Origin of the sequence: Colwellia sp. BRX8-5, assembly GCF_014077325.1 — a bacterium.
Lineage (GTDB): Bacteria > Pseudomonadota > Gammaproteobacteria > Enterobacterales > Alteromonadaceae > Colwellia_A.
On sequence record NZ_JACGVR010000032.1, the window covers coordinates 1 to 47,761 of the forward strand.

Sequence of the window (47,761 nt, forward strand, 5' to 3'; positions counted from 1 at the left end):
CGGCTAAGCAATTCGTTTTACCCGGTAGGCGAGAACGGCAATATCCGAGAATGTTGAAATGTTCAAAGAATAGGTACCCTGTTAAAAGTAAAAATGCCGTTCACCTTAAGTGAACGGCATTACCCCTGAGGTGGTTTTTTTTTACCTAAAATAAATTATTTCAATGGCCATTATTGAATATAAATTCAAAAGCAATTAATCAACGTAATAAGCGATAGTGACAACGTTGATGAAGATTAATTATTAATTGGATAACTTCACCGATAAATTCGTTGTTGTGTATTGAAAAAAAGAAAAATCGATGGCTAAATTTTTTAAGTCAAAGAAGTTTATAAAAGTGGTCATAAAATACGGTGAATAGATTAAGCTGTATAGCGAATATTTAGTTTTATGATGTGCAATACAAAAGGGCTAAGGGTATGTTTGTTATAGCTTCTAGCACTTTTTTATATAAGAATAACGTTGGAACAAAATGTAAGATTACAATAGTATATACCCGTTACTTTTTAAAGATCACAGACAAAGGTGTATCTTGATTGATAACGAGTCTATAAAACTATGCTGTATATAAACAAAATAAAACGTGAAAAATGGCATATATAAGACAATAAATTCACCTAACGCATAGGATCAATCATGACTGACTTTCGCCAACAAGCACTTGATTACCATCAATTCCCAACACCTGGAAAAATAAGTGTTGAATTAACCACGGCCGCTGAAACTAGCCGTGATTTAGCACTCGCCTATAGCCCAGGTGTTGCTGAACCGGTTCGCGCAATTGCGGCAAATCCCGATGATGTTTACAAATATACGGGCAAAGGCAATACCGTCGCTGTTATTACCAATGGTACCGCTATTTTAGGGTTAGGTAATCTAGGTGGTATGGCGGCTAAGCCGGTAATGGAAGGCAAAGCATTATTATTTAAGCGATTTGCAGGTATTAATTCATTTGATATCGAAGTTAAACATAAGACAGTTGAAGAATTTATAAATACGGTCGCCAACATCGCTGACAGTTTTGGTGGTATTAACTTAGAAGATATTAAAGCACCAGAGTGTTTTGCTATTGAAAAGGCACTTATTGAACGTTGTAAAATACCGGTATTTCACGATGACCAACATGGTACGGCTATTGTTACTGCTGCTGGAATGATCAATGCCTTGGAAATCCAAGGTAAAAGTATTAAAGATGCCAACATTATTTGTCTTGGCGCAGGCGCAGCAGCGATTGCTTGTATGGAACTATTAATCAAATGTGGCGCTCAGCGCGAAAAAATCTACATGCTTGATACTAAAGGTGTGATTCACACCCGACGTGATGATCTTAACGAATATAAGCGTATGTTTGCTAATAATACTGATAAACGTACCCTTGAAGATGTTATCGATGGCGCAGATGTATTTGTTGGTGTTTCTGGACCCAATCTACTTTCTGCTGAGCATGTAAAATTAATGGCACCCAATCCAATTATCTTTGCTTGTTCAAACCCAGATCCTGAAATAAAACCCTCATTAGCGCTTGCTGTTCGTGATGATCTTATTATTGCTACAGGTCGCTCTGATTACCCTAACCAGGTCAATAATGTGTTATGTTTTCCTTTTATTTTTCGTGGCGCTTTAGATGTTCGCGCTAGAACGATTAACGATGAGATGAAAATTGCCGCTGTCCATGCAATTCGTGAATTAGCAAAGGAACCTGTTTCGCAAGAAGTGTTAGATGCTAGTGGTGAGAAAAGTTTGACCTTTGGTAAGGAGTATATTATTCCTAAGCCGATGGATCCACGTTTGTGTGGTCGAGTAGCGCTTGCCGTTGCTAAAGCGGCGGTTGAGTCTGGAGTGGCAGCCCTAGAATTACCTGAAAACTATATGGAATAATCAGTAGTATTTATTAATAACGCTGTAAAAGGAGAGCTCGACTCTCCTTTTTTTATTTATGACAAATAGTAGGTCACGGTGCAGTGACTGCATGTACGCAGGGGTCAGGAAGTAGAAAGTAGGGTAACGCAGCAGCAGTTACCGAGATGGTAAAGAGTAGGTTATTTAGGACGAATGGTCATGGTGGCTCCAAGGCATCGCTGCTTTCGCTGCATTATTACCTTTTGTACGTCATTTATGTTCCAGATAAATCATTAGTAACAGCATCTATTTAGACAATGTCACCGATGGCAAAGCATGACAATATTGAGTAGGACGAATAACAATGAAAACTTCAACGAAAGCCGTTTTACTCTCAGCACTTGTTTACCCGGGTATTGGCCAACTAATTTGTCACGCTTATCTACGGGCTACGTTATTTATTTTAAGTTTCTCTGTGACGGTATATTTTTATATTGAAGAAGTGATGAGGCAATATCAGCCACTTATTAATAAAGTTAAATCAGGTGACGTTGCGCTCAATAGCCAAGCACTGATCGCTGAGATGTCAAAAAATCCCATTATTGTTGACCCTATCTTAATGAGTACATTAACCTATACGCTATTAACTTGTTGGTTACTGGCTATTGTAGATGCTTACCGTATGGGCATAAAAAAAGACGCCAGAGCGTCTTTTTAAGGAAGTGTATTAAAACCCTAAGCTACTCGTCTTCAATTTCAAATTGACTGAAGTCGGTAATACCTTTTGCTATTAAGGCTTCGCGCACACTTTTAGGTAGCATCTCTGTATTGTCTTTTGTTAAATCGCCATCATCAGGAAGAGGCTGTCCGGTAAAAGCATGCAGAAAAGCTTCACATAACAATTCGCTGTTAGTTGCATGGCGTAAGTTGTTAACTTGCCGACGAGTACGTTCATCCGTTAACACTTTCAGTACCCGCAACGGGATTGAGACCGTGATTTTTTTAACTTGCTCACTTTTTTTACCATGTTCGGCGTATGGTTTTATATAATCGCCATTCCACTTTGCCATTTAATTACCTTTGTTTAGCTAAATTACTTTTTATAAGCTAGATTTTACTGGTTGTTGGCGTTGAGTCAATAACGAATGTGTAGAAGTTTAGAAGTCTAAAGTTCTTGACCGACAAAAGTAAAGCGTTTAGAGTTATAGACGTCCAAACATCTATTTGATTTTACTGCCCGATTGGAGCAAAAAATGACAAGCAAAAAACCAGCAACATTAGCTGTTAGAGCCGGCATTAATAGTGATGAACATCACGGTGCGGTTGTTCCTGCCATTCATTTATCGAGTACTTATGCTTTAAAAGGCTTCAACAATAAGCGCCAATTTGATTATTCCAGAACAGGCAACCCCACTCGAAGCACGTTTGCACAAGCTATCGCTGATTTAGAGCAGGGTGCTGTAGGCATTGTTACCAGCACAGGAATGTCAGCGGTGCACTTAATTTGTCAGTTACTGACAACAAAAGATACGGTTGTTATTCCACATGATTGCTATGGTGGAAGTTATCGCTTGTTTACCCACCTAGCAAAACGTGGCTTATTTAATGTGCTTGTTGTTGATCAAAACGATGTTCAAGCGTTAGCGCAAGCGCTTGAACAAAAGCCAAGATTAGTTTTGATTGAGTCACCCAGTAACCCATTATTACGGCTGGTTGATATAAAAAAGGTTACTCAAGCCAGTCATGCTGTTGGTGCTTTAGTGGCAGTAGATAATACGTTTCTTTCTCCCTTGTTACAGCAACCGCTATTATTAGGTGCTGATATTGTTTTTCACTCGACAACTAAATATATTAATGGTCATAGTGATGTTGTGGGTGGGGTGTTAGTAACAAAAGAAAAAGAACTGGGTGAAGAGCTAGCGTGGTGGGCAAATTGTATTGGTATTACGGGTTCACCTTTCGACAGTTATCTGGCATTACGTGGCTTAAAAACCTTACCACTGCGCATGAAACAGCATCAAGAAAATGCTAATGCTGTTGCAAAATACTTAGAAAATCATCGAGCAATTAACGCGGTATACTTTCCTGGTTTAAAAAATCACCCGGGACACGAAATTGCTAAGCGTCAGCAAAAAGATTTTGGCGCTATGATGAGTTTCGAAATAAAAGGTGGTGTTGAAGCGGTTAAAGTACTCTTTGACAACTTATCACTATTTACCTTGGCACAGTCATTAGGTGGCGTTGAAAGTTTAATCAGTCATCCATCAACGATGACCCATGCAGGTATGGAAATTGAAGCACAAATTGCAGCGGGTATTACTCAATCTTTAATCCGAATTTCTGTGGGTATTGAAGATGTTAGTGATATTATTAATGACTTAGAACAAGCTTTATCGGCAAGCCAAATTTAAAGTTGTAGACTATTTTTAGTAGAAGAATTAATGAGTGAAAATGACACAGTCAAATACAGTAGAACAATTATCATCAGGGAATAATCAACTGGCGAAGCATGCTATTCATGTACACAAATTTGGTGGCAGTAGCTTAGCAACTACCCAATGTATTGAACGTGTGGTTGATATTATTCGTCAAAACTGTCAACTAAATGATTTAGTTGTTGTTTCGGCAAATGGGAACACTACGGATGACTTATTCAATATTTATAAACTCGCACTTGAAAAAAGTGACGAGCTGTTTTTGGCTATTGAAACACTAGAGAAATCACAAAGCACATTAATTGGTGAGTTATTGAACCCTAGCAGTGCAGCAGACCTTATCAAGGTTTTGTCTGATGATATAACACAATTAACGGCTTGGTTGTCTGATCAGCCAAGCCAACACCATGCAGATATGTTGGCATTTGGTGAGCTGTGGTCGGCGCGTTTATTATCGGCGGTGTTAAGTGAAAAAGTTTGTCCAAGTTATGCTATTGATGCGCGTGACTTTCTGGTTATCAATAATGATAAAGACTGTGCAGTCGACAATCAGCAAAGTAGTCAAAATTTTCAGCAGAACTTACAAAAAGGAAAGTTGGCGGTTATTACTGGCTATATCACTAAAAATTCTCAAGGTGAAACCTGTACTTTAGGTCGTAATGGTAGTGACTATTCAGCAACAATTATTGCATCACTGTCGGGCGCGCTGAATGTTACCCTATGGACTGACGTTGATGGCATTTATAGTGCCGATCCTCGTATTGTACCACTTGCCCGTAAATTACATCGCTTACCTAATGGTGTCGCGAAAGAATTGGGCCGCTTAGGTAACCCGGTTCTGCATGCAAAAACCTTACAGCCGCTCACTAACCACAGCACACACCTTCATGTAGCAAGTAGCTTTGATCCTGAAATTTCTGGTACAGAGATAGGAAAATTTGGTCAAATTGCTAAACAGGAATTGTCGGTTACCTCGCTTAACGATCTGTTACTGGTAAAATCGACCAGTTTAGCCGGTTCGTTTGGTGAACAAGCCAGTAATGAGTTTTCTGCGATATGTAGTGATGTTCAGCAAGGCTTTATGGTTATCCACCAAACACAACAAAAATTAGTGAGTCAGTGGCTGGCGAGTCATGATACCGAAGTATCATTCACACCGGTGTCGATTATAGCGATTGTTGGTCATAGTGTGGTAAATCAAGGTAATATCCAAGCGCGTTTTAAACGTGCCCTCAAACATACTCATGTACTGCAGGTGGTGAACTCGTTAAGTGAGCATAGTATTATCGCCATTCTTCAGCAGAGTTGTACCGGTGAGTTACTTAATAATGTTCATTATGATATGACTAAAGACGCTCGACACATAGGTGTTGTTGTTTCAGGGCTTGGTAATATAGGTCAACGATTCTTAGACTTGTTACCCGCGCAACTCAATCGAGTCTCTGTGTTAGAGAACGTTCATTTAGTCGGTTTAGTCACTTCTAAAAAAGCACTGCTTAATACCGATGGTATCGATGTTAATCAAGCAATGTCGCTTTATGAAAGAGATGCTACGCCTTGTGATAATGCCTTATTGATGTCGTGGTTAACGAACCATCCTTACGACGAATTAATTGTTGTCGATATCACCCCTAGCGAACATTTTAGTGATTTATACAGTGAGTTCTTTAAAGAAGGTATTCATGTTATTGGTGCCAATAAATGGGCGGCTTCTGCCAGTACCGCTCGTTATAATGACTTAGTATTAACCGCGGCTGAAAATAAAAGCTTATGGTTAGGCAGTACTACTGTTGGCGCCGGTTTACCGGTTAACTTTGCCATTAACGATTTATTGAAAAGTGGCGATAAGATAACGGAAATATCAGGAATTTTTTCAGGCACGCTTTCTTGGCTATTTGAAACCTATGATGCCAGTGTACCGTTTTCAACCTTATTAATGGATGCCTTATCACAAGGGATCACTGAACCCGATCCACGAGAAGATCTGTCTGGGCGAGACGTGCAACGAAAATTACTGATCTTAGCGCGTATGGCAGGTTTTGAATTATCACTTGATGATATTGAATGCGAAAATTTAGTGCCAGAATCCTTACAAGGGTTATCAACGACTGAATTTTTAGCAAAGTCAGCAGACTTGGACAGTTACTTTGCTGAACAACTCACTAGCGCATCTAAACAGCAAGCCTGTATTCGTTATATTGCAAAATTCTGTGTCAACGAACAAGGCCAATTGAGCGCTAAGGTTTATCTTGCGACGCTTGCTAAGAATGATCCCTTTGCCTCGTTAACTCCGGGTGATAATATATTTTTAATTAAGAGCCAATGGTATCAAGATAACCCGCTTATTATTCGTGGACCAGGCGCGGGTCGTGATGTTACCGCGGGTGGCCTGCATTCAGACTTAGTGAGTATTTGCCAGCAACTGGCCGGTAAAAAACACCAAGTTAAAATCAAAGGTCTAAGTTAAATTAGCATAATCTAGCTATCATCATTATTACTACACTAGGCATTAATACGCTAAATGAGAAAAAGCACAACTTGTAGGTTGTGCTTTTTCTCAATCGATACTAATAAACACTTGTCTGTTATCGCATTATTAACTAGCATTTAGATAATTAAAAAAAGTAGCTACTTAGCACAGGCACCAAGTTGTATTTACATGGAAAATAAAACCTATAGCGACAGCTATTTTACCAGCCAAGTAAAAAGTCTTTTAAGCAGAATTTATGGCCACAGCCAATTAAATGATTCCGTTCTTGAGCGTGCGATTGAGTACTATGAAAAACAATCTTTTATTGAGCATAAGTTAGATGAGCTCAAGCAAAATATTGAAAAAGTTAGTCGGCAAACAGCCACGGATAAAGCTAAAACTTTACGGGTAAGACTCGAACGTGAACAACGCAATTATTACGAGGAATTGCGCTTTGAACGTAATGAGCGTCATCAACACCTCTATAAACTCTGTAAAGAGATCATCAAGTTGTCTGAGGGTGATTGCTTTGAAGACAGTAATCGTAAATCTAGCCAGCTTTTAGGTACCATACAATTAGTGAGCCCCACCCAGGGGCGAAAAATTGCTTTAACCAACGAGCAACATAAACCGCTTTATAAAAGCGTGTTATGTTTGCGTTTACTTGACCGACTATGCATGGATCAACATATTGTTGAGCCCTATATCAAGAGTGCTTTGGGGGATATCAACGCAGAGCAATATCAAACGTTGGCTCAAGATAATCCCGAGGCCTATCAAGCCTTTGTAGAGAAAGTAAAAATTCCACTGGTCATGGCGGCGCTATTACAAGATATCGGTAATAACCACCCCGAGTCGCTAGCCATTTTGCGTGGTGCAGATTATCAAAAAGATCCCCATCGAACCTTACCTATTGAAGAGCGTAAAGCACTCTTACAAATAAATTATCGAGAAACGGTTAAGTATCTTATTGATGGTATTGGCGCGGGTATATATATTGGTAATTCAAAAAAAGATCGCGACGAGCACAATGTCGTTGAGCATAAAAAATTATTGTTCATTAAGCATTTACTCAAAAGTGCCGTCAACCCAAAAAAGGGCATTGGCAACCTTCTTAAAGTACCACAAATATACAGTTCTATTATCTTGTCGACAAAAGATAGCTATAACTACAAATTATTACCGAAAGTTTATTATGTTCTTAATCAAAACGCGGAGCGGGGAGCTTGTTGTCAAGCAGTGGTTAATGCACTGACAAAAATTACTGGCCATTTTCCACAAGGTTATGGTGTTACCTATGTCCCGTATGAGCAAGATATTAACGACCGCTATGAATATGCCATCGTCAGCCAGCTTTATCCTGCAAATGCTGATTATCCTATTTGCCGAACGGCAACACGCAACTTAGCCTTCATAAGTCATGGACAAGAGATAGTCATTAAAAAATCTGCTAATTTATATTTTACTGAAACCGCTAAAAGTTTCTCTACTATCAGTAAAGAGCGCCTCCATGAAATCTTAGAGTTGTTAGTGTCAAACTCCCATGAGCGTAAACAACTAGATCTACTTCCTCGCTGTTGGCAGCCAGGAGAATTCTTTTCAGTCAATATTAATCAAAAGCTGTGGAACAAAGCTAAGTAACGTTAAAGTCTTTGCTTTTATAACGCCATAATGAAAACACTTAGCAAGTTAAGTAAGTAGACTTACCCTGTTGTTGTTACCAAAGAGGGATATTTACAGTAAATATTAATCAAAAGCTGTGGAACAAAGCTAAATAACGTTAAAGTCTTTGCTTTTATAACGCCATAGTGAAAACACTTAGCAAGTTAAGTAAGTAGACTTACCCTGTTGTTGTTACCAAAGAGGGATATTTACAGTAAATATTAATCAAAAACTGTCAAATAAGGCTAAATAACCATAATGCTTTTTCACTGTCTGTTAAAGTTCAGGTAAAATGGTGTTTATTACTTTGCATAACTTTGGAATATCTCGTGAGCGATCAAGAAAAAAGACTGAATAAATTTATCAGTGAATCAGGTTACTGCTCGCGCCGAGCTGCTGATAAGTTGATTGAAGAAAGTCGAGTTACGATCAATGGTAAAACCCCTGAGTTAGGTACTAAAGTACAAGCGGGTGATGTGGTTTTTGTTGATGGTAAGCAAATTGGTGCTATGCCGGCTAATAAATCTGACCGGGTTTACATTGCTTATAACAAGCCAGTGGGTATTACCTGTACGACCGAGTTACATGTTAGAGGTAATATTATTGACGCTATTGGTCACAAAGAAAGGATCTTTCCGATAGGGCGCTTAGATAAGCCTTCAGAAGGACTAATTTTCTTGACCAGTGATGGTGATATCGTTAATAAAATTTTGCGCGCTGAAAATGCCCATGACAAAGAGTATATTGTCACGGTTGATAAACCCATCAGTGAGCGCTTTATCCAACGGATGTCAAAAGGTGTACCTATACTGGGAACCATCACTAAACCCTGTCTTGTTAAAGTAGAAAGTAAATTTGTTTTTCGTATTATCTTAACGCAAGGCTTAAATCGTCAAATTCGTCGGATGTGTGAATATTTAGATTACGAGGTTTTACAGCTGAAACGTTCGCGTATTATGAGTGTCGAGCTGGGTGATTTACGACCAGGACAATGGCGAGACTTAACCACAGCGGAAATGGTTGAAATTAATGCAGCGGTAGCCACGTCGACGAAAACAGCTTTACCAAAAGAAATCGATGAATCGGGTGATCCATGGGCAACCGTTATTGCAGTAACAGACATAGAAAATGATGTTAAAAAATAAAGCTTAGTGATACTAAACGTTAATTATGTTTGGTTTGTAAGACAATAAAAAAGGACGCCTAAGCGTCCTTTTTTTGTTTTCTTACTTTAATGCTTACTATTTTCTAGCAGCATCTTTTGCTTCTTTAGCTGCTTTAACTTCAGCGATAACAACTTCTGCTACGTTATTAGGACAAGGCATGTAGTGAGAGAATTCCATTGAGAATTGACCACGACCTGATGTCATTGTACGTAATGTTCCGATGTAACCAAACATTTCTGAAAGAGGTACGTCAGCTTTAATACGAACACCAGAAACACCTGCGTCTTGACCTGCGATCATGCCACGACGACGGTTTAAATCACCAATAACATCACCAACGTGATCATCAGGCGTAAACACATCAACTTTCATGATAGGTTCGATTAACTGTGCACCAGCTTTTGGAATTGACTGACGGAAAGCACCACGAGCAGCAAGTTCAAAGGCAACAGCAGATGAATCAACCGCGTGGAAACCACCATCGTATAATTCAATTTCAACGTCAAGTACAGGGAAGCCAGCAAGAACACCAGTATCCATCATGCCTTTGAAGCCTTTCTCGATTGCTGGGAAGAATTCCTTAGGAACATTACCACCAACAACAACAGAGCTGAATACGAAACCAGTACCAGGTTCGCCGGGCTTAATACGGTAATCAATTTTACCAAACTGACCAGAACCACCAGATTGTTTCTTATGTGTGTAAGAATCTTCAATTGCGGTAGTGATTGTTTCACGGTACGCAACTTGTGGCTTACCAACTTCTAATTCAACACCGTAAGTACGTTTTAAAATATCTACTTTGATATCTAAGTGAAGCTCACCCATACCAGATAAAATCGTTTCACCTGAATCGATATCAGTTTCAACTTTAAAAGTAGGATCTTCTGCAACCATTTTACCGATAGCTAGACCCATCTTCTCAGTTGAACCTTTATCTTTAGGTGTTACAGAGATTGAAATTACCGGCTTAGGAAATACCATAGCTTCTAGAACGATAGGGTGCTTAGGATCACATAATGTGTGGCCCGTCTGAACATTGCTCTTCATACCAACAATCGCGATGATATCACCAGCTTGTGCTGAAGTAAGTTCGTTACGGTCATCAGCTTGCATTTCACACATACGTCCAACACGCTCAGTTTTACCTGTAGCAGCGTTAAGAATGGTATCGCCTTTCTTCAATGTACCTGAATAGATACGTACGAAAGTTAATGTACCAAAACGGTCATCAGTGATTTTGAATGCTAACGCTTTGAATGTTTCATCTGCAGAAACGATTGCGAATTCGCCATTAGGCGTGCCTTCTTCATCAGTAAGTGGTTGAGGATTAACATCTGTAGGTGAAGGCAAGTAATCAACAACAGCATCAAGAATTAATTGAATACCTTTGTTTTTAAATGCAGAAGCACCGTAAGTTGGGAAGAAAGTCATATCACGAGTACCAGTACGGATACACGCTTTGATTTGTTCTGTAGTAGGAACCATTTCCCCTTCTAAGAACTCCATCAACATATCTTCATCAACTTCTAAAGCTGTTTCGATTAACTGTATACGGTACTCAGCAGCTTTTTCTACCATATCCGCTGGAATATCAGTAATTTCATAGTTTTCTGGAAGACCTGTGTCATCCCAGATGTAAGCTTTTTCGCTAAGAAGGTCAACAACACCAACAAAGTCATCTTCTTCGCCAATTGGCAAAGTCATAATAAGTGGCGTAGCACCTAAAACGTTTTTAACTTGCTTACAAACACGGTAGAAATCAGCGCCTAAACGGTCAAGTTTGTTGATCATGATAATACGAGCAACTTTTGAGTCGTTCGCGTAACGCCAGTTAGTTTCTGATTGTGGTTCAACACCACCAGAACCACAGAATACGCCGATACCACCATCAAGTACTTTAAGTGAACGGTAAACTTCAACAGTGAAGTCAACGTGACCAGGAGTATCGATGACATTGAAACGGTGATCGTTCCAAAAACAGCTTACCGCAGCAGACTGTATGGTAATACCGCGCTCAGCTTCTTGTTCCATGAAGTCAGTGGTAGATTCACCATCATGTACTTCACCAGTTTTATGGATCTGACCGGTTAATTTAAGGATACGTTCAGTTGTTGTGGTTTTACCAGCATCAACGTGAGCGAAGATACCAATATTTCTATATTTAGATAAATCTGCCATTACTTTACTCTATTTAAGTCGCTACTAAAAAAGCGGAATTGTTGAAAATTTGCGCGCGAGTATACCATTAGTAAGTTCAAACAAAAATAAAAAATGAAAATTAATTAATAACAGTGATAAAAAGTTGGGCTGATCTGACGGTGTTTTATCGTGAATTTATGGCATTAATTATAGAATTATAGCGAGTTGTCGACGGCCAAGACTTTAATAGCTTGTTTGATAAGGTGCGATAGCTGTTTTTAATGATACCTTAACTAACATAATTGCGACCTTTTACACGACCCAATTGTTATACTTATTAAGACAGCTAAAAAGGGATCAGTTTTGACGAAATGGAATGACAAGCTACTGGAAAGTATGAAGCAGGGTGATGAGGTGGCATTAGAACAATGTTACCGGTTACTCTCTCCTATTATCTTTACTGCAATTCTTAAGATTTGTAAAAACCGCCATGATGCTAATGACCTATTACAAGATACCTTTGTAGATGCCTTTAACAATTTAGCTTCTTTTCATCAACAGGTGCCTTTTATTGCTTGGCTAAAAAGAATAGCCTTTAATAATACCTTTAATTTTTTAAAAAAAATTAAACGCTTAACGATTGGTATTGAGCATTTATCCGAAGTGGTGTCTTTAGAAAATAGTATGGAAAGCGACTATGAGAACCGCAATTTATTACTTTACTTGTTCGAGCGTTTGTCCGAAATGGAGTGTTTGATTATGTGGCTATATATAGCAGAGCAATATAAGCATAGCGAAATAGCGGAAGTTATTGGAAAAACGCCAAGTTATTCAAAATCAGTTGTCTGTCGATGTTTACAAAAGTTAAGGGCGAATGCAGAGGTAAAAAAGTATGCTAATTAGCAAAATAAATGGTGATGACTTAACTGAGCAAACGCGTCAGCTTGATTCATATTTAACCCTTGATTCGGTACGTAAAGAAATAACTGCATTGCAACAGTCGGCAGATAAAATCGCGCTAGAAACACCCGATGAACTCAATTGGCAGAAAATTAATCATCGTTTAGCCGCTTCAACTCATCGTACAAGGGGGCAGAGTAAATCTACAAATATATTTACAGAGAAAAAACCGTTACTCGCTATGGCTGCGTCGCTGTCATTTTTATTTATAGGTGGTTTGAGTTGGTATAACTATCAATTACAACAACAGTTAGTTATGGCATTAAAAACTAACCAAAGCATGGAATTACAACTCGCTGAATATAGCCAGCTACAAGTAAATCAATACTATCTATTGCAAGAAATCTCTGCAGTGGAAGCCAAGCTGCTTAACGAGCCATCTTTGAAAGTTAAAGTAGCGATATTAAAACACAGAAGCACATTAATGCAACAAGTGCTCGAGTATCAACAAGGAGGTAACGATGAGTTTAGTATTTAAGGCCTTATTCACTAATAAGTATAGCGGTGTGTTATTAGTGCTGCTTTTATCAAAGCCCTTATTCGCCGCAACGCCACAAACGCATGAATGTGCAACGCTAGCGCTGACTGCTAATAATCAACAAAACCAGTCGATAACCTTCCAGCTGTTGTCACATAACAATAGTGCGATTGACAACAACGCCTATTTAGATAATAGCTACCAAACCGTGTTTGTCGCTCCAGGACAACATAGCTTAAAGGTAAGGGCTTGGCGGACAGCCGATTATCTCAGTTACCACAATGGTATTGATGTAAATAAACAGCAGGCATTGATTAAAAAAACTGTTGACCACCAGCTATTAATAACCGTGGTTGCCGACGCTAACTATCAACTGTTACCGATAAACGAAGAGGATGGAACTGTACTCGTCGTAGAAAAAAATCTGCAAAATTGTCATCCAGACACTCGCAACGTGTTAGTAGCTAAGCATCAGCCATTAACATCCCAGATGATAAATTCGGTCTCCTTACCTGGAGATCTTGAGATACGCTTATATAATTTAATGGGAAAGTTAGCGCTTGAGAACTCATCAAGTATTAAGGGTTCAGTAGCAACAAGTAATATAGTGCCGCTTAGATTAATGGGGAGTTTTGGTCTGACATTTGACCAAGGTAATGATACCAACAATGACACGCTGAAGGTATTAACCGTTCATCCTTTCTCCGTCGCCCATACCTTAAAATTAGCCAGTGGTGATGTGATTGTAAATCTAAACAATAAAAGTGACTTAACGGTAAAAGCTTCACCCAATCAGAAGTTTCAACACTATGTTAATCGTTTAGCTATTGGCGAGGATATAGAGATTACCGTTCGACGAGATAATAAAGAACGGCTATTAAAAGGTAATTACCAGCCAAAAATATTGCCTGAAAGCCACTATAAAATAAATGGTACTGCCATTGTAGATTCAGTCGACGATAAGCAATGTGCATCGTTAAGTCGATACTTCACGGGGATAAAAGGCTATAAGATAATTAGCCACAATGGTCAGTCACTGAGTGAGCTTTATGGAAATTCAGCTCCAACAAGGTTAAGCCTGTCGCCAGGCGTTCATCGATTTCAAGCGGTATTTTCTCCTCGACCTTCTCGTGCCATTAATAGTCAAATGGCGAGTACCCTTGATATCGCCCCAAGAATATCGGGCGGTAGCCGAGCGGGTGAAGCGGGTATTAAAACCTTAATCCGTACAAGAACAGGTTCGATTAAAGGTTGGTTTGGTAATCCTACTGATCGTAATTCAGCCAGAACCAATGGTACGATAGTCGACGATTATATCATTGAGCCAATGGTGGGGCGGCCATTATTAAATGTTACCCTAAATGTTGAACCGGCTAAGCAATATAAATTAACGCTAGCACAGGAATCTACTGAGTCTAAACAGTCGATTTATGAAATTACGTCAACAGCTACGTTAAGTGAAATAGATTGTGCTGAAACCGTCTTATCGGCAATTTTATCGCCGCCATTAACAACGCAGTCCTTAATAAATAGTCAGACCTTAACGCCTCCACTTCAGTACGAGTTAGATCAATTGTTGTTAGAAGTGGCCTCTTATTATCAGGTCAGTGGTATTAACACCGGTATTGTTGATCTTTACCGCGAGAAAAAGCTCGATAACAAGTATGGTCTAATTGGTAAGATGACTGATTATCAAGCAGGTTATGCTTTGTTAGTTAAACAAGTCAGTAGTAATAGCATGGCAAGTCGGGCAGGTTTGTTGGCGGGAGATAAAATATTGGCTTTAAACAACACCATTTTTATTAATAACAAGCCAAGTGAATTTTTAGCCGGTATAGCAAAGTTAAAAGCGGATGAAGTCTATACATTACTTATTTTAAGAGAAAATGAACAACGTGAGTTCGTTGCGGTTTACCAAGAAAAAGATCTTCCTGCTTTCTTCTTGTCAGTAGATATGAGCTCTGTAGCACAAGCCCAACAGGCTTTGGATCGGATAAACAGTTCAAACTAAGCTGATAATAGGGATAGCCATTTGTACTAAAAAGCAGATAACCTATATTAACAATCAATAACGGAGACAACTGATGAATAAATTTACAATTATAACCGCGTTATCATTAATACTGGCTGGATGTAGCGCTTATCAAATCAAAGCGGATGTTGATGAAGGTAAATTTCGCTTTGTTAACTTTGAAAAAGAACGGGGTAAGCAATTTGAGTATATCCATCTTATGTGTCTGTATAAAAGGCCAATTGAATGGAATCTACCTAAGCAGTATCAAGCAGGTAATCACCAATTATGGGTAAAAGCGCAAATTTATCAAAATGGCATGAGCATTCGTGAAAAGAATGCCTTCGTTAAATTTGACGTAACGTTAAAAGCAGGCCTGAGTTATAAATTGAACCGCTCTTTTGATGATGATAATAATATTTCCATTTGGATCGAAGAAGAACAGTCTAAAAATATTGTTTCAGAAATTATTACCACTGAACTCCTTAGACCCTTGCTTATTGAAAAATCATTGAGAACTGAACAATGTGAGTCGGGATCAATTTAGTCTGATCGCCACCGCATCTGAGCTTTAGTGATAAAAAATATTTAGGCTTGATAAATATTATCAGTTATGTATAATACGCATCCGCACATCGCTCACGCTTTGTGCGGATTTTCACCTTAGCCTTTACGGTTAAGGTTTACAGCAGCTCCGATAGGGAGTTGAATGTTATTAGCGATACACCCCCCTTTTACATATAAAAGGTGATGGGATGTATTTTGTTGTTCTTTAAAAATGGGGATTTGATTAATGTCAAATCAAAGAATTCGCATTCGTTTGAAAGCGTTCGATCATCGTTTGATTGATCAATCAACAGCTGAAATCGTAGATACTGCAAAGCGCACTGGTGCTCAGGTTCGTGGTCCAATTCCACTTCCTACACGTAAAGAGCGTTTTACTATCTTGACTTCTCCACACGTTAACAAAGATGCGCGTGATCAGTATGAAATTCGTACTCACAAACGCATGATTGATATCGTAGAGCCAACTGAAAAGACTGTAGACGCATTAATGCGTTTAGATCTAGCAGCTGGCGTTGACGTTCAAATCAGCTTGGGTTAAGGGGTTTTAACAATGACTATTGGTCTAGTTGGACGTAAAGTAGGCATGACTCGTATCTTCACTGAAGATGGCGTTTCAACACCTGTAACCGTTCTAGAAGTTGAAGCCAACCGTATTTCTCAAGTGAAAACTTTAGAAACTGACGGTTACTCGGCGCTTCAAGTTACAACAGGTAGCCGTAAGGCTAGCCGTGTTACAAAACCAGCAGCTGGGCATTTCGCTAAAGCTGGCGTTCAAGCAGGCCGTGGCCTGTGGGAATTCCGCTTAAACGAAAATGAAGGCGAAGGTTTAGAATTGGGCGGTGAAATCACTGTTTCAATTTTTAATGACACTAAATTAGTAGACGTAACCGGTACATCTAAAGGTAAAGGCTTCCAAGGCGGTATTAAACGCTGGAACTTTACTATGCAAGATGCTACTCATGGTAACTCTGTCTCTCACCGTTCAAACGGTTCGTTAGGTCAGTGTCAAACACCAGGTCGCGTTTTCAAAGGCAAAAAAATGTCTGGTCACATGGGTTCTGTGCGCTGTACTACACAAAACCTTGAATTGGTTCGCGTTGACGCAGAACGTAACTTGCTCCTTATTAAAGGTGCGGTTCCGGGTGCTATCAACGGTAACGTAATCATCAAACCAGCTGTTAAAGCTTAGTCCAGGAGATTCGTGATGGAATTATCATTAAAAGACGCTGCAGGTGCTCTTGAAGTTTCTGAAGCAACTTTTGGACTTGAGTTTAACGAAGCATTAGTACATCAGGTAGTAGTTGCATATGCAGCTGGCGCTCGTCAAGGTACTCGTGCTCAAAAGACTCGTTCAGAAGTAAGTGGCGGTGGTGCAAAACCTTGGCGTCAAAAAGGTACTGGCCGTGCTCGTGCTGGTACTAGCCGTGGTCCAATTTGGCGTTCTGGTGGTGTAACATTCGCTGCTAAACCTCAAGACCACAGCCAGAAAGTAAACCGTAAAATGTACCGTGGTGCGATTAAAAGCATCCTATCTGAGCTTGTTCGTCAAGATCGCTTAGTAGTGGTAGAAAACTTTACTGTTGAAACACCAAAAACTAAAGAATTAGTAGCTAAACTAAACGGCTTGGAGTTAAAAGATGTATTAATCATCACTCCAGAAGTTGATGAGAACTTGTTCTTATCAGCACGCAACTTGTACAAAGTTGACGTTCGTGACGTAGACGGTATTGACCCAGTTAGCTTGGTTGGTTTCGAAAAAGTTTTGATGACTGCTACTGCAGTTAAACAACTTGAGGAGATGTTAGGATGATAAGCGAAGAACGTTTGTTAAAAGTGCTTTTAGCACCGAACATTTCTGAGAAAAGCACTATGGCATCTGAAGCAAACAACACTGTTGTTTTCAAAGTTGTTACTACTGCTACTAAAGCTGAAATCAAAGCTGCTGTTGAGAAACTTTTTGAAGTTTCAGTAGACGGTGTTCGCACATTAAATGTTAAAGGTAAAGTGAAACGTACTGGTGCTCGTTTTGGTCGCAGAAGCGACTGGAAAAAAGCATACGTTACTCTTGCTGAAGGCAGCGACATCGACTTCGTCGGCGCGGAATCATAGGAGTTTACGAAAATGGCTATAGTTAAATGTAAACCTACTTCTCCGGGTCGTCGCCACGTAGTTAAAGTGGTAAACACGGAGTTGCATAAAGGTAAGCCTTACGCACCATTACTAGACACTAAGTCTAAGTCTGGTGGTCGTAATAATAACGGTCGTATTACGGTTCGTCATATTGGTGGTGGTCACAAACAACATTACCGCATGATCGATTTTAAACGTAATAAAGATGGTATCCCTGCAAAAGTTGAACGTTTGGAATATGATCCAAACCGTTCTGCTAATATTGCACTAGTATTATATGCTGATGGTGAACGTCGTTACATCCTAGCCCCTAAAGGCTTAAGCGCTGGAGATACAGTCCAGTCAGGTGTTGACGCTCCAATCAAAGCTGGTAATACTATGGCTTTACGCAACACACCATTAGGTAGTGTTGTGCATGCAATCGAACTTAAACCAGGTAAAGGTGCTCAAATAGCACGTGCTGCTGGTACTTACGCTCAACTAGTTGCTAAAGACGGTGCATATGTCACTTTACGTCTTCGCTCTGGCGAAATGCGTAAAATTGAGTCTGACTGTCGTGCTACTTTAGGTGAAATCGGCAATTCTGAACACATGCTTCGCTCTTTGGGTAAAGCTGGTGCTTCAAGATGGCGCGGTGTTCGCCCAACTGTTCGTGGTGTTGCCATGAACCCAGTTGATCACCCACACGGTGGTGGTGAAGGTAAAACGTCTGGCGGTCGTCACCCGGTATCCCCTTGGGGCGTACCAACTAAGGGTTACAAGACTCGTTCAAACAAACGTACTGATAAATTTATCGTGCGTCGTCGTACTAAATAGTACATTTAATTAATACTCTGATTGTTTGAGCTTGGTTTACTTCGGTAAAGTTAAGTTCAACATGAAGGGTAAATAAAGAGGATTCACCATGCCACGTTCTCTCAAGAAAGGTCCATTTATAGACCTACACTTGCTGACGAAGGTAGAGAAAGCTCTGGAAAGCGGGAATAAAAAGCCAATTAAGACTTGGTCCCGTCGTTCAATGATCATCCCAACGATGATCGGATTGACCATAGCTGTCCATAATGGCCGTCAACACGTACCTGTATTTGTAACTGATGAAATGATCGGTCACAAATTAGGAGAATTTGCACCAACTCGTACTTATCGCGGTCATATCGCTGATAAGAAAGCGAAGAAATAGGGGAAATTGAATGGAAGCTATCGCTATACATAAATTTGCCCGCGGTTCTGCTCAGAAAGCACGTTTAGTTGTGGATCAAATCCGCGGCTTACATGTAGAGAAAGCACTTGAAATTTTAACTTTTAGCAACAAATCAGCTGCTGAATTAGTTAAAAAAGTACTTAACTCTGCAATTGCTAACGCTGAACATAACGAAGGTGCAGACATTGATGAACTTATCGTAAAAACTATTACAGTTGACGATGGTCCTACAATGAAACGTATTCGTCCTCGTGCAAAAGGCCGCGCGGATCGTATAATTAAGCGCACAAGTCACATTACTGTGATCGTGTCTGATTCTTAGGAGTATATTAGTATGGGTCAAAAAGTTCATCCTAACGGTATTCGCTTAGGTATCACGAAACCTTTCGCGTCTACGTGGTTTGCAAGTAACAAAGACTTCGCTGAAAATTTACGCGGTGACCATTTGGTTCGCGAATATTTGAAAGAGAAGCTTGTTCGTGCATCATTATCAAAAGTAGTTATTGAGCGTCCAGCTAAATCTATCCGCGTAACAATTCATACGGCTCGTCCGGGTGTTGTTATCGGTAAGAAAGGCGAAGATGTTGAGAAACTACGCTTAGCAGTTTCTAAAATTGCTGGTGTTCCTGCTCAAATCAACATTGCTGAAGTACGTAAGCCAGAAATGGATGCGCAGCTTGTTGCTGACAGTATTGCTAGTCAATTAGAACGTCGTGTGATGTTTCGTCGCGCTATGAAACGTGCTGTACAAAATGCTATGCGTCTAGGCGCAAAGGGTATTAAAGTACAAGTAAGTGGTCGTTTAGGCGGTGCAGATATTGCACGTGCTGAATGGTATCGTGAAGGTCGTGTACCACTACACACTTTACGTGCTGACATCGATTACGCTATTGCACGCGGTAACACAACTTATGGTGTTATTGGTATCAAAGTGTGGATCTTTAAAGGTGAAATCATTGGTAACATGCCTCTACAGGCAGAAGTACCAGCGGCTAAACCTAAAAGAAAAAACAACCGCAAGCCTAAGTAGGAGCTAAGTAATGTTACAACCAAAACGTACTAAATTCCGTAAGCAATTTAAAATGCGCAACCGTGGTCTTGCACACGTCGGTAGCTCAGTTAGCTTCGGTACTTTCGGTTTAAAATCAATGGAACGTGGTCGTATGACTGCGCGTCAGATTGAAGCGGCACGTCGAGCAATGACTCGTCACGTAAAGCGTCAAGGTAAAATCTGGATACGTGTATTCCCTGATAAGCCAATTACTAAAAAGCCTCTTGAGGTTCGTATGGGTAAAGGTAAAGGTTCAGTGGAATATTGGGTATGCCAAATTCTACCTGGCCGTGTTCTTTATGAAATGGAAGGTGTATCGGAAGAAATCGCACGCGAAGCATTTGCTTTAGCAGCGGCTAAACTTCCGTTCAAAACATCTTTCGTAACTAGAACGGTGATGTAATGAAAGCTAGTGAATTAAAAGATAAAAGCATTGAAGAGCTAAATACTGAAATGCTTGCATTATTACGCGAACAGTTTAACTATCGCATGCAAGCAAGCACAGGACAATTAGCACAAACTCATTTGCTAAGAACGGTACGTCGCAATATTGCACGTGTAAAGACTATCATAACTGAAAAGGCAGGTAAGTAATGAGCGAAGCTAAAATCCGCACACTACAAGGTCGTGTTGTCAGTGATAAAATGGATAAGTCTATCACTGTATTAATTGAACGTCGTGTTAAGCACCCTATTTACGGTAAGTACCTTACACGTTCAACTAAGTTGAAAGTGCATGATGAGACTAACCAATGTAATGCTGGTGATTTAGTAACAATTCGTGAAGTTGCACCAATTTCAAAGTCTAAAAACTGGACTTTAGTTGCTGTAATTACTAAAGCATAATTTACTTTTTGTAAATTTGTTTTAACGAACGTGTTAAATAAAAACCCTATCACAGTGTGATAGGGTTTTTTTTTGCTTAAAATATTGCCGACAACTAATGGCTTGATGATGAGATGCCAATGGTGTTAAAGGATATTTTACTAGGGTGAATGCCTAGCAATTGTTTATTTTTTAACTAAATAAGGTATCACTTTCATTTTGGTGGTGTTATAATCTCGCGCCCTCCGAATTCGTCTGACGTTTTTATGGGGGCAGTAGAAGGCAGTGACGGGTCAAATTTCTGGCCTTAAATTATATCTAAGTTTGTTTAGATAAATAGCGGAGTAAAACTCAATGATCCAAATGCAATCACAACTGAACGTAGCTGATAACAGCGGCGCTCGACGTGTACAGTGTATAAAGGTTCTTGGTGGTTCGCACCGTCGCTACGCGCGTATCGGTGATATCATTAAAATTGCAGTGAAGGAATCAAATCCTCGCGGCAAAGTTAAAAAAGGTGATGTTCTGACTGCGGTAGTTGTGCGCACTAAGAAAGGTGTTCGTCGTTCAGATGGTTCAACCATCCGTTTTGATGAAAACGCGGCTGTAATGTTAAATGCTAACTTACAACCAATTGGTACTCGTATTTTCGGTCCAGTGACGCGTGAACTTCGTAATGAAAAGTTCATGAAAATCGTTTCACTTGCACCTGAAGTACTATAAGGAGTCACGATAATGGCATCTAAGATTCGTCGTGATGATGAAGTTATTGTACTAGCTGGCAAAGACAAGGGTAAGACTGGTAAAGTCACTAAAGTTCTTGTTGATGACGGCAAAGTATTTGTAGAAGGCATAAACTTGATCAAGAAACACACTAAGCCTGTACCTCAGTTACAGCAGCCTGGTGGAATTATTGAAAAAGAAGCTTCTTTACAAGTTTCAAACGTAGCGATTGTTAACCCTAAAACGGGTAAAGCAGATCGTGTAGGCTTTAGAATTGAAGACGGCAAAAAAGTTCGTTTCTTCAAATCTAACAACGAACTAGTTTAATTATTGGAGTAAACGATGGCGAAACTGCATGATTTTTACAAAGATACTGTTGTAAACGACCTTCAGAAGAAGTTCGAATACAAAAGTGTCATGCAAGTCCCTCGGATTGAAAAGATCACCCTTAACATGGGTGTTGGTGAAGCTATTGCTGATAAAAAAGTATTAGACCATGCCACAAATGATCTTACTGCAATCTCAGGTCAAAAACCAGTTACGACTGTAGCACGCAAATCTGTTGCGGGCTTTAAGATTCGTGAAGGTTATCCTATTGGTACAAAAGTAACTCTACGTGGCGAACGTATGTGGGAATTTTTAGAGCGTTTAATTTCGATCTCTATTCCTCGTATCCGCGATTTCCGTGGCTTAAACCCTAAGTCATTCGATGGCCGTGGTAACTACAGCATGGGCGTACGTGAGCAAATAATCTTCCCTGAAATCGATTACGATAAAATCGATAAAATTCGTGGGATGGATATTACTATCACTACTAGCGCGAAGAATAATGAAGAAGGACACGCATTGTTGTCTGCCTTTAGCTTCCCGTTTAAGAACAAGGTGTAGAGTTATGGCTAAAACGTCAATGAAAGCTCGTGAAGCTAAAAGAACCAAATTAGTAGCACAGTACGCTGAAAAGCGTAGTGCATTAAAAGCAATCATCTCTAACGATAATTCTTCTGAAGAAGATCGTTGGGATGCTGTATTGAAACTTCAAAGTTTACCTCGTGATTCATCAAGTAGTCGTCAACGTAACCGTTGTAACATTACTGGTCGTCCTCATGGTTTCTTACGTAAATTCGGTTTAAGCCGAATCAAATTGCGTGAAGCAATGATGCGTGGTGAAGTTCCAGGTCTTAAGAAAGCTAGTTGGTAATTCACGGGAGTAAATTGTTATGATGACTGATCCTATCGCGGATATGTTTACACGCATTCGCAACGGTCAATCTGCAGCAAAAGTTGCAGTTACAATGCCATCTTCTAAAGTAAAAGTTGCTATCGCAAACTTGCTTAAAGAAGAAGGTTATGTATCAGAGTTTTCAGTATCAGGCGAAGTTAAGCCTGAGTTATCTGTAACTTTGAAATATTTTGAAGGTAAAGAAGTAATTGAAACGATCAAGCGTGTTTCACGTCCTGGTCTTCGTATATACAAAAGCTGTGATGAACTTCCTAAAGTTCTTGCAGGTATGGGTATTGCGATCGTATCTACTTCTAAAGGTCTGATGACTGATCGCGCTGCTCGCTCTGCGGGTATCGGCGGTGAAATCATCGGTTTCGTAGCGTAAGGAGAAATATATGTCTCGTGTTGCAAAAGCACCTGTCGTTGTTCCTGCTGGCGTTACTGTTACGTTATCAGGTCAAGACATTATAGTTAAAGGTCCAATGGGCGAATTATCTCGCACGATCCATAGTGACGTTGTTATTTCTCAAGAAGAAAATAGCATCATTACTAATATCGTTGCCGATGTTAAAGGCGCTTGGGCTCAAGCCGGTACTACACGTGCTTTAATCCAGAATATGGTTGAAGGTGTAAGTACAGGTTATGTAAAAACATTGTTATTAAACGGTGTTGGTTATCGTGCAAAAGCTGATGGTAAGTCTTTAAACTTATCTTTAGGTTTATCACACCCAGTTAACCACGCAATCCCTGATGGGATTACTGTTGAAACTCCTAGTCAAACTGAAGTCATACTGAAAGGTGCTGATAAACAGTTGGTTGGTCAAGTTGCTGCAGACATTCGTTCTTACCGTAAGCCAGAGCCTTATAAAGGTAAAGGTATACGTTATAGTGACGAGCATGTTCGCCGTAAAGAAGCTAAGAAGAAGTAGGATAATACTATGGATAAGAAAACATCTCGTTTGCGCCGCGCTAAACGCGCTCGTGCAAAAATTAGCGAGTTGGGTGCGAATCGTTTAGTTGTATTTCGTACTCCTCGCCATATTTACGCGCAATTGATCGCTCCAACGGGTTCTGAAGTTATCGCATCTGCGTCTACTTTAGACAAAGAAATCAGTGCTCAGTTAGATAAAACAGGTAACGTTGCCGCAGCAACTGCAGTCGGTACAGCAATTGCTGAACGTGCAGTAGCTAAAGGGATCACTAGCATTGCTTTTGATCGCTCTGGTTTCCGTTATCATGGTCGCGTAAAAGCGTTAGCAGAAGCAGCTCGTGAAGCTGGTCTGCAGTTCTAGGAGTTGATAATGGCTAATCATAATCAAGAAAACTCACAACAAAGTGATATGGCTGAAAAGCTAATTGCCGTTAACCGCGTTTCAAAAGTGGTTAAAGGTGGTCGCATATTCAGTTTCACTGCACTTACAGTAGTTGGTGATGGTGCTGGACGCGTTGGTTTTGGATACGGTAAAGCACGTGAAGTGCCTGCTGCAATCCAGAAAGCAATGGAAAAAGCACGCCGTAACATAGTAACCGTAGATTTGAAGGGTACTACTCTTCAGCATGTCATTATTGGCAAGCATTCTGGTTCTAAAGTTTACATGCAACCAGCTTCTGAAGGTACAGGTATCATCGCCGGTGGCGCGATGCGTGCAGTACTAGAAGTTGCAGGTGTTCAGAACGTATTGTCAAAAGCATACGGTTCTACTAACCCGATCAACGTAGTTCGTGCTACTGTTTCAGCTCTTGCGAATATGAAATCGCCGGCAGGTGTTGCAGCTAAGCGTGGCAAAACCGTTGCAGACATACTGGGGTAATTGAGCATGGCTAAAACAGTAAAAGTAACTCAAATGAAAAGTTCTATCGGTCGTTTACCGAAGCATAGAGCTACATTAAGAGGTCTTGGATTACGTCGTATCCGTCATACAGTAGAGTTAGAAGACACTCCATCTGTACGCGGTATGATTAACACAGTATCTTATATGGTTAAGGTGGAGGATTAATTATGCATTTAAATACTTTATCTCCTGCACCAGGTGCAAAGAAAGCTAAGAAGCGCTGTGGGCGTGGTATTGGTTCTGGCATTGGTAAAACAGGCGGACGTGGCCACAAAGGTCAGAAGTCTCGTTCTGGCGGTAGTGTACGTCCAGGTTTCGAAGGTGGTCAAATGCCATTGAAACAACGTTTACCTAAGTTTGGTTTCACGTCACGTAAATCTTTAGTTCGCGCTGAAGTACGTTTACATGAACTAAACAACATCACAGGTGATGTTGTCGATATCTTTGCTCTTAAAGATGCAAACCTAATTACACGTAACATCAAAACAGCAAAAATTATGTTGTCTGGTGATATTAACCGTCCAATTACGGTTCGTGGTTTAGGTGTTACTAAAGGCGCACGTGCAGCTATTGAAGCTGCTGGCGGAAAAATCGAGGAATAGTACAGCATGGCTACACCAGGAATGGCTCCTTCAAAAGGTAGTAAAGGCGCAGGCGGAATGTCTGAGCTCAAGCAAAGATTATGGTTTGTTCTCGGCGCACTAATTGTGTTCCGTTTAGGATCATTTGTGCCAATCCCTGGTATTGACGCCGCTGTATTAGCTCAGTTGTTTGAACAACAAAAGGGCACCATCGTAGAAATGTTTAACATGTTCTCTGGTGGTGCACTTGAGCGAGCCTCTGTATTGGCACTTGGTATTATGCCGTACATCTCAGCTTCAATTATCATGCAATTGCTTACTGTGGTTCATCCCGCAATGGCAGAGCTGAAAAAAGAAGGTGAAGCTGGACGTCGTAAGATCAGTCAATACACCCGCTACGGCACGTTAGTTCTAGCGACAGTACAATCAATTGCAATTGCAAGAAGTTTACCAGGAATGATGCCGGGTCTAGTAATGGACGCAGGTTTTGGTTTCTACTTTGCCGCTGTAGTAAGTTTAGTAACCGGTACCATGTTTTTAATGTGGTTAGGTGAACAAATTACTGAACGTGGTATTGGTAACGGTATATCTATCTTAATATTTGCAGGTATTGTTGCTGGCATGCCTTCAGCTGTTGCACAAACAGCAGAGATGGCGCGTCAAGGTGAATTGCACTTATTAGTATTATTGCTGATGTGTGTCATAGTATTCGCTGTAACCTTTTTTGTAGTATTTGTAGAACGTGGTCAACGACGTATTGTTGTTAACTACGCTAAGCGTCAGCAAGGCCGTAAGGTTTTCGCCGCGCAAAGCACGCATTTACCGCTTAAAGTTAATATGGCTGGTGTTATACCACCTATCTTTGCATCAAGTATTATCTTGTTCCCCGGCACTCTAGCGAGTTGGTTTGGACAAGGTGAAGGTGCAGTTGCTGACTTTCTACAAGAAGTATCTATTGCTATTTCTCCAGGTCAGCCGTTGTACGTTATGTTACTTGCCGCAGCGATAATATTTTTCTGTTTCTTCTACACGGCTCTTGTTTTCAATCCGCGTGAAACAGCAGATAACCTAAAAAAATCAGGTGCGTTTATTCCTGGGATTCGTCCTGGTGAGCAAACGTCTAAATATATAGATAAAGTGATGACACGCTTAACCTTAGCGGGTGCGTTGTATATTACCTTTATCTGTTTGGTACCTCAGTTCATGATCATCGCATGGGACGTTCAGTTCTACTTCGGTGGTACATCATTACTAATTATAGTAGTGGTTATTATGGACTTTATGGCACAAGTACAAACGCATATGATGTCTCATCAATATGACAATGTGCTTAAGAAAGCTAACTTAAAAGGTTAGGTCGTTAGACTTAACTCAATAGGTAAACGGAGTATAAAATGAAAGTACGTGCATCCGTAAAAAAGATTTGTCGTAATTGTAAAGTGGTTAAACGCAAAGGCGTAGTACGCATTCTTTGTGTAGAACCAAAGCACAAACAAAGACAAGGTTAAGCTTAGATTCATCTAAGCTGACAGCAATATCTTTTAGAAGTAGCATTGTGCAGAGATTTCTGTATAATGCCGCTTCGATTTGCAGAAAAGAAGACGGGTTGGGTATCCTAACGGGCTTTCCAACCTGATAATTTTAACCTTAAATAGGAGATGTGTTAGTGGCCCGTATCGCTGGCATTAACATCCCTGATCGTAAGCATGCAGTAATCGCCATTACTGCGATTTTCGGTATCGGAGCGACTCGCGCAAAAGCAATTTGTGCAGCAGCAGGTATCGCAGAATCAACGAAGATCAGTGAATTAGACGAAGCAAAAATAGATTTGCTACGTGCTGAAGTGGATAAATACACCGTAGAAGGTGATTTACGCCGTGAAGTTTCAATGAATATTAAACGTCTTATGGATTTAGGTTGTTACCGTGGCATACGCCATCGTCGCAGTCTTCCATTACGTGGTCAACGCACTAAAACTAATGCGCGCACCCGTAAAGGTCCTCGTAAGCCAATTAAGAAGTAAGAGGAACTAGACAATGGCTAAAACACCTGTACGTACGCGTAAACGCGTTAAAAAACAAGTTGCTGATGGCATGGCTCATATCCACGCCTCTTTCAACAACACAATCGTAACTCTTACAGATCGTCAAGGTAATGCTTTATCTTGGGCAACTGCAGGTGGTTCAGGTTTCCGTGGTTCACGTAAATCTACCCCATTTGCTGCTCAGGTAGCTGCAGACCGCGCTGGCGCCGCTGCAAAAGAGTTTGGTTTGAAGAATATTGAAGTTTTCGTTAAAGGCCCTGGACCAGGACGTGAGTCTGCAATCCGTGCCCTAAATGCTGCTGGTTTTAAAATCACCAACATTACTGACGTTACGCCTATTCCTCATAATGGTTGTCGTCCTCCTAAGAAACGTCGCGTTTAATCGTACTTTTTTTAGGATAGTTGGAGAAAGAAAATGGCTAGATATTTAGGTCCTAAGTTAAAGCTTAGTCGTCGCGAAGGAACAGATTTGTTCCTTAAAAGCGGTGTTAGAGCAATTGACACTAAATGTAAAATCGAAACAATACCAGGTCAGCACGGCGCACGTCGCGGTCGTTTGTCTGATTACGGTATTCAACTTCGTGAAAAACAAAAAGTTCGTCGTATTTATGGCGTACTAGAAAAGCAATTCCGTAATTACTACAAAGAAGCGGCTCGTTTGAAAGGTAATACAGGTGAAAACTTGTTACAACTTTTAGAGATTCGTCTTGATAACGTAGTATACCGTATGGGCTATGCAAGCACTCGTGCTGAAGCTCGTCAACTAGTTAGCCATAAAGCTATCGTAGTAAACGGCGTAGTTGTTAATATTCCATCTTTCAATGTTAAAGCTGAAGATGCAGTTTCTATTCGTGAGAAATCTAAAACTCAAGCGCGTATCATCGCTGCTTTAGAATTAGCTGAGCAACGTGAGAAGCCAGTCTGGGTTGAAGTAGATAACAAGAAACTTGAAGGCGTTTTCAAACGTGTTCCTGATCGTTCTGACTTGTCTGCCGAAATTAATGAACAGTTAATTGTTGAACTTTACTCTAAGTAAAGTAGCACTTAAGAGAGGAAATATATGCAGGGTTCTGTAACCGAATTCCTTAGACCGCGATTGGTTGGTATTGAAACCATTAGCGCGACTCGTGCTAAGGTAACTTTAGAGCCATTAGAGCGTGGTTTTGGTCATACTTTAGGTAATGCTTTACGTCGCATTCTTCTATCTTCAATGCCAGGTTGTGCTGTAACTGAAGTTGAGATTGACGGCGTTCTACACGAATACAGTAGTAAAGAGGGTGTGCAAGAAGACATCATCGAAATATTGTTGAACCTTAAGGGATTAGCTATAAGTTTAGAAGGTAAAAACGAAGCTGTTATTACTTTAACTAAATCCGGTGAAGGCCCTGTAACGGCAGCTGATATCCAACATGACGGAGATGTAACAATCGCAAATCCTAATCATGTAATCTGTAATTTAACAGGTGAAGGTTCTATCAGCATGCGCATCAAAATTGAAATGGGACGTGGTTATGTTCCTGCTTCAGTTAGACGCGATGCCGAGGATGAAGATCGTGCAATCGGACGTTTGTTAGTTGATGCTTCGTTCAGTCCAGTTGTAAGAATTGCCTACGATGTTGACTCTGCCCGAGTAGAACAGCGTACTGATTTAGACAAACTTGTACTTGATATGGAAACCAATGGTACATTGGATCCAGAAGAAGCTATTCGTCGTGCTTCAACAATTTTAGCTGAACAGCTAGATGCGTTTGTAGAATTGCGTGATATTAAAGAAGTAGAGCCAAAAGAAGAGAAACCTTTATTTGACCCTATTTTGCTTCGTCCAGTTGATGATCTTGAATTAACAGTTCGTTCAGCAAACTGCTTAAAAGCAGAAGCAATTCAATACATTGGCGATTTAGTACAGCGTGCAGAAGTTGAGCTTCTTAAAACACCTAATTTAGGTAAGAAGTCTTTAACAGAAATCAAAGACGTTTTGGCGTCTCGTGGTTTATCTTTAGGTATGCGCCTTGAAAATTGGCCGCCTGAAAGCATCGCTGATAACGACTAATTCGTTTATCGTTTTTTAATAGTTTGAGAGAAGGATTAACTTATGCGCCATCGTCAAAGCGGTCGCCAGTTAAACCGTAATAGCAGTCATCGTCAAGCGATGTTCCGTAATATGGCAAGTTCACTAGTTAAGCACGGCGTTATTAAAACGACTGTAGCTAAAGCTAAAGAACTACGTCGCGTTGTAGAGCCACTGATTACATTGGCCAAGACCGACAGTGTTGCAAATCGCCGTTTAGCGTTTGCTCGTACACAAGATAAAGAAGTAGTAGGTATTTTATTTAACGAACTTGGTGCACGTTACCAAGAACGTCCAGGTGGATATACTCGCATTTTAAAATGTGGTTTCCGTACTGGTGATAAAGCGCCTATGGCTTATGTTGAATTAGTAGACCGTCCTGCATCAGATGTTGTTGCAGAAGAAGTTGAAGAGTCAGCAGAAGCTTAATTTAGCCTAGCTAAATTTGCTTTAAAATTAAAAACGGAGCTTCGGCTCCGTTTTTGTTTTTAAAAATAATGATAATCAACCCTAGTGTAAACTTGACCAACCTTAAAATTCTCCGTATAACATTTAACCCCACTCTTAAGAGAATCAATTATGTCATCACGTAATCCTATCATTGCTGTAACCGGATCATCAGGAGCAGGTACATCGACAACGATAGAGTCGTTTGCACATATATTTCGTTCATTAGGTATCACTCCAGCTACGGTTGAAGGAGATAGTTTTCATCGGTACTCTCGACAAGAAATGGACCTCGAAAAGCGTAAGGCGAGAGAAGACAGAAGAAACATTAGTTATTTTGGTGATGAAGCTAACGATTTCGACGCCTTAGAAAAACTTTTCAGCACTTATTCTGAAACGGGTAAAGGCCAAATGCGTCGATACCTACACACTTTTGATGAAGCCGTTCCCTATAACCAAATGCCGGGTACGTTTACACCCTGGGAAAAACTCGGTGATGGCACTGACTTACTATTCTATGAAGGGTTACATGGCGGCGTGGTCACTGAAAAAAATGACGTAGCAAAACATGTCGACTTGTTAATTGGTATGGTACCGATAGTTAACTTAGAGTGGATACAGAAAATAATACGCGATACTAATCAACGTGGACATAGCCGAGAAGCGGTAACAGCAAGTATAGTGCGTAGTATGGAAGACTATATTTCTTACATAACACCACAGTTTTCAAAGACACATATCAATTTCCAGCGCGTACCGACAGTAGATACCTCGAACCCTTTTAGTGCTAAAGCGATACCAAGTCTTGATGAGAGTTTTGTGGTGATACGCTTTCGCGAAGCTACCGGGGTTGACTTTCCTTACTATTTATCGATGATTGACGGTGCCTTTATGTCACGTATCAATACCTTAGTTGTGCCGGGTGGGAAAATGGGGCTTGCCATGGAATTACTGTTAACACCATTGATCAGAGATTTAATGGAGAAAAAGCACCGCGCCAATAAGCAATTAGATTGGATGACTGATTTGTAGTAAATTGTGCTGTAACGTAAATTACAGCACATCGTGTATTTACTCTTCGACTATTTCAAAGTCATGGGTGATTCGTACAGTGTTATGTAGCATCAATGCTACTGAACAGTATTTGTCAGCAGAGAGTTTAACGGCGCGCTCGACGTGTTTTGCTGAAACTTCCTGACCTGTTATCACAAAGTGCAGATGAATATCAGAAAACAGTTTCGGCACTGAGTCTACACGCTTAGCTTCAATATCCACTTTACAACCACTGACGTTTTGCCTAGATTTATCAAGAATACTGACAACATCTACTGAGGAACAAGCCCCCAATGAAATCAATACATTCTCTAGCGGGCTAGGGGCAGATGCACCGGCGTTAGCGTCCAAAACAATCGTATGACCACTTTGCGAAGTACCCATAAATAATTCTTCACCCATCCATTTTACACTTGCTTTCATTGTTAGACCTTATATCTACTTATTAATGGGTAATATATTAACGTGCATCGTCTGAAATTTACTAGTGCTTCACCTAGATAATCAGAAAAAGAACCTTGAAGCCAACAAACAGCAGACAAAAGAAAATATCACTTGAGAAAAGTAATATCATTAGTATAATGGCGCCTCACTTCTTGAGTCTCTTTAAATTCCCAAACAAACTAAGATTCACCAGAAAAGTGTAACTCTTCATCTTAGATGGAAAGTAAACTAGGGGTATAGTTCCAATTGGTAGAACAGCGGTCTCCAAAACCGACGGTTGGGAGTTCGAATCTCTCTACCCCTGCCATATTTTATAAAGTATTTTTTAATACTTTTGAAGTAACTTCAGTGATGAAGTTAACATGCCATAGGCAAATATTTACAGGTCAATATTATGAATGCAAGTACAGAAAGCCAGCCAAACGGATCTCTTGATTCGCTAAAATGGATGATCGTTATCCTGCTTTTAGCCGGAGTCGTTTTCGCCAATTATTTTTACGGTGATGAATCCGTTTTATACCGTGCGATAGGTGCCGTTGTCGGTATCGTTATTGCTGGTGTAATCGCCATGCAAACTGTTAAAGGTCACAACGCCGTTGCATTTGCGAAAGAATCACGTACTGAAATTCGTAAAGTTGTTTGGCCAACACGCCAAGAAGCGATACAAACTACAGGTATCGTATTGTTCGCTACTTTTATTATGTCTTTAGTGATGTGGGGACTTGATTCTACGCTATTTTGGGTAGTTGGCTTTATTACAGGTTTGAAGGTGTAATCATGACTGAAGAAATTTTATCTCCTGAAGAGAATGAACAAAACGAAGAAAAAGCAATTAACACAAACCCAAAATTACGTTGGTATGTTGTACAAGCTTTTTCTGGCTATGAAGGACGCGTGCAAAAAACATTGGTTGAGCATATCGAAATTCAAGGATTGCATGAAAAGTTTGGTCAAATTCTTGTGCCTACCGAAGAAGTCGTTGAAATGCGTGCCGGTCAAAAGCGTAAGAGTTCACGTAAGTTTTTCCCTGGCTATGTATTAGTACAAATGGAAATGGATGTTGAAGCCTGGCATTTAGTTAAAAGTGTGCCACGAGTTTTAGGTTTTATCGGTGGTACCAGTGATCGCCCAGCACCTATTTCACAAAAAGAAGCTGACCGTATTTTACAAAGACTAGAAGATACCGACAAGCCTCGTCCTAAAACATTGTTTGAGCCCGGCGAAGTGGTTCGTGTTATTGATGGCCCATTTGCTGACTTTAACGGTGTTGTTGAAGAATTAGATTACGATAAAAACCGTATTAAAGTATCGGTATTAATCTTTGGTCGTTCAACCCCAGTAGATTTAGAGTTCGGACAAGTCGAAAAAGGCTAACCACTCAGTAATAAATAATAATTCGAAAAGGCTAGAGATGAGAATCTCTAGCCTTTTTTGTTATATCAATATAATCCATTCAACTACCCCTGAAGCCATATAAATAAGAATTTCATTAAAGTCTTGTGTAAAAGGGCTTTTTTAATATATAATCCGCTGCCTATTTTTTTTAAGTGACTTCGTCGTTTAGGAAAAAGTAAGGATAATCGAACAACGGGGAGCTGAATTAAATTTTAGCGTTAACACCCAAACTAAAGGTATTGAAAAATGGCTAAGAAAGTCCAAGCTCTAATCAAGCTACAAGTTGCTGCTGGTGCAGCAAACCCGTCACCGCCAGTTGGTCCTGCTTTAGGTCAACACGGTGTGAATATCATGGAATTTTGTAAGGCGTTCAACGCAAAAACAGAATCTTTAGAAAAAGGCGCTCCAGTACCAGTAGTTATTACTGTATACAGCGATCGTTCTTTTACATTTGAAACAAAAACACCACCTGCTTCTTACTTATTGAAAAAAGCAGCTGGCATCAAAAGCGGTTCTGGCCGTCCTAACACTGACAAAGTGGGTACTGTTACTACAGCTCAACTTGAAGAAATTGTTAAGACAAAAGAAGCTGACTTAACTGCTGGTTCTATGGAAGCTGCAGTGCGTACCATTGCGGGTTCTGCTCGTTCAATGGGTTTAGTGGTAGAGGACTAATCAATGACTAAATTAACGAAACGCGCTCGTCTAATCCGTGAAAAAGTAGACGTATTAAAAGATTATGATATTGCTGAAGCCATTTCTTTATTAAAAGAACTTGCTACTGCAAACTTCCGTGAAAGTGTAGATGTTGCTGTAAATCTTGGCATCGATGCTCGTAAATCAGACCAAAACGTACGTGGCGCAGCTGTATTACCAAATGGTACTGGCCGTGATGTTCGTGTTGCTGTATTTACACAGGGCGCAAATGCTGAGAAAGCGAAAGAAGCTGGTGCTGACATCGTAGGTATGGAAGATTTAGCTGAATTAGTTAAAAAAGGCGAGATGAACTTTGATGTTGTAATCGCTTCTCCAGATGCTATGCGTGTTGTTGGTCAACTTGGTCAGATTTTAGGCCCACGTGGTTTAATGCCTAACCCTAAAGTTGGTACTGTAACACCAGACGTTGTAACCGCTATTAACAATGCAAAATCGGGCCAGATCCGTTACCGCAATGATAAAAACGGTATCATCCATACTACTATTGGTAAGGCTGATTTCGACGATGCTAAATTACAAGAAAACCTAGAGTTTTTATTGGAAGCTTTAAAGAAAGCTAAACCAGCAAATGCTAAAGGTCAGTACATTAAGAAACTTTCTATCTCAACTACTATGGGCGCCGGTGTATCGGTAAACCAAGCTAGTTTGACAGCAGTTTCTAAGTAAAGTCACATTTTTTGCACTTTACAAGGGTTAAATTATAGACTATAATTTCGCCCTTAAAAATTTTGGTAGGTGTTGTTTTATTCTTTTAGAAGTTTAAACAACCCCGTCAAAGACCGTAGGAGTTTATGAGGTAATTATTTACTTTAATAGACTTAATTTTTCCTACGTAGATGGTGATTACCCAGTATTTCCTAATTCTGGTCCTCGCCGTAACGGCCTAGTTTACTTTCTTTAAAAGAATATAAACTAGGGATAGTAAATACCGGTTTATTTAACCGGTGAACCAGGAGTTAAAGCCAATGGCTATCAATCTTGATGACAAAAAGGCAATTGTTGCTGAAGTTCAAGAAGCTGCTAGTGGCGCTCACTCAGTTGTAATCGCGGATGCCCGTGGTGTTGGAGTGGAAGCAATTACTGCATTGCGTAAGCAAGCACGTGAAAGTGGTGTATGGATGAAAGTTGTCCGTAACACATTAGCACGTCGTGCAGTAAAAGGTACTCAATTTGAATGTGTTTCTGACGTATTCAAAGGACCTTCATTAATTGCTTTTTCATCTGATCACCCAGGTGCCGCTGCACGTTTATTCACAGCCTTCGCTAAATCTAACGAAGCCTTTGATTTAAAAGCAGCTGCATTTGAAGGTAATTCAGTAGACGTAAATGTGTTAGCTAAGCTACCTACTTACGACGAAGCGATTGCACGTTTAATGAGCGCAATGAAAGAAGCATCTGCAGGCAAATTAGTCCGCACGATTGCTGCAGTACGCGATCAGAAAGAACAAGAAGCCGCTTAATAATTGTTTACCTCTGCTATTACTTAAACATAGGCAGAGCACAATTCGCACTTTTTGTATTTATAGTTATTTCAAACAGCCAAAGGCTGTTTATTAAAAAACAGGAAATTTAAAATGTCTATTTCTAAAGACGATATCCTAAACGCAGTTGCTGACATGTCAGTAATGGACGTTGTTGCTTTAATCGAAGCAATGGAAGAAAAATTTGGCGTATCTGCATCAGCTGCTGTTGCCGCTGCTGGACCAGCTGAAGCTGTTGAAGAGCAAAGCGAATTCAACGTTGTTATGACTAGCTTCGGTGAGAAGAAAGTTGCAGTAATCAAAGCAGTTCGTGGCGCTACAGGTTTAGGCCTTAAAGAAGCTAAAGACTTAGTTGAAGCTCTTGGCGTTGTTAAAGAAGGCGTTGACAAAGCTGAAGCTGAAGCTCTTAAGACTCTTCTTGAAGAAGCTGGCGCTTCTGTTGAGATCAAATAATCTGTTTTTAAACAGATTATTTGCCTGAAAAGGCAATGGCTGGTGACTTTAAAGTCACCGGCCTTTTTGCGCTAAAGAAAGTGGTTTTTTTTAAACCAAAAAGTGCATAATTGGTACTAAATGTATTAAGTATCATTGCAATATCCTGTCTGATACCAATTGGATTAGCTAACACAAAGTATGAAGCTATACTGAAGTTGTCTAGTCCAATTGGTATTTTAAAGGCAGATCGGCCATAACCAGCAAGCTGAGGAACCCCATGGTTTACTCTTACTCCGAAAAGAAACGTATTCGCAAGGACTTTGGTAAAAGCATACAAGTAATGGATTATCCATTCTTGTTATCAATCCAACTCGAATCTTTCCGTAAGTTTATTGATATTGATCCAACAGGTGAAACAGGCCTAGAGGCTGCGTTTCATTCTATTTTCCCAATTAAAGCTTACTCTGGTAGCTCAGAGTTACAATATGTGAGCTACAGACTTGGCGAACCGTTATTTGATGTCAAAGAATGTCAAATCCGCGGTGTAACCTATTCTGCGCCGCTTCGCGTTAAATTACGTTTAGTAGTTTACGATAAAGAAGCGCCAGCAGGCACAGTTAAAGATATCAAAGAACAAGAAGTATACATGGGTGAAATCCCATTAATGACAGACAACGGTACGTTTGTTATTAATGGTACTGAGCGTGTTATTGTTTCGCAATTACATCGTTCTCCAGGTGTGTTTTTCGATCATGATAAAGGTAAAACACACTCATCTGGTAAAGTATTATATAACGCACGCGTTATTCCTTACCGTGGTTCTTGGTTAGATTTTGAGTTTGATCCTAAAGATAATTTATTTGTACGTATTGACCGTCGTCGTAAATTACCGGCGTCAATCATTTTACGTGCCTTAGAGTATTCTACTGAAGAAATTCTAGACATGTTCTATGACACCACTGACTTTTCAATCAAAGGCGATAAGTTGATCATGGATTTAATCCCTGAGCGCTTACGCGGTGAAACGGCAACGTTTGACATTTGTTTGAAAAATGGTGATGTATTAGTAGAACAAGGTCGTCGCATTACTGCACGTCATATTCGTTCATTGTCGAAAGAAAATCTTGAAAAGCTAGAAGTCCCAGCTGAGTACATCGTAGGTAAAGTTTTATCTAAAGCTTACATCGATGAGTCTACTGGTGAAGTTATTGCTGAAGCCAATGCTGAAATAACATTAGAGTTATTAGCAGAGCTAAGCCAAGCTGGCCATAAAGTTCTTTCTACCTTATATATGAATGAATTCGATGTTGGTTCATACATGTCTGACACTATTCGTGTTGATGGTACTTCAAACAAGCTAGAAGCTTTAGTTGAAATATACCGCATGATGCGCCCAGGCGAGCCACCAACGAAAGATGCAGCAGAAACGTTATTTACTAACTTGTTTTTTGCTCCAGAACGCTATGATTTATCAACCGTTGGTCGAATGAAGTTCAACCGTCGTGTTGGCAATTCAGACGATGTTGGAAGTGGCATTTTATCTAACGATGACATTATTTCAGTAATGAGAACCTTAATCGCCATTCGTGACGGTAAAGGCGAGACTGATGATATCGATCACTTAGGTAACCGTCGTATTCGCTCTGTTGGCGAAATGGCAGAAAACCAATTCCGTGTTGGTCTAGTACGTGTTGAACGTGCTGTACGTGAACGTTTAAGTCTTGGTGACTTAGACGCTATCATGCCACAAGACCTAATCAACGCTAAGCCTATCTCTGCGGCTGTGAAAGAATTTTTCGGTTCTTCACAATTGTCACAGTTTATGGATCAAAACAACCCGTTATCAGAAGTGACGCATAAACGTCGTATCTCCGCATTAGGCCCAGGTGGTTTGACGCGTGAACGTGCTGGTTTTGAAGTTCGAGATGTACATCCGACCCATTATGGTCGTGTATGTCCTATCGAAACGCCGGAAGGTCCAAACATTGGTTTGATTAACTCATTGTCGTGTTATGCACGTACAAACGATTACGGTTTCTTAGAAACTCCATATCGTAAAGTAGTTGATGGTTTAGTCACTGATGATATTGATTATTTATCAGCAATTGAAGAAGGTAACTTCGTTATTGCCCAAACTACAGCTCCGGTTGATAGTGAAGGTAAGTTAGTAGACGGCTTAGTACAATGTCGTCACAAAAACGAATTTACATTAATCTCGGCAGAACAAGTCCAATACATGGATGTTTCGCCACAGCAGATTATTTCAGTTGCAGCAAGTTTAATTCCGTTCCTTGAGCACGATGATGCTAACAGAGCCCTGATGGGTTCAAACATGCAACGTCAAGCCGTACCAACTCTTATCGTTGATAAGCCGTTAGTCGGTACAGGTATGGAAAAAGTTGTAGCTGTTGATTCAGGTGTAACTGCTGTTGCAAAACGTGGTGGTGTAGTCAGCTATGTTGACGCTTCTCGTATTGTTGTTAAAGTTAATGAAGACGAAATGCATGCTGGTGAAGCCGGTATTGATATTTATAACTTAACTAAATATACGCGTTCAAACCAAAATACATGTATCAACCAACGTCCACAGTGTCGTATGGGTGAACCTGTTACACGTGGTGATGTTTTAGCTGATGGTCCTTCAACGGACATGGGTGAATTAGCCCTAGGTCAAAACATGCGTATAGCGTTTATGCCTTGGAATGGTTACAACTTCGAAGATTCAATGTTGTTATCTGAACGTGTTGCTACAGAAGATCGTTTCACTACAGTTCATATTCAAGAATTAACCTGTATAGCACGAGACACTAAATTAGGTAGTGAAGAAATTACTTCTGATATTCCTAATGTTGGTGAATCAGCTCTATCTAAATTAGATGAAGCGGGTGTTGTTTACATCGGTGCTGAAGTTAATGGTGGCGACATCTTAGTGGGTAAAGTTACTCCTAAAGGTGAAACACAATTAACACCAGAAGAAAAACTATTACGTGCTATTTTCGGTGAAAAAGCAGCTGACGTTAAAGACAGCTCTTTACGTGTACCTAATTCAGTTAAAGGTACTATCATCGACGTTCAAATCTTCACCCGTGACGGTGTAGAAAAAGATAAGCGCGCTGTTGAAATTGAAGAATTACAACTTAAAGAAGTTAAGAAAGATTTAGGCGATGAATTTAGCATCTTAGAAGATGGTATTTATGCTCGTGCTAAAAACCTTCTTTTATCTGCTGGCTTAAACGAATCAGACATTAATAGTATGTCTCGTGCAAATTGGTTAGTTCAAAACTTGTCTGACGAAGGTCAACAATCCGAGCTTGAACAAATTGCTGAGCAATACGACAATATTAAAGCTGATTTCGATAAGAAGTTTGAAATTAAACGTCGTAAGATCACCCAAGGTGCTGATTTAGCTCCAGGTGTTCTTAAAATTATCAAAGTTTACTTAGCGATAAAACGCCACATCCAACCGGGTGATAAAATGGCCGGTCGTCATGGTAACAAAGGTGTTATTTCAAACGTCGTTCCAGTAGAAGATATGCCTTACGATCAATATGGTGTTCCTGTTGATGTGGTACTTAACCCGTTAGGTGTACCATCACGAATGAACATTGGTCAGATCTTAGAAACTCATCTAGGTATGGCGTGTCGTGGTATTGGCGAAAAAATCAACCGTATGTTGGAAGCGCAACAAGAAATTCATAAACTACGTAACTTCATTCAAGAAGTTTACAATGTTGGTGAATCTCGTCAAGTTGTTGACATCGCGAGCTTCTCTGATGATGAAGTGATGCGTTTAGCTAATAACTTACGTGCCGGTCTTCCTATTGCTACTCCAGCATTTGATGGTGCAGCAGAGAAAGAAATCAAAGAGATGTTTAGACTTGCTGATATGCCTGAAAGCGGTCAGTTTATCTTAACTGACGGTCGTACTGGTCGTGAATTTGAACGTCCTGTAACGGTTGGCTACATGTATATGTTAAAACTTAACCATTTGGTTGATGACAAAATGCATGCACGTTCTACTGGCTCTTACTCATTAGTAACGCAACAACCTCTTGGCGGTAAAGCGCAATTTGGTGGTCAACGTTTCGGTGAGATGGAAGTATGGGCACTAGAAGCATACGGTGCTGCTTATACGCTACAAGAAATGTTAACGGTTAAATCTGATGATGTTAACGGTCGTACTAAGATGTATAAAAACTTAGTAGACGGTGATCACAGAATGGAGCCAGGCATTCCTGAATCATTCAACGTATTGTTGAAAGAAATTCGTTCGTTAGGTATTAACATCGAATTAGATCAGGACTAGCTTCCAAAGCTGCATGCTGACTATCAAATTGATGAGTCAGTACACGGAGAAAGCAGGCAACTGCTTTCTCTTTAAGGTTTAACTCCGACAGGAGAAGAAGTGTGAAAGATTTACTTAAGTTTCTTAAGCAACAAAATCAAACAGAAGAGTTCGATGGTATACGTATCGGACTAGCCTCACCAGATCAGATTCGTTCTTGGTCATTTGGTGAAGTAAAAAAACCTGAAACGATTAACTACCGTACGTTCAAACCAGAACGTGACGGTCTATTTTGTGCGCGTATTTTTGGTCCAGTAAAAGATTACGAATGTCTTTGTGGCAAATACAAGCGTTTAAAGCATCGTGGTGTTATTTGTGAAAAATGTGGCGTTGAAGTTACATTAACAAAAGTTCGTCGTGACCGTATGGGTCATATCGAATTAGCAAGCCCAGTTGCACATATCTGGTTCTTAAAATCATTACCTTCGCGTATTGGTTTATTACTTGATATGACACTTCGTGATATCGAACGTGTTCTTTATTTTGAATCTTATGTTGTTACTGAACCTGGTATGACAACATTAGAAAAAAGCCAAATTCTAACTGAAGAAGAATATCTTGATGCTTTAGAAGAGCATGGTGATGAATTTGACGCATTAATGGGTGCTGAAGCTGTTTTAGCTTTACTACAACAAATCGATTTAGAAGGCGAAGTAGCGCAAATGCGTGAAGAGCTTCCTGAAATTGGTAGTGAAACTAAGCGTAAAAAAGTCACTAAGCGTTTAAAATTAATGGAAGCATTCGCCGCTTCAGGTAATAAGCCTGAGTGGATGATTATGAACGTACTACCCATTTTACCGCCGGATTTACGTCCGTTAGTACCTTTGGATGGTGGCCGTTTTGCTACGTCTGATTTGAACGATTTATACCGTCGTGTTATTAACCGTAACAACCGTTTAAAACGTCTTCTTGACTTAGTTGCTCCAGATATTATCGTACGTAACGAAAAACGTATGTTACAAGAATCTGTTGATGCACTTCTTGATAACGGTCGTCGTGGTCGCGCAATTACCGGTTCTAACAAACGTCCTCTTAAATCTCTTGCCGATATGATTAAAGGTAAGCAAGGTCGTTTCCGTCAGAATCTATTGGGTAAACGTGTTGATTACTCTGGTCGTTCTGTAATTACTGTTGGTCCTACACTGCGTTTACACCAGTGTGGTTTACCGAAAAAAATGGCACTTGAATTATTCAAACCATTTATTTACGGTAAATTAGAAGCTCGTGGTTTAGCGACTACGATTAAAGCGGCTAAAAAATTAGTTGAACGTGAAGGCGCTGAAGTTTGGGATGTACTTGACGAAGTTATTCGTGAACATCCAGTTATGCTTAACCGTGCACCAACACTTCACAGACTAGGTATCCAAGCGTTTGAACCTGTTCTAATTGAAGGTAAAGCAATTCACTTGCATCCTCTAGTTTGTGCAGCATACAACGCCGATTTCGATGGTGACCAAATGGCGGTACACGTACCGTTAACTATCGAAGCGCAAATGGAAGCTCGTACCTTAATGATGTCTACCAATAACGTGTTATCACCAGCAAACGGTGAGCCGATTATTGTACCATCACAAGATGTTGTTTTAGGCTTGTACTACTTAACACGTGACCGTGTTAATGGTTTAGGTGAAGGCATGGTTTTTGCTGACACTAAAGAAGCTGAAAAAGCTTACCGCACAGGTGTTGCAGAACTTCACGCCCGTGTAAAAATTCGTATCACTGAATACTTTAAAGACGAAGAAGGTAACTTTACTGTTCCTAAAACGACTTTACGTGATACCACGGTAGGTCGAGCCATTATGTGGCAGGTTTGTCCAAAAGGTATGCCTTACGATCTAATCGATCAACCGCTTGGCAAAAAACCAATTTCGAAATTAATTAACCACGCTTACCGTAACTTAGGTTTGAAAGAAACGGTTATTTTTGCTGACCAAATCATGTACACAGGTTTCCATTACGCGATGATCGCGGGTTGTTCTGTTGGTATTGATGATATGGTTATTCCTGCGGCTAAATACACTATTATCGAAGAGTCGGAAGAAGAAGTTGCTGAAATCCAAACTCAATTCGAGCAAGGTTTAGTTACTCAGGGCGAAAAATATAACAAAGTTATTGATATTTGGTCATCTGCCAACGAGAAAATCTCTAAAGCGATGATGGACAATTTATCAAAAGAAACTGTTATTAACCGTGACGGCGTGCCAGAAGAACAAGATTCATTTAACTCTATCTACATGATGGCTGACTCGGGTGCTCGTGGTAGTGCTGCTCAGATCCGTCAGTTAGCGGGTATGCGTGGCTTGATGGCTAAACCAGATGGTTCTATCATCGAAACGCCAATCAAAGCTAACTTCCGTGAAGGTTTGAACGTATCTGAATACTTCATCTCAACTCACGGTGCGCGTAAAGGTCTTGCCGATACTGCACTTAAAACAGCTAACTCGGGTTACTTAACTCGTCGTTTAGTTGATGTTGCACAAGATTTGGTTGTGACTGAACATGATTGTGGTACTTTCGACGGTCTACAAATGACACCACTAATCGAAGGTGGCGATGTTGTTGAACCATTAAGAGAACGTGTTCTTGGTCGTGTTGTTGCTGAAGATGTTATCAAGCCGGGTACTGACGAAGTTTTATTACCTCGTAACACGCTAATTGACGAAGCTTTATGTGATTTCATTGAAGAAAACTCAATTGATCAAATGAAAGTACGTTCAATTATTACCTGTAAAACCGATTTTGGTATTTGTGCTCATTGTTACGGTCGTGATTTGGCTCGTGGCCATATGATCAACCAAGGTGAAGCTATTGGTGTTGTTGCAGCACAATCAATCGGTGAACCTGGTACACAGCTTACCATGCGTACGTTCCACATCGGTGGTGCCGCATCGCGTGCTTCTGCTGAAAACAACGTACAAGTTAAAAACACAGGTACTTTGAAACTTCAAAATGCTAAGTTTGTAACTAACTCTGAAGATCATCTTGTTATTACCTCACGTTCATCTGAAATGACGGTAATTGATGAGCTAGGTCGTGAGAAAGAACGCTATAAAGTGCCTTACGGTACTGTGCTTTCTAAGAAAGATGGTGGTTCAATTGTTGCCGGTGAAATCATCGCTAACTGGGACCCGCATACTCACCCTATTATTACGGAAGTAGCAGGTAAAGTTCAGTTCGTTGATCTTTCTGATGGCGTGACTATGGTTCGTCAAACTGATGATCTGACTGGTCTTTCAAGTATTATTGTTACTGACGCAGGTCAACGTAATGCAACGGGTAAAGAAATGCGCCCAGCATTGAAACTTGTTGATGCTAACGGTGAAGAAGTTATGATTGCCGGGACTGAAATCCCAGCACTTTACTACTTACCGGGTAATGCGATTGTTAACTTAGAAGATGGCGCGGATGTAAACATTGGTGATGCACTTGCTCGTATACCACAAGCAAGTTCTAAAACTCGTGATATAACCGGTGGTCTTCCACGTGTTGCTGATTTATTTGAAGCACGTAAGCCTAAACTTCCTGCAATTCTTGCTGAGAAAACAGGTGTTGTTGCTTTCGGTAAAGAAACCAAAGGTAAAGTGCGCTTATTAATCACTCAACCTAGCGGTGAAGTATACGAAGAGATGATCCCTAAAACGCGTCTTTTGAATATCTATGAGGGTGAGCCAGTAATCAAAGGTGAAGTTATTGCCGATGGTCCTGAGTCTCCGCATGATATCTTGCGTTTACGTGGTGTTGCACCTGTTGCTAATTACATTGTTAACGAAGTACAAGAAGTATATCGTTTACAAGGTGTAAAAATTAACGACAAGCACATCGAAGTTATCGTCCGTCAAATGATTCGCAAGTGTGAAATCTTAGACGCGGGTGATAGTGATTTCTTGAAAGGCGAACAAGTAGAAGTAGCGCGTGTTAATATTTCAAACCGCGAGCTTGAATCTGCTGGTAAGCAACCTGCTGAATACGAAATGCAAATGATGGGTATTACTAAAGCATCATTAGCAACTGAATCGTTTATTTCAGCGGCATCTTTCCAAGAAACAACACGTGTACTTACTGAAGCTGCTGTTGCAGGTAAGAAAGATAAGTTACGTGGCTTGAAAGAAAACGTTATCGTTGGTCGTTTGATCCCAGCGGGTACAGGTTATTCGTACCATCAGGAACGTGCTAAACGTAAACTACAAGCAAAAATGCCTGCTGTTGAAGAAGTCGCTGTTTCAGCTGACGATGCAGCACAAGCATTAACTGACGCACTAAATGCTAGTGATTAAGTAAAAAATATAGCGTTAATGGCCTGTGCTACTTGACAGGCCATAGCTTGACCTATAGAATTCCGCGACCCTATATCCTGTACTGTTTATGTATAGCATTTAAGGTAGCGGATTTTCACGTTTATAAGGGTGTAAATTTCTCATTGATTGGAATTTACACAAGTTTAACTAATCGGGAGCTATTTAATGGCAACTATTAACCAATTAGTACGTAAACCACGTGTAAGACAAGTAACTAAAAGTAACGTTCCAGCGTTACAAGCTTGTCCACAACGTCGTGGCGTATGTACTCGTGTGTATACAACTACACCGAAAAAACCTAACTCAGCACTTCGTAAAGTTGCTCGTGTTCGTTTAACTAACGGCTTCGAAGTAACTTCATACATCGGTGGTGAAGGACATAATTTACAAGAGCATAGCGTTATTTTAATACGCGGTGGCCGTGTAAAAGATTTACCGGGTGTGCGTTATCACACCGTTCGTGGCGCGCTTGATTGTTCAGGTGTAAGCGACAGAAGACAAGGCCGTTCTAAATACGGTGCTAAACGACCTAAATCTTAAGTTTTCCTCTCTAACTCCTTATAGATAGGAAGAGAAAAAAACGTTAAGTAAGGCCAAATAAGAAATTTTTAAATTTATATATTTTGGATTAATCCTGAATACTACGGAGAATTAAGATGCCAAGAAGACGCGTCGTAGGGCAACGTAAAATATTGCCAGATCCTAAGTTCCATAACGAACTTTTAGCAAAATTCATCAACATCCTTATGGTTGATGGTAAAAAATCTACTGCAGAAAAAATTGTTTACGGTGCATTAGACATTTTAACTGAAAAAAACAGCGAGAAAACTCACTTAGAGCTTTTCGAAACTGCTTTAGATAATATCCGCCCATCTGTCGAAGTTAAATCTCGTCGTGTTGGTGGTTCTACTTATCAAGTACCAGTTGAAGTTCGTCCAGTTCGTCGTAATGCTCTAGCCATGCGTTGGTTAGTTGAAGCAGCTCGTAAACGTGGTGAAAAATCAATGGCTCAGCGCCTAGCTAACGAAATGTTAGATGCGTCTGACAGCAAAGGTTCAGCGGTTAAGAAACGTGAAGACGTTCACCGTATGGCTGATGCTAACAAAGCGTTCGCTCACTACCGCTGGTAAGCTAGCAGTTTTGAATGGATGTATGATTTACCCTTTGCATATGCTTAGGGTAAATACATGGCTAGCAAGAGTTTCTCTTGCTAGCCATACTAACTTTTACGGACTGATGCTTTGCGCAGTTCAAAAAGTATTAAACAGTAGTATTAAACAAATACTCACCGCTTACGCGAATATTTATTTAATAGTACTAATTATTAGTGACTAAGAATTAGAGGATTTCATTTTGGCACGTATCACCCCTATTGAGCGCTACCGTAACATTGGTATCTGTGCGCACGTAGATGCTGGCAAAACGACAACCACAGAACGTGTTTTGTTTTACACGGGTCTTTCTCACAGAATTGGTGAAGTGCACGATGGTGCTGCAACCATGGACTGGATGGAACAAGAGCAAGAGCGTGGTATTACCATTACCTCAGCTGCGACAACTTGTTTCTGGAAAGGCATGGACGGCCAATTTGTTGACCACCGTATTAATATTATCGATACTCCTGGTCACGTTGATTTTACCATTGAAGTTGAGCGCTCTTTGCGTGTCCTCGATGGTGCTGTATTAGTTTTATGTGCCTCTTCAGGTGTTCAACCGCAAACAGAAACTGTTTGGCGTCAAATGGAAAAGTATGCCGTTCCACGCATTGTTTTTGTTAACAAAATGGACCGCACTGGCGCAGACTTTCTTTCTGTTGTTGGTCAGCTAAAAGCACGTCTAAAAGCAAATGCAGTTCCTATTCAGTTACCTATTGGTTCAGAAGAAGATTTTAAAGGTGTTATAGACCTTGTTAAAATGAAAGTGATCAACTGGAGTGAAGACGATCACGGCATGACTTTTACTTATTCAGCAATACCTACCGATATGCAAGACCTTGCCGATGAATGGCGTGAGAATATGATATCGGAAGCGGCTGAAGTGTCAGACGAGTTAATGGAAAAATACCTTGAAGATGGCGATTTGACAGAAGATGAAATCAAGTCAGCACTTCGACAACGTACCCTTAATAATGAAATCATTCTTTGTACTTGTGGCTCTGCTTTTAAAAATAAAGGCGTACAAGCTGTTTTAGATGCCGTTATTGACTATTTACCCTCACCAACGGAAGTTGCTGCTATTACGGGTATTAGTGATGACAAGAATGAAACACCGGCAACGCGTGCCGCAGATGATAGTGCGCCATTTTCCGCGTTAGCCTTTAAAATTGCCACTGACCCTTTTGTTGGTACGTTAACCTTCTTCCGCGTCTATTCCGGAGTAGTTAAAACAGGCGATAGTGTCTTTAATCCAATTAAAGGCAAGAAAGAACGTCTCGGTCGTCTAGTGCAAATGCATGCCAATGACCGTCAAGAAATTAAAGAAGTTCGTGCTGGTGATATCGCTGCAGCCATCGGTTTAAAAGATGTGACTACGGGTGAAACACTGTGTGATGCCAATCACGTAATAACACTTGAGAAAATGGAATTTCCAGATCCGGTAATTTCAATAGCCGTTGAGCCAAAAACCATTGCTTCTCAAGACAAGTTAGCCCTAGCCTTAAGTAAATTATCAGCTGAAGATCCTTCGTTTAAGGTCGCTACTGATGATGAAACGGGTCAAACGATCATTTCCGGTATGGGTGAGCTACACTTAGACATTATCGTCGAGCGCATGAAACGAGAGTTTGGCGTTGAATGTAATGTCGGTAAGCCACAAGTTGCTTATCGTGAAACTATTCGTTCTACGGTTGAAGTAGAAGGTAAATTTATTCGACAATCAGGTGGTAAAGGCCAATTTGGTCACGTTTGGTTGAAAATGGAACCCTTACCAGAAGGTGGTGGTTTCGAATTTGTTAACGAAATTGTTGGCGGTACTGTTCCTAAAGAATATATACCTGCCATTGAAAAAGGCTGTTTTGAGCAAATGGATAGTGGTGTATTAGCCGGTTATCCAATGCTTGATGTTAAAGTAACACTTTATGACGGTTCTTTTCATGACGTTGACTCTAATGAAATGGCGTTTAAAGTTGCTGCTTCAATGGGCTTTAGAGAAGGGGCGTTAAAAGCTACGCCGACACTTCTAGAACCTATGATGAAAGTAGAAGTAACTACGCCAGAAGAAAACATGGGTGATGTCGTTGGCGATTTAAATCGTCGTCGCGGTATGATCGATGGCATGGACGAAGGTCCTGCTGGCTCTAAGATAGTGAATGCAATAGTACCACTGTCTGAAATGTTTGGTTATGCTACTGCATTACGCAGTGCAACACAGGGCCGCGCCTCTTATTCGATGGAATTTTTACAATACAGTGAAGCTCCTAAGAATGTAGTTGCGGCAATAACAGAATCTCTTGGAATCTCGTAAGACACTCACTTATAGTTAGTGAAAGTCTAGCTCGGTCATCTTGGCTGCGCTTTTAATAAACTTTAAGGTAATTGAAAAATGGCTAAAGCAAAATTTGAACGTTTAAAACCGCATGTTAACGTTGGTACTATCGGTCACGTCGATCACGGTAAAACAACTTTAACAGCTGCTATCTCTGCAGTATTAACTAAAGTACACGGTGGTGAAGTTAAAGATTTCGCACAAATCGATAATGCTCCTGAAGAGCGTGAGCGTGGTATTACAATCAATACTTCTCACAT

54 protein-coding genes and 1 tRNA gene are annotated in these 47,761 nt (G+C 40.3%); 52 read left to right on the forward strand and 3 right to left on the reverse strand.

What is annotated here, in order from left to right; all coding sequences use genetic code 11:
* The first annotated feature begins 636 nt into the window (after positions 1–636).
* Positions 637–1,878, forward strand: coding sequence for a malic enzyme-like NAD(P)-binding protein (locus tag H4J62_RS16310; protein ID WP_182217248.1), 1,242 nt, complete (start codon positions 637–639; stop codon positions 1,876–1,878).
* 325 nt (positions 1,879–2,203) lie between these two features.
* Positions 2,204–2,557 (forward strand): hypothetical protein, encoded by a 354-nt coding sequence (locus H4J62_RS16315; RefSeq protein WP_182217246.1) that lies wholly within the window; start codon positions 2,204–2,206, stop codon positions 2,555–2,557.
* Between the two features lie 22 nt (positions 2,558–2,579).
* Here H4J62_RS16315 and metJ read toward each other — a convergent pair whose 3' ends face one another.
* On the reverse strand, positions 2,580–2,909 hold the full coding sequence (gene metJ, locus H4J62_RS16320) for a met regulon transcriptional regulator MetJ (RefSeq protein WP_070375088.1): 330 nt from the start codon (positions 2,907–2,909) through the stop codon (positions 2,580–2,582).
* Between the two features lie 183 nt (positions 2,910–3,092).
* Here metJ and metB point away from each other — a divergent pair, with 183 nt between their 5' ends.
* From metB to rluF, 4 genes are all read left to right on the forward strand, one after another.
* Positions 3,093–4,250: a cystathionine gamma-synthase gene (metB, locus tag H4J62_RS16325; RefSeq protein WP_182217245.1), complete on the forward strand. Its 1,158-nt coding sequence runs from the start codon at positions 3,093–3,095 to the stop codon at positions 4,248–4,250.
* Positions 4,251–4,290: 40 nt separating this feature from the next.
* Positions 4,291–6,741, forward strand: coding sequence for a bifunctional aspartate kinase/homoserine dehydrogenase II (metL, locus tag H4J62_RS16330; protein WP_182217243.1), 2,451 nt, complete (start codon positions 4,291–4,293; stop codon positions 6,739–6,741).
* Positions 6,742–6,933: 192 nt separating this feature from the next.
* Positions 6,934–8,385 (forward strand): hypothetical protein, encoded by a 1,452-nt coding sequence (locus H4J62_RS16335; RefSeq protein WP_182217241.1) that lies wholly within the window; start codon positions 6,934–6,936, stop codon positions 8,383–8,385.
* Between the two features lie 350 nt (positions 8,386–8,735).
* Positions 8,736–9,551 carry a 23S rRNA pseudouridine(2604) synthase RluF gene (gene rluF, locus H4J62_RS16340; protein ID WP_083277955.1) on the forward strand — a complete coding sequence of 272 codons (816 nt, stop codon included), beginning with the start codon at positions 8,736–8,738 and terminating at the stop codon, positions 9,549–9,551.
* Positions 9,552–9,647: 96 nt separating this feature from the next.
* On the opposite strand, the gene fusA (H4J62_RS16345) is transcribed toward rluF, so the two are convergent.
* A complete protein-coding gene (gene fusA / locus H4J62_RS16345; protein ID WP_182217239.1) occupies positions 9,648–11,753 on the reverse strand; it encodes an elongation factor G in 2,106 nt (701 codons plus the stop codon).
* Positions 11,754–12,077: 324 nt separating this feature from the next.
* On the opposite strand from fusA (H4J62_RS16345), the gene H4J62_RS16350 reads away from it, so the two are divergent.
* The 33 genes from H4J62_RS16350 to H4J62_RS16510 all read left to right on the forward strand — a co-directional run bounded on the left by H4J62_RS16350 (position 12,078) and on the right by H4J62_RS16510 (position 30,885).
* On the forward strand, positions 12,078–12,617 hold the full coding sequence (locus tag H4J62_RS16350) for an RNA polymerase sigma factor (RefSeq protein WP_182217237.1): 540 nt from the start codon (positions 12,078–12,080) through the stop codon (positions 12,615–12,617).
* On the forward strand, positions 12,607–13,152 hold the full coding sequence (locus tag H4J62_RS16355; RefSeq protein ID WP_182217235.1) for a hypothetical protein: 546 nt from the start codon (positions 12,607–12,609) through the stop codon (positions 13,150–13,152). The genes H4J62_RS16350 and H4J62_RS16355 overlap by 11 nt, the downstream gene beginning before the upstream one ends.
* Entirely contained in the window at positions 13,136–15,163 is a 2,028-nt protein-coding gene (locus H4J62_RS16360; RefSeq protein ID WP_182217234.1) for a hypothetical protein, read from the forward strand. Before H4J62_RS16355 ends, H4J62_RS16360 begins: the two co-directional genes overlap by 17 nt.
* Before the next feature lie 73 nt (positions 15,164–15,236).
* Positions 15,237–15,710: a hypothetical protein gene (locus tag H4J62_RS16365; RefSeq protein WP_182217232.1), complete on the forward strand. Its 474-nt coding sequence runs from the start codon at positions 15,237–15,239 to the stop codon at positions 15,708–15,710.
* Between the two features lie 246 nt (positions 15,711–15,956).
* A complete protein-coding gene (gene rpsJ, locus H4J62_RS16370; protein ID WP_070375080.1) occupies positions 15,957–16,268 on the forward strand; it encodes a 30S ribosomal protein S10 in 312 nt (103 codons plus the stop codon).
* A 12-nt stretch (positions 16,269–16,280) separates the two neighbouring features.
* Positions 16,281–16,919 (forward strand): 50S ribosomal protein L3, encoded by a 639-nt coding sequence (gene rplC / locus H4J62_RS16375; protein ID WP_070375079.1) that lies wholly within the window; start codon positions 16,281–16,283, stop codon positions 16,917–16,919.
* A gap of 15 nt (positions 16,920–16,934) precedes the next feature.
* Positions 16,935–17,540: a 50S ribosomal protein L4 gene (gene rplD, locus H4J62_RS16380; protein ID WP_070375078.1), complete on the forward strand. Its 606-nt coding sequence runs from the start codon at positions 16,935–16,937 to the stop codon at positions 17,538–17,540.
* Entirely contained in the window at positions 17,537–17,839 is a 303-nt protein-coding gene (rplW, locus tag H4J62_RS16385; RefSeq protein WP_070375077.1) for a 50S ribosomal protein L23, read from the forward strand. Before rplD ends, rplW begins: the two co-directional genes overlap by 4 nt.
* Positions 17,840–17,851: 12 nt before the next feature.
* Positions 17,852–18,676 carry a 50S ribosomal protein L2 gene (gene rplB / locus H4J62_RS16390; protein ID WP_070375076.1) on the forward strand — a complete coding sequence of 275 codons (825 nt, stop codon included), beginning with the start codon at positions 17,852–17,854 and terminating at the stop codon, positions 18,674–18,676.
* Between the two features lie 88 nt (positions 18,677–18,764).
* Positions 18,765–19,040, forward strand: coding sequence for a 30S ribosomal protein S19 (gene rpsS, locus H4J62_RS16395; protein ID WP_070375075.1), 276 nt, complete (start codon positions 18,765–18,767; stop codon positions 19,038–19,040).
* 10 nt (positions 19,041–19,050) lie between these two features.
* Entirely contained in the window at positions 19,051–19,383 is a 333-nt protein-coding gene (rplV, locus tag H4J62_RS16400) for a 50S ribosomal protein L22 (RefSeq protein WP_070375074.1), read from the forward strand.
* A 12-nt stretch (positions 19,384–19,395) separates the two neighbouring features.
* Positions 19,396–20,091: a 30S ribosomal protein S3 gene (rpsC, locus tag H4J62_RS16405; RefSeq protein WP_070375073.1), complete on the forward strand. Its 696-nt coding sequence runs from the start codon at positions 19,396–19,398 to the stop codon at positions 20,089–20,091.
* Between the two features lie 10 nt (positions 20,092–20,101).
* Complete coding sequence (rplP, locus tag H4J62_RS16410) at positions 20,102–20,515, forward strand: 50S ribosomal protein L16 (protein ID WP_070375072.1); 414 nt, start codon at positions 20,102–20,104, stop codon at positions 20,513–20,515.
* On the forward strand, positions 20,515–20,706 hold the full coding sequence (gene rpmC / locus H4J62_RS16415) for a 50S ribosomal protein L29 (RefSeq protein WP_070375071.1): 192 nt from the start codon (positions 20,515–20,517) through the stop codon (positions 20,704–20,706). Before rplP ends, rpmC begins: the two co-directional genes overlap by 1 nt.
* Positions 20,706–20,957, forward strand: coding sequence for a 30S ribosomal protein S17 (gene rpsQ, locus H4J62_RS16420; RefSeq protein WP_070375070.1), 252 nt, complete (start codon positions 20,706–20,708; stop codon positions 20,955–20,957). The genes rpmC and rpsQ overlap by 1 nt, the downstream gene beginning before the upstream one ends.
* 333 nt (positions 20,958–21,290) lie before the next feature.
* Positions 21,291–21,659 carry a 50S ribosomal protein L14 gene (gene rplN, locus H4J62_RS16425; protein ID WP_070375069.1) on the forward strand — a complete coding sequence of 123 codons (369 nt, stop codon included), beginning with the start codon at positions 21,291–21,293 and terminating at the stop codon, positions 21,657–21,659.
* 12 nt (positions 21,660–21,671) lie between these two features.
* Positions 21,672–21,986, forward strand: coding sequence for a 50S ribosomal protein L24 (gene rplX, locus H4J62_RS16430; RefSeq protein ID WP_070375068.1), 315 nt, complete (start codon positions 21,672–21,674; stop codon positions 21,984–21,986).
* Between the two features lie 15 nt (positions 21,987–22,001).
* Entirely contained in the window at positions 22,002–22,547 is a 546-nt protein-coding gene (gene rplE, locus H4J62_RS16435) for a 50S ribosomal protein L5 (RefSeq protein ID WP_070375067.1), read from the forward strand.
* A gap of 4 nt (positions 22,548–22,551) precedes the next feature.
* The gene (gene rpsN, locus H4J62_RS16440; protein ID WP_070375066.1) at positions 22,552–22,857 is read left to right on the forward strand and encodes a 30S ribosomal protein S14; all 306 of its coding nucleotides are present in this window, start codon (positions 22,552–22,554) and stop codon (positions 22,855–22,857) included.
* A 19-nt stretch (positions 22,858–22,876) separates the two neighbouring features.
* Positions 22,877–23,266 carry a 30S ribosomal protein S8 gene (rpsH, locus tag H4J62_RS16445; protein ID WP_146799770.1) on the forward strand — a complete coding sequence of 130 codons (390 nt, stop codon included), beginning with the start codon at positions 22,877–22,879 and terminating at the stop codon, positions 23,264–23,266.
* A 10-nt stretch (positions 23,267–23,276) separates the two neighbouring features.
* Positions 23,277–23,810 (forward strand): 50S ribosomal protein L6, encoded by a 534-nt coding sequence (gene rplF, locus H4J62_RS16450; protein WP_070375065.1) that lies wholly within the window; start codon positions 23,277–23,279, stop codon positions 23,808–23,810.
* Positions 23,811–23,819: 9 nt separating this feature from the next.
* Complete coding sequence (gene rplR, locus H4J62_RS16455; protein WP_070375064.1) at positions 23,820–24,173, forward strand: 50S ribosomal protein L18; 354 nt, start codon at positions 23,820–23,822, stop codon at positions 24,171–24,173.
* A gap of 9 nt (positions 24,174–24,182) precedes the next feature.
* Positions 24,183–24,692, forward strand: a complete 510-nt coding sequence (rpsE, locus tag H4J62_RS16460) for a 30S ribosomal protein S5 (protein ID WP_070375063.1) — start codon at positions 24,183–24,185, stop codon at positions 24,690–24,692.
* A 6-nt stretch (positions 24,693–24,698) separates the two neighbouring features.
* Positions 24,699–24,878, forward strand: a complete 180-nt coding sequence (gene rpmD, locus H4J62_RS16465) for a 50S ribosomal protein L30 (RefSeq protein ID WP_070375062.1) — start codon at positions 24,699–24,701, stop codon at positions 24,876–24,878.
* Between the two features lie 2 nt (positions 24,879–24,880).
* Positions 24,881–25,315, forward strand: coding sequence for a 50S ribosomal protein L15 (gene rplO, locus H4J62_RS16470; protein ID WP_070375061.1), 435 nt, complete (start codon positions 24,881–24,883; stop codon positions 25,313–25,315).
* 6 nt (positions 25,316–25,321) lie between these two features.
* Entirely contained in the window at positions 25,322–26,650 is a 1,329-nt protein-coding gene (secY, locus tag H4J62_RS16475; RefSeq protein ID WP_070375060.1) for a preprotein translocase subunit SecY, read from the forward strand.
* Positions 26,651–26,688: 38 nt separating this feature from the next.
* Positions 26,689–26,802: a 50S ribosomal protein L36 gene (rpmJ, locus tag H4J62_RS16480; RefSeq protein WP_083277954.1), complete on the forward strand. Its 114-nt coding sequence runs from the start codon at positions 26,689–26,691 to the stop codon at positions 26,800–26,802.
* 158 nt (positions 26,803–26,960) lie between these two features.
* Positions 26,961–27,317 carry a 30S ribosomal protein S13 gene (gene rpsM, locus H4J62_RS16485; protein WP_070375059.1) on the forward strand — a complete coding sequence of 119 codons (357 nt, stop codon included), beginning with the start codon at positions 26,961–26,963 and terminating at the stop codon, positions 27,315–27,317.
* Between the two features lie 13 nt (positions 27,318–27,330).
* The gene (gene rpsK / locus H4J62_RS16490) at positions 27,331–27,720 is read left to right on the forward strand and encodes a 30S ribosomal protein S11 (protein WP_070375058.1); all 390 of its coding nucleotides are present in this window, start codon (positions 27,331–27,333) and stop codon (positions 27,718–27,720) included.
* Between the two features lie 33 nt (positions 27,721–27,753).
* The gene (rpsD, locus tag H4J62_RS16495; RefSeq protein WP_070375057.1) at positions 27,754–28,374 is read left to right on the forward strand and encodes a 30S ribosomal protein S4; all 621 of its coding nucleotides are present in this window, start codon (positions 27,754–27,756) and stop codon (positions 28,372–28,374) included.
* Between the two features lie 24 nt (positions 28,375–28,398).
* On the forward strand, positions 28,399–29,388 hold the full coding sequence (locus H4J62_RS16500) for a DNA-directed RNA polymerase subunit alpha (RefSeq protein WP_070375056.1): 990 nt from the start codon (positions 28,399–28,401) through the stop codon (positions 29,386–29,388).
* A gap of 42 nt (positions 29,389–29,430) precedes the next feature.
* The gene (gene rplQ, locus H4J62_RS16505) at positions 29,431–29,835 is read left to right on the forward strand and encodes a 50S ribosomal protein L17 (protein WP_070375055.1); all 405 of its coding nucleotides are present in this window, start codon (positions 29,431–29,433) and stop codon (positions 29,833–29,835) included.
* Between the two features lie 150 nt (positions 29,836–29,985).
* Entirely contained in the window at positions 29,986–30,885 is a 900-nt protein-coding gene (locus H4J62_RS16510; protein WP_070375054.1) for a phosphoribulokinase, read from the forward strand.
* 39 nt (positions 30,886–30,924) lie between these two features.
* Here the strand turns inward: H4J62_RS16510 and H4J62_RS16515 are convergent, their stop codons facing one another.
* Complete coding sequence (locus tag H4J62_RS16515) at positions 30,925–31,329, reverse strand: OsmC family protein (protein WP_182217230.1); 405 nt, start codon at positions 31,327–31,329, stop codon at positions 30,925–30,927.
* A gap of 251 nt (positions 31,330–31,580) precedes the next feature.
* Here H4J62_RS16515 and H4J62_RS16520 point away from each other — a divergent pair.
* The 13 genes from H4J62_RS16520 to H4J62_RS16580 form a co-directional block, all read left to right on the forward strand.
* A tRNA-Trp gene (locus H4J62_RS16520) sits at positions 31,581–31,657 on the forward strand.
* An 87-nt stretch (positions 31,658–31,744) separates the two neighbouring features.
* Positions 31,745–32,125, forward strand: a complete 381-nt coding sequence (gene secE / locus H4J62_RS16525) for a preprotein translocase subunit SecE (protein WP_070375052.1) — start codon at positions 31,745–31,747, stop codon at positions 32,123–32,125.
* 2 nt (positions 32,126–32,127) lie between these two features.
* Positions 32,128–32,724, forward strand: coding sequence for a transcription termination/antitermination protein NusG (gene nusG / locus H4J62_RS16530; protein WP_197517671.1), 597 nt, complete (start codon positions 32,128–32,130; stop codon positions 32,722–32,724).
* A gap of 267 nt (positions 32,725–32,991) precedes the next feature.
* Positions 32,992–33,420 carry a 50S ribosomal protein L11 gene (gene rplK, locus H4J62_RS16535; protein ID WP_070375051.1) on the forward strand — a complete coding sequence of 143 codons (429 nt, stop codon included), beginning with the start codon at positions 32,992–32,994 and terminating at the stop codon, positions 33,418–33,420.
* A 3-nt stretch (positions 33,421–33,423) separates the two neighbouring features.
* Positions 33,424–34,128: a 50S ribosomal protein L1 gene (gene rplA / locus H4J62_RS16540; RefSeq protein ID WP_070375050.1), complete on the forward strand. Its 705-nt coding sequence runs from the start codon at positions 33,424–33,426 to the stop codon at positions 34,126–34,128.
* Positions 34,129–34,427: 299 nt separating this feature from the next.
* Entirely contained in the window at positions 34,428–34,922 is a 495-nt protein-coding gene (gene rplJ, locus H4J62_RS16545; RefSeq protein ID WP_182217228.1) for a 50S ribosomal protein L10, read from the forward strand.
* A gap of 114 nt (positions 34,923–35,036) precedes the next feature.
* The gene (rplL, locus tag H4J62_RS16550) at positions 35,037–35,396 is read left to right on the forward strand and encodes a 50S ribosomal protein L7/L12 (RefSeq protein WP_070375048.1); all 360 of its coding nucleotides are present in this window, start codon (positions 35,037–35,039) and stop codon (positions 35,394–35,396) included.
* 259 nt (positions 35,397–35,655) lie between these two features.
* Complete coding sequence (gene rpoB / locus H4J62_RS16555; protein ID WP_070375047.1) at positions 35,656–39,684, forward strand: DNA-directed RNA polymerase subunit beta; 4,029 nt, start codon at positions 35,656–35,658, stop codon at positions 39,682–39,684.
* A 101-nt stretch (positions 39,685–39,785) separates the two neighbouring features.
* Complete coding sequence (rpoC, locus tag H4J62_RS16560; protein ID WP_070375046.1) at positions 39,786–43,997, forward strand: DNA-directed RNA polymerase subunit beta'; 4,212 nt, start codon at positions 39,786–39,788, stop codon at positions 43,995–43,997.
* A 186-nt stretch (positions 43,998–44,183) separates the two neighbouring features.
* Positions 44,184–44,558 (forward strand): 30S ribosomal protein S12, encoded by a 375-nt coding sequence (rpsL, locus tag H4J62_RS16565; RefSeq protein ID WP_011045492.1) that lies wholly within the window; start codon positions 44,184–44,186, stop codon positions 44,556–44,558.
* Positions 44,559–44,674: 116 nt separating this feature from the next.
* The gene (rpsG, locus tag H4J62_RS16570) at positions 44,675–45,148 is read left to right on the forward strand and encodes a 30S ribosomal protein S7 (RefSeq protein WP_070375045.1); all 474 of its coding nucleotides are present in this window, start codon (positions 44,675–44,677) and stop codon (positions 45,146–45,148) included.
* Positions 45,149–45,371: 223 nt separating this feature from the next.
* Entirely contained in the window at positions 45,372–47,480 is a 2,109-nt protein-coding gene (gene fusA, locus H4J62_RS16575; protein ID WP_182217227.1) for an elongation factor G, read from the forward strand.
* A 78-nt stretch (positions 47,481–47,558) separates the two neighbouring features.
* The coding region (locus tag H4J62_RS16580) for a GTP-binding protein (protein WP_259364653.1) at positions 47,559–47,761 on the forward strand (203 nt) is incomplete at its 3' end.

What these genes read in the sequence shown, in the direction of transcription:
- H4J62_RS16310 (WP_182217248.1), top strand. Translation starts at nt 637, where the DNA reads ATGACTGACTTTCGCCAACAAGCACTTGATTACCATCAATTCCCAACA.
- H4J62_RS16315 (WP_182217246.1), top strand. Translation starts at nt 2,204, where the DNA reads ATGAAAACTTCAACGAAAGCCGTTTTACTCTCAGCACTTGTTTACCCG.
- metJ (WP_070375088.1), bottom strand. Translation starts at nt 2,909, where the DNA reads ATGGCAAAGTGGAATGGCGATTATATAAAACCATACGCCGAACATGGT.
- metB (WP_182217245.1), top strand. Translation starts at nt 3,093, where the DNA reads ATGACAAGCAAAAAACCAGCAACATTAGCTGTTAGAGCCGGCATTAAT.
- metL (WP_182217243.1), top strand. Translation starts at nt 4,291, where the DNA reads ATGACACAGTCAAATACAGTAGAACAATTATCATCAGGGAATAATCAA.
- H4J62_RS16335 (WP_182217241.1), top strand. Translation starts at nt 6,934, where the DNA reads ATGGAAAATAAAACCTATAGCGACAGCTATTTTACCAGCCAAGTAAAA.
- fusA (WP_182217239.1), bottom strand. Translation starts at nt 11,753, where the DNA reads ATGGCAGATTTATCTAAATATAGAAATATTGGTATCTTCGCTCACGTT.
- H4J62_RS16355 (WP_182217235.1), top strand. Translation starts at nt 12,607, where the DNA reads ATGCTAATTAGCAAAATAAATGGTGATGACTTAACTGAGCAAACGCGT.
- H4J62_RS16360 (WP_182217234.1), top strand. Translation starts at nt 13,136, where the DNA reads ATGAGTTTAGTATTTAAGGCCTTATTCACTAATAAGTATAGCGGTGTG.
- H4J62_RS16365 (WP_182217232.1), top strand. Translation starts at nt 15,237, where the DNA reads ATGAATAAATTTACAATTATAACCGCGTTATCATTAATACTGGCTGGA.
- rpsJ (WP_070375080.1), top strand. Translation starts at nt 15,957, where the DNA reads ATGTCAAATCAAAGAATTCGCATTCGTTTGAAAGCGTTCGATCATCGT.
- rplC (WP_070375079.1), top strand. Translation starts at nt 16,281, where the DNA reads ATGACTATTGGTCTAGTTGGACGTAAAGTAGGCATGACTCGTATCTTC.
- rplD (WP_070375078.1), top strand. Translation starts at nt 16,935, where the DNA reads ATGGAATTATCATTAAAAGACGCTGCAGGTGCTCTTGAAGTTTCTGAA.
- rplW (WP_070375077.1), top strand. Translation starts at nt 17,537, where the DNA reads ATGATAAGCGAAGAACGTTTGTTAAAAGTGCTTTTAGCACCGAACATT.
- rplB (WP_070375076.1), top strand. Translation starts at nt 17,852, where the DNA reads ATGGCTATAGTTAAATGTAAACCTACTTCTCCGGGTCGTCGCCACGTA.
- rpsS (WP_070375075.1), top strand. Translation starts at nt 18,765, where the DNA reads ATGCCACGTTCTCTCAAGAAAGGTCCATTTATAGACCTACACTTGCTG.
- rplV (WP_070375074.1), top strand. Translation starts at nt 19,051, where the DNA reads ATGGAAGCTATCGCTATACATAAATTTGCCCGCGGTTCTGCTCAGAAA.
- rpsC (WP_070375073.1), top strand. Translation starts at nt 19,396, where the DNA reads ATGGGTCAAAAAGTTCATCCTAACGGTATTCGCTTAGGTATCACGAAA.
- rplP (WP_070375072.1), top strand. Translation starts at nt 20,102, where the DNA reads ATGTTACAACCAAAACGTACTAAATTCCGTAAGCAATTTAAAATGCGC.
- rpmC (WP_070375071.1), top strand. Translation starts at nt 20,515, where the DNA reads ATGAAAGCTAGTGAATTAAAAGATAAAAGCATTGAAGAGCTAAATACT.
- rpsQ (WP_070375070.1), top strand. Translation starts at nt 20,706, where the DNA reads ATGAGCGAAGCTAAAATCCGCACACTACAAGGTCGTGTTGTCAGTGAT.
- rplN (WP_070375069.1), top strand. Translation starts at nt 21,291, where the DNA reads ATGATCCAAATGCAATCACAACTGAACGTAGCTGATAACAGCGGCGCT.
- rplX (WP_070375068.1), top strand. Translation starts at nt 21,672, where the DNA reads ATGGCATCTAAGATTCGTCGTGATGATGAAGTTATTGTACTAGCTGGC.
- rplE (WP_070375067.1), top strand. Translation starts at nt 22,002, where the DNA reads ATGGCGAAACTGCATGATTTTTACAAAGATACTGTTGTAAACGACCTT.
- rpsN (WP_070375066.1), top strand. Translation starts at nt 22,552, where the DNA reads ATGGCTAAAACGTCAATGAAAGCTCGTGAAGCTAAAAGAACCAAATTA.
- rpsH (WP_146799770.1), top strand. Translation starts at nt 22,877, where the DNA reads ATGATGACTGATCCTATCGCGGATATGTTTACACGCATTCGCAACGGT.
- rplF (WP_070375065.1), top strand. Translation starts at nt 23,277, where the DNA reads ATGTCTCGTGTTGCAAAAGCACCTGTCGTTGTTCCTGCTGGCGTTACT.
- rplR (WP_070375064.1), top strand. Translation starts at nt 23,820, where the DNA reads ATGGATAAGAAAACATCTCGTTTGCGCCGCGCTAAACGCGCTCGTGCA.
- rpsE (WP_070375063.1), top strand. Translation starts at nt 24,183, where the DNA reads ATGGCTAATCATAATCAAGAAAACTCACAACAAAGTGATATGGCTGAA.
- rpmD (WP_070375062.1), top strand. Translation starts at nt 24,699, where the DNA reads ATGGCTAAAACAGTAAAAGTAACTCAAATGAAAAGTTCTATCGGTCGT.
- rplO (WP_070375061.1), top strand. Translation starts at nt 24,881, where the DNA reads ATGCATTTAAATACTTTATCTCCTGCACCAGGTGCAAAGAAAGCTAAG.
- secY (WP_070375060.1), top strand. Translation starts at nt 25,322, where the DNA reads ATGGCTACACCAGGAATGGCTCCTTCAAAAGGTAGTAAAGGCGCAGGC.
- rpmJ (WP_083277954.1), top strand. Translation starts at nt 26,689, where the DNA reads ATGAAAGTACGTGCATCCGTAAAAAAGATTTGTCGTAATTGTAAAGTG.
- rpsK (WP_070375058.1), top strand. Translation starts at nt 27,331, where the DNA reads ATGGCTAAAACACCTGTACGTACGCGTAAACGCGTTAAAAAACAAGTT.
- rpsD (WP_070375057.1), top strand. Translation starts at nt 27,754, where the DNA reads ATGGCTAGATATTTAGGTCCTAAGTTAAAGCTTAGTCGTCGCGAAGGA.
- H4J62_RS16500 (WP_070375056.1), top strand. Translation starts at nt 28,399, where the DNA reads ATGCAGGGTTCTGTAACCGAATTCCTTAGACCGCGATTGGTTGGTATT.
- rplQ (WP_070375055.1), top strand. Translation starts at nt 29,431, where the DNA reads ATGCGCCATCGTCAAAGCGGTCGCCAGTTAAACCGTAATAGCAGTCAT.
- H4J62_RS16510 (WP_070375054.1), top strand. Translation starts at nt 29,986, where the DNA reads ATGTCATCACGTAATCCTATCATTGCTGTAACCGGATCATCAGGAGCA.
- H4J62_RS16515 (WP_182217230.1), bottom strand. Translation starts at nt 31,329, where the DNA reads ATGAAAGCAAGTGTAAAATGGATGGGTGAAGAATTATTTATGGGTACT.
- secE (WP_070375052.1), top strand. Translation starts at nt 31,745, where the DNA reads ATGAATGCAAGTACAGAAAGCCAGCCAAACGGATCTCTTGATTCGCTA.
- nusG (WP_197517671.1), top strand. Translation starts at nt 32,128, where the DNA reads ATGACTGAAGAAATTTTATCTCCTGAAGAGAATGAACAAAACGAAGAA.
- rplK (WP_070375051.1), top strand. Translation starts at nt 32,992, where the DNA reads ATGGCTAAGAAAGTCCAAGCTCTAATCAAGCTACAAGTTGCTGCTGGT.
- rplA (WP_070375050.1), top strand. Translation starts at nt 33,424, where the DNA reads ATGACTAAATTAACGAAACGCGCTCGTCTAATCCGTGAAAAAGTAGAC.
- rplJ (WP_182217228.1), top strand. Translation starts at nt 34,428, where the DNA reads ATGGCTATCAATCTTGATGACAAAAAGGCAATTGTTGCTGAAGTTCAA.
- rplL (WP_070375048.1), top strand. Translation starts at nt 35,037, where the DNA reads ATGTCTATTTCTAAAGACGATATCCTAAACGCAGTTGCTGACATGTCA.
- rpoB (WP_070375047.1), top strand. Translation starts at nt 35,656, where the DNA reads ATGGTTTACTCTTACTCCGAAAAGAAACGTATTCGCAAGGACTTTGGT.
- rpsL (WP_011045492.1), top strand. Translation starts at nt 44,184, where the DNA reads ATGGCAACTATTAACCAATTAGTACGTAAACCACGTGTAAGACAAGTA.
- rpsG (WP_070375045.1), top strand. Translation starts at nt 44,675, where the DNA reads ATGCCAAGAAGACGCGTCGTAGGGCAACGTAAAATATTGCCAGATCCT.